We start from the raw sequence: 57671 nt of genomic DNA on the forward strand, positions 1-57671 counted from the left end.
CAGGGTGACAAAACCAAATTCTTCAGACGCCCAAAGAATGATTTCTTCTGAAAGTCGGCTCAAATGAACCATAATTAAGCTGACAGCACACAAAAATTCGATCACAAAATCGCGATCGCTCACCCCATCCAGACTGTTAGCATAAACACTATCAAAATGCAATAGTTGGGCTGTGTAATGGCGGTCAATTGGGAAAGTTGTTCCAGCCAAAGCACCACAGCCCAAAGGTGAAATATTCACTCGCTTCCAAACATCTCCCAAGCGTTCCCAGTCTCGTTGTGCCATTTGAAAGTATGCCAACAAGTGGTGAGCTAAACTCAAGGGTTGGGCGCGTTGCAAGTGGGTGTAACCAGGTATTAAAGTTTCAACGTGATTATCAGCAATATCTAACAGGACACTTTGGAATTCTCGCAGTTGCTGACGAATTTGTTGGATCTGATCACGTAGATACAATCTCGTATCTGTTCCTACTTGGTCGTTGCGGGAACGCCCTGTGTGTAATTTTTTACCCACATTCCCAATAATTTCCACAAGGCGATGCTCAACAGCAAAGTGTACGTCTTCTGCTTCTATACCGGGGTTAAACTTGCCTTGGCGATATTCTTGCCGGATTTGTTCTAAACCAGCAACTAATTGTTCTCCTTCTTCAGGAGAAATGATCCCACATTTAGTTAGCATCTGAGCATGAGCAACAGAGCCAGTCAAATCATATTCTATTAACTCAATGTCAAAACTAATACTTGCATTAAAACGAGCGATCGCAGGATGCAAGGCTGATTCAAATCGCTGGCTCCAAGTTTGCTGTTGAGTCATGTTCAGAGGCTGGGGATCGGGGACTGGGGATTGGAAGGGGGACAAGGGAGGTGGGGAGTGTGGGGAGTGTGGGGAGTGTGAGGAGTAGAGGAATAACAAATAACCACTAACCACTATCCACTAACCACTAACAACCAACAACCAACAAACAACAAACAACCACTAACCAAAACTTGTCAGATTCCGAATCATATAACCAATTGCCAATCCAATCAAGAGCGCCCAGGCTTGGCCTGATTGAACAAAATGCGTAAAGGCTTTTTGCATCTGACCAATAAGATTTGGATCAGTGATGTTTTGAGCTAGGATATTCAAACTTTCCGGTAAATGCCAAATTAACTGAGACATCGAATTACTAAGTAATTGAATTTGTTCAAATTTATTCTTGAATAAGGGTTAAAGGGGGACAAGGAAGAACTTTTCACCAATCCCTGATCACCGTTTCTCCTAATCCTTTTTAGGGATCCGAGTTCTCCACTTTCCAATCCAAAATCAAAAATGGTATTACATCTTTGCCCTTTCCCTCTAATTACATCGAGATACTGATCATTAGCCAAAAGCTTAAAGCAAAGGCAGCCAACGCAATCCAAAGTTTCATTTCTGAGTGATGTTTTTCACTAATGTAAAAGTAACATCACCGTAATAACTCAAGAATCAGATGATGCCATCCGCAATTTCTCGGCTGTTCGCAAAATTTTTCCTGCTAACACTGCTGCGCCAAAGCCATTATCAATATTGACTACACCAACTCCAGATGCACAAGAGTTGAGCATTGTCAATAGAGGTGCTAAACCTCCGAAACTTGCACCGTAACCAATGCTAGTAGGAACAGCAATCACCGGACAGTCTGCTAAACCTGCTACTACACTGGGTAAAGCACCCTCCATACCTGCAACGACAATCAACACAGAGGCATTTGCAATCACGTGGCGGTTACTCAGCAAGCGGTGAATGCCGGCGACTCCCACATCCCAGAGGCGCTGGATACGAAAGCCAGAAAGTTCTGCGGTGACAGCGGCTTCTTCAGCTACAGGTAAATCGGCTGTACCAGCAGAAATAATGCCAATTGTACCAGGATAACGTGGTTGAAGATTGGGAGGAGCGATCGCACAAATTCTTGCTGATTCGTAGTATCGTAAATCCCTCACCTTGGGTTGCAGTGCTGCATAAATCTCCGGTACAATGCGAGTTGCCATAACTACAGGATTACGTAGACGCATTGTCTCCATAATTTGAGCAATTTGACAGGGGGTTTTACCAGGGCCCCAAATCACCTCCGGAAAACCAGTTCTGATGGTGCGATGATTGTCAATTTTGGCAAATTCACCCACAGGTTCATAAGCTAAATATTTGAGTTCATCCAGGGCGACATCCAGGGAAACATTACCATTGGCAACAGCTTCAAGGAGCGATCGCAAATTTTCCTCATTTGTCATTGGTTGTTGGTTAGTGGTTAGTGGTTAGTAGTTAGTGGTTAGTGGTTAGTGGTTAGTAGTTATTTTCCACTCCCCACACTCCACCCTACGGGAAGCCGCGCAAAGCGCACGGCAGGTGCTTTATGCCGGGAAACCCGTCCACCGCACTGCCTCGTCTACACACTCCCCCCATCACCCCACCTCCCCACCTTAATTCTAATTATCTTCAGCAATTTTTAACTCATAAAGATTCCAGAACGGGCCACCAAGAGCAGTATACTTGATACCTTGGAAGCGATCGCGTACGGCCTGCAAATCTAATCTTTCTACCAAGTGAATAAATGGTAATTGTTCTGAGGCTATGCGCTGATACTCGTAATAAATTTCCTTGCGTTTGTTTTCATCTATTTCTTGAGCGCCCTTAATATAAAGACGGTCAATTTCCTTTTCCCAATCAGAAACTACCCAACCAGTCATAGGTGGATCCCCTGGCTGAGGACCAAGATTAAACGCATGGGACGCACCGTTAATTCTCCAGATATTACTAGCACTGTGAGGTTCAACACCACCACCAGCAAAACCACCAAGATAACAATCCCAATCTTGAGTGACTTTCAGTTTTTCCAGATAAGCGTTGAAACTGAGAATTTGCAAATCAACTTGAATGCCAATCTTCGCTAAATCCTGCCTAATTTGTGCAGCCATATCCCCCCTAACTTTCCTTTCAGCGTTCGTCAGTAGGGTGAATCTCACTCGATTGCCATCTTCATCTACTAGCTGATTTTGGCCATTGTATTTGAACCCTGCTTGCAAAAGTAATTTCTTGGCTTTTTCTGGATCATAATTGTAAACTTTTAAGCCTTTTTCTGGAGGGAGAAAGTAGGGACTTTTGACATAAACAAAGGAATTTTGCAACTCACCTAAGCCACGAAATGCATTTGTTTTCATTGTTTCGCGGTCAATGGCATAGGCTACTGCTTGTCTAAATTCCTTCTTATTAAACCAACGAGATTTAATTGGATCTACAAAAGGCTGACCCTTAGAATTTTTAGCTTGATTGAGATTAAAAGAAATAAATGTAGTGCCAGTATCTGGTCCACCATTATAAATTTTAAACTTTGCTCGTTTTTCTTCCCGCTTCAATAAACTAAAACCTTCTGGAGGAACTTCGAGATTATCCAACTGTCCGGAGCGGAAACTGATTAACTGGTTATCAGTCGATTCAATTATCTGGAAAATCAACCTTTCTATGTAAGGTTGAGGATTGCCTTGAGCATCTTTGCGCCAATAGTATGGATTGCGTCGGAATATGACTCGCTGACTGGGGATATAAGTTTCCATAACATAAGGCCCATTACCAATAATTTCTTTGGGATCAGTGCCTGTTGTCCACATTGTTAGAAATTTGGGATTACCACTAGAATCAGTTGTATTAACAGATTCCTTGAGAGCATGAGCAGGCAAAATTGTAATACCACCTACCCATCTCAAAAAAGGAGCAAAAGGTTCCGGTACAGTGAATTCTACTTTCAGCTCATCTATTTTGCGTACCTTAGGAGTATCACCACGTTCATTAATTCTTAAAGAATCTTTCGTCGGCGTGGGTATTTTGGGGTTTAGGTAAATGTCATTGTAGCTAAATACAATATCATCAGCAGTCATTGGTTTACCATCTGACCACTTGAGTCCTTTTTTGAGAGTGATGACTACTCGCTGTCCATTGTCAAGAACTTGCCAAGACTCAGCCAAACCAGGTTCTAACTCATTAGTAAGAGGGTTTTCGTTAATTAATGAGTCATAAAGGGGTCCAAAGACACTGTATGCTGACTCATTTAGGGCTGGGTTAAAAGTGGAAGGCTCACCCAAAACAGCCACAATCATTTGCGGCACTTGAGCAGCTTTTGTTTGATAATTAGACGGGTTGCAAGCAACAGTTACCAGTGCGGTGATTAAAGCCAGAATTATTAATAAGCGAAAACGCTTAATAGAGGGAAAGATACTAGCAAAACTCATCATTTATTAATATCAAAATATTTTTATTTGCTCTCAACTAAAGTTGACGCTAATAGCTCAAGTCAGCTAAAAGCTGACTATAATTATGAACTATTTCACCTGGTTGAGTGGGTTTAACTGAATAAATTACCCTTGTAAAAGTAAAACCACTGCATAAGCGCAAATACCTTGTTCTTCACCAACAGGACCTAGTTTTTCATTGGTAGTAGCTTTAATTCCGACTTGATTTGGTTGTAATTGTAAAACTCCTGCAATTTTTTCCTTCATCTTTTGAATATGAGGTTTTAATTTTGGGTGTTCTGCTACTACCACCGAGTCTATATTGCCTATTTGCCAGCCTTGAGAGCGAATAAGTTGGTGAACTTTACTCAATAACACCAAACTATCAGCACCTGCCCATTGCGGATCGCTAGGGGGAAAATAATGTCCGATATCGCCTAGCGATAAAGCTCCTAGCATAGCATCCATAATCGCGTGAGTAAGGACATCAGCATCACTATGGCCTAGCAAACCCAGAGAGTGAGGAATATTTATACCGCCAAGAATCAGAGGGCGATCGCTCACTAGTCGATGAATATCATAACCGTTGCCAATCCGAATGTTCATTTTTAGTCCAGTGTCAAATGTCAATTCTTAGTCGTTAGTAGTTAGTGGTTAGTAGTTATTCCTCCACTCCCCACACTCCCCACACTCCCCACACCCCTCACACTCCCCACACCCCTCACACTCCCCACACCCCTCACACTCCCCACCTCCCCATCTCCCCTAATCCCCTCCAGAGGTACCGAGTTTCCCATCTTTCCCTTCCTTCTCCTTTAGCCAAGCCTTGAGCAAATCAGGACGGCGATCGCCTGTTCTTTTGATTTGTTGTTCTAATCGCCACTTAGCAATTTCAGTATGATTGCCAGACAGTAGTACATCTGGTACTTTCCAGCCACGGAAATTTGCTGGACGGGTGTATTGGGGATAATCTAATAATCCTTCTTCAAAACTTTCTGATTTGAGGGACTCGACCTTACCAACAGTTCCTGGTAATAGGCGCATTACACCATTAATCAAAGCCATTGCTGGAATTTCTCCACCGGTCAGAATAAAATCACCCAAAGATATTTCACGGGTAACTAAATGCAGTACTCGCTCATCTACACCTTCATAGTGACCACAAATGACCACCAATTGGTCATAATTGGTTGCTAATTCTCGTAACAGAGGTTGATTTATTGTTTGTCCTTGGGGACTCATCAGAATCACCTCTCTTCTGGATAAAACAGGTAGGGATTCAACGGCGGCAAAAATTGGTTCTGGTTTCATGAGCATTCCGACACCGCCGCCGTAGGGTTCATCATCGACTTTACGATGCTTATCGGTAGTAAAGTCGCGGGGATTTATTAAATTGACCTGAGCAATCTGTTTGGCCAAGGCTTTACCAATCAGCCCGGAACTCAAAATAGAGGTAAAACTATCAGGAAATAGCGTAACTATATCAAAGCGCACAGTATTTCGTATTGGAGAACACTAATCTTAAATTTGGAATGTCCAGCACAGTACGGCAGAAATCATTAGAAAGTTAATAAACAAGTCACAAAATGGGTAGATGTTATGGTGATTAATTCTTTCTGCCAGGATTACCAAAAATTGTTGCCAAAGGCAAAAACTTTTGGTGTTTCCTTTTTGCCTACCCACCAGATACATAGTCTGAACGAGCGTCTACAGCATAGCAGCATAGCTGCTTTTTGGCGTTGGCTTCAAACTAGCCGATGTTGTATGTAACACATATGAACTTGGTTGGTCGTATCTATAAGTGCTAGAAATAGTGGCATTCTATGAGTCAATAAAAGTTTTTCTAATTACTTAATTTATGTTTAAATATTGTCACATCTAAATTTAACTAATTCGGCTTAAGTCCTGGGCTATACCCAAAGTTAGCAGTGGGATATCAGCCGGAAGATGAAAAATTAACTTAATAACTGCCTTGGGAAGCAGGGTGGCTGCGCGGGTTCTCCTTTGAGGAGATAAAGGCACAAAAGCCAGAGATGCTGAGGAAGGCTCTGATTGTCTTCACAGACAAACATCTTTAAAATCATGTCCCCAACAGAGCATCAGCAAATGAGACGCGAAACCTCCCCTATAACGCGAAGCGTTTAGTGGTAGGTACTTCACTATTATGACTAGGTTAACAACTTCCAGGATGCATCGAACCAGCCTCAAAAAGAAAGTGCGTCAATATCTGTTTGTGTTTCCCAAAATTCGAGGAGACACTCAAATGGACAACCACCCGAGGGACACGCGACAAAGCGTCTACAAGCTCATGGTATTGCGATCGCAGTCACTACAACAAGATGCTATTAACTATAACTGCAAATCTGTTGCCACCGTGACGGCAAGGAATATGGGGGATTGGGGAACTTGGGGCTCCTGGATGGGATTAGGGGCAACAGGAATTGGGGATCGGGGATCGGGTATAGAAAAACATCAATATTCCAATTACCAATTACCCATTACCAATTACCAATTTAGGCGCAAAAATAATTGGGCTGCTGACCTTGTAATTTTCACCTGAAGTTGTTGACAGGAGAAACACAATGCCGGAATTACAAGCTAAATTGCTGGAAATGAGGACACCCCAAGCAACAAAAACTGCCGTTCTGGTGATCGGAGGCGCAGAAGACAAAGTCCATGGCCGCGAGATTTTGCGGACTTTTTTTGCTCGTGCTGGTGCTAATGACGCCCACATAGCAATTATTCCCTCTGCTTCTCGTGAACCCTCTATCATCGGTGGTCGCTATATCCGTATTTTTGAGGATATGGGTGCTAAAAAGGTTGAGCTTCTGGACATACGGGAAAGAGAGCAGTGTGAATACCGTGATTACCAACAGTCCCTGGAAGCTTGTACCGGGGTTTTTTTAACAGGAGGTGATCAATTGCGATTGTGTGGCGTCTTATCAGACACACCAGCAATGGATATTATCCGGCAGCGAGTTAGATCTGGAGAACTAACTCTCGCAGGTACTAGCGCCGGCGCGGCTGTCATGGGACATCACATGATAGCAGGCGGTGGTAGTGGTGAGTCACCCAATCGTTCCCTGGTGGATATGGCTACTGGTTTGGGATTTATCCCTGAGGTGATTGTAGACCAACATTTTAACAATCGTAATCGTATGGGACGTTTGATGAGTGCGATCGCTTCTCACCCAGATCGTCTGGGGATTGGCATTGATGAAGATACTTGTGCGCTGTTTGAACGTGATGGTTGGTTACAAGTTTTGGGCAAGGGTTCGGTTACAATAATAGATCCGACCGAAGTGACTCACACAAACGAACCCCATGTGGGAGCAACTGAACCTTTGAATCTTCACAATTTGCGCCTGCACATTCTCAGTCATGGCGATCGCTTCCACCTTTACCAACGCACTGTTTTACCTGCTGTCTACCGCATCTCCAGCTGACGGACTTCAGTATCTGGAGTTACACTGAGTTGATCGCGCAATTCTACGTTGCAGCAGAAAAATGAGAGTAATACGATGTAAGAATAAAAAACTGTTTACCATGAACAGTTTGGCGGTCGATTTCAGTAAGAAACTAGAATTTTGGTTCCGAATCTCCATCTACCTATTCCCATGAGAATCCTCAAAATCCAGACCTTACGCGGCCCCAACTACTGGAGCATTCGACGCCACAAGCTGATCGTCATGCGCCTGGATCTAGAAAATCTTGCCGAGACGCCCTCGAATGAAATCCCTGGCTTTTATGAAGGACTAGTTGAGGCTCTGCCTAGTCTGGAAGGTCACTACTGCTCGCCTGGCTGTCGTGGTGGTTTTTTGATGCGAGTACGCGAAGGCACCATGATGGGTCACATTGTGGAACATGTAGCCTTAGAACTGCAAGAATTAGCCGGTATGCACGTCGGTTTCGGTCGTACTCGGGAAACGTCTACATCGGGTGTTTACCAAGTCGTCTTTGAGTATCTAAATGAGGAAGCCGGACGCTATGCAGGTAGAGCCGCAGTCCGGCTGTGCCAAAGTATTGTTGACCGAGGTCGTTATCCAAAGGCGGAGCTAGAACAAGATTTACAAGATCTGAAAGACTTATGGCGTGATGTAGCCTTGGGGCCTTCCACAGAGTCAATCGTCAAAGAAGCTGAAAAAAGAGGTATTCCCTGGATGCAACTAGGGGCACGCTTCTTAATTCAACTGGGTTATGGTGTCAACCAAAAGCGGATGCAAGCAACCATGACCGATAACACCGGTATCTTGGGAGTAGAACTAGCTTGCGACAAAGAAGCCACCAAACGCATACTCGCAAATGCAGGAGTACCAGTTCCCAAAGGTACGGTAATTAACTTTTTGGACGATTTGCCAGAAGCAATTGAATATGTTGGTGGCTATCCCATTGTTATTAAACCCTTAGACGGAAATCACGGACGTGGCATCACCATCGACATCCAAAATTGGGAAGAAGCAGAGGTAGCCTACGACGCCGCCAGACAAATTTCTCGCTCAATTATTGTAGAGCGGTATTACAAGGGACGTGACCATCGAGTCTTGGTTGTAGACGGCAAAGTAGTGGCAGTTGCGGAACGTGTACCTGCTCATGTGGTTGGTGATGGCAGATCTACCATTGCGGAATTGATAGAGGAAACCAATAAAGACCCAAATCGTGGTGAGGGACATGATAAAGTTCTCACCAAAATTGAACTAGATCGTACCAGTTATCAGTTACTGGAAAGGCAAGGTTACACCCTCGACAGTGTATTAGCGAAAGACGAAATTTGCTATTTACGGGCAACGGCAAACTTAAGTACGGGTGGTATTGCTGTAGATAGAACAGATGAAATTCACCCAGAAAATGTTTGGTTAGCCCAGCGTATCGTCAAGATTATCGGTTTAGATATCGCCGGCATTGATATCGTCACATCGGATATTAGCCGCCCCTTACGAGAGGTTGATGGTGTAATTGTGGAAGTCAATGCTGCTCCCGGCTTCCGGATGCATGTTGCCCCTAGTCAAGGCACCCCCCGTAACGTTGCAGGGGCAGTGATTGATATGCTGTTCCCCAACGAACAAGCTAGTCGGATTCCGATTTTGAGTGTCACAGGTACAAACGGCAAGACGACCACTACCCGCCTCCTGGCTCACATCTACAAACAGACCGGTAAGGTAGTAGGTTATACGACCACAGATGGAACTTATATCGGAGATTATTTAGTAGAAGTCGGGGACAACACAGGCCCACAAAGCGCTCAGTTAATTTTGCAAGACCCGACAGTTGAAGTAGCAGTTTTGGAAACCGCTAGGGGCGGGATTCTCCGCTCTGGCTTGGCCTTTGAAGCCGCCAATGTCGGTGTAGTGTTAAATGTTGCTGCTGATCACTTGGGTATTGGTGACATTGACACAATCGACCAGTTGGCACATCTCAAGAGTGTGGTTGCCGAAGCCGTTTATCCTGATGGCTACGCTGTTCTTAACGCCGATGATCCCCGCGTGGCTGCGATCGCAGAACGAACAAAAGCCAATATTGCCTACTTCACTATGAACCCAGAATCGGAATTGGTGCGAAACCACATCCAAAAGGGTGGAGTTGCAGCAGTGTACGAAAATGGCTTTTTGTCAATATTAAAAGGTGATTGGACACACAGGATCGAACGGGCAGAAAATATTCCCTTGACAATGGGTGGACGGGCCCCATTTATGATTGCCAACGCTTTGGCAGCTTCCTTAGCGGCGTTTGTGCAAAATGTGTCAATTGAGCAAATTCGGGCTGGCTTAAATACATTCCGGGCTTCGGTAAGTCAAACACCAGGACGGATGAACTTGTTTAACTTGGGTAACTTCCACGCTTTGGTAGATTATGCCCACAACCCCCATAGTTACGAAGCTTTAGGTTCCTTTGTCCGCAACTGGACAAATGGCGATCGCATTGGCGTTATCGGTGGACCTGGCGATCGACGTGATCAAGACTTTGTAGCTTTGGGTAAGTTGTCAGCCGAAATTTTTGACTACGTAATTGTCAAAGAAGATGATGACACCAGAGGTAGGGCGCGGGGTTCGGCTGCGGAATTAATTATTCAAGGTATTAAGCAAGTCAACCCCAATTACGAATATGAAGCGATTCTGGATGAAACCCAAGCCATTAACAAAGCCTTGGATATTGCCCCTGAGAACAGTTTGGTGGTGATTTTACCAGAAAGCGTCAATCGTGCCATTAAGTTGATTAAGGGTCGTGGTGTTGTGAAAGAAGAAGTTCCGCAACAAAATACCACCCCCGCAGCTGTAGATTCTCAAATGGGTGTGACTTCATCTGTTGTCAATTCGATTATTTAGTCAATGGTCATTTGTCATATATTATTTGATACCCAGATACGTACTTGGTTAATTGTCAATTCGATTATTTAGTCAATGGTCATTTGTCATTGGTCATTTGTAAACACAAAGGACTAATGACCAAGAACAAATGACTATTTTTATTTTTCTTCTTCTTCGGGGTTGCTATCCTCATCAGTTGTGGTTTTATTCATTTCTTCTTTAAAACCCCGCAAGGTTTTGCCTAGTGCGCTTCCGAGTTCGGGGATTTTTTTCGGTCCAAAAATTAACAAGGCGACGATCGTGATTACCCCTACTTCTGTCCATCCCAGTCCAAACATAAGTGTCTCCTGTGAAAAACTCTACTTAAAATATAGTAGGGTGGGATGTATAGATGATGTTGTGATTTTATTTGGGGTGTGTGGTTGAGCAATTTTTTTGAACCACAAAGCCACAAAGGATCGAACTACGTCATAAGTCTTACGCACACAATTGATTGAGCATCTTTTTTGAACCACAAAGCCACAAAGACACAAAGAAAAATCGATTTTGAAGTCCTAGTGTTATGGCGATCGTAGTACTTTGACTTTTTTACCTGATTTTAAATGTTGCAACTTAAATAAATCCCTATTAGGGATTGAAACTTAATTGCAATAATGTTTGAGATATAGGATTCCCAAATCATCCGTAAGAGACAAGCTCACCGACTTTTCCAAAAATTCGGGGAGATGAGCTTTGCGATTCTCACAAATGATATAGAAGTGCCATAGATAAACCAGAAGCGATCGCTCTAGAAAAGTAAGATATACAAAATCTGATGCTTGGCAAGCGATGGTTAGTATTTTAAGTTGTGGGCGACTGTTAAGTAAGATTTGTACAGGCACACTAAACTTTTCGGAGAAGGCGTCAATGAGCTTGTAGTTTTAACGTAGTTGTTTGGTTCTAAAATTTTGAGATTAAATCACGCACCTCTTCTAGAAATACAAAATGACAAATCGAGTAATTTTCATTGGATTATCACTGTTTTTATACGGAATAGCGCTTAGCTTACCAGCTCTTGCCTTCAAAATAGTTGAAATTACCTTTGGGCGGCAAAACAATAAAGTTGAAATCGCTACACTGACAGATAAAATTACTACAATGACAGGAGCTGAGTTAACTTTAGTAGGATTTTTTGGATTATTACTGCTTGTGATTCCACCTAGTATTGGGTGGTTGGCTAATCCAGCTTACTGGACATCGTGTGTTTTCTTTTTTCGACAACAATATAATTGGTCAATTTTAACTGCATTAATATCAATTATCGTAGGTTTTTTGGGAACAATATCAGCTTTTTGGTTCAGATTACCTGCTGGTAGTACTCCATTTCAAAAATTAGCATTACATGAATTGCTGCTTGGATTTTGGTTATGGCTTGCGGCTCCGGGATTTATTATGTTGGTCAGTATTTTTAAGCTAAAAAAATGAGATTGAGAAGATTATACCGATTCAATAAATGTTTGCAATAGACCCTGATGTAGAGACGCTTCAAACAGCGCGTCTCTACAATATCTATTTGTCGCATTCTTTTTTCAAATCGGTATTACAGCAGATTTGATTTGAGTGAGGTACAAAAGAACCCCATCCTTGCTACGCGCACCCTCCCCACAAACAGGGAGGGTTAGGGAGGGGTATACTCTATCTAGATGCAAAAGGCTGTTAATTGCAGGAGAAAAATATATAGTATTCCTAATATAATTTGTAAGAATAGCAAAGTGCAAATCCCCAACTTATCAGAGAAGTCGGGGATTTTGCCTCTAATCAATTCAATGACTTAGGAATGTGATATTGAAAATTCCTAACTCAATTGTGCTACAAGTTGATTTTCCAATAGAGTTTCATTTGTGAGTAAATCCTCAACGGTGATTCGCAAAAAGCGCTGTTCATCAACTAAAAACAGGATTTTAATACGATCGCTTCCGGGAAAACCTGGTGGTGTAAGGTTAGCAATTGTCCTCGCCCCATCTCTATCATTAAGGGGTTTGACAGTTGTGACACCGTTATCAAGACGACGGGTAATCATGCGATCGCCATCAAAATAAACTTCTGTACCACCTGTATCTGACCCCAATTCACCCATAATTAACTCAATACTGGGCTGATTCTCTACAGAAGCACCCAAAACTAACTGTACAGGCTGAGTCATGGGATAAGGTTGTCCCTCTCTAATAATTGGATGCCAATTGTGCCGATTATTACGTCTATCCCAGTAGCGGATACCGTAGCTATGGTAGAGAAAATCCTTGATTTCTATGCCTTGAGTTACTTGCAAAGCACCTTGGGCAATAGCTTCAAACGGGTGATCGCAACGAATTTTTTCTGATGTAAAATATTGCTTTACCCAGGTTTGCACTGCTGGTATTTGTACTGTGCCACCAACTAACAGCACAGCATTAATATCCCCGACTTCTACACCTTGACGTCGGGCTTGTTGTAATAGTTGAGTCATCGACTCATCCAGCCGTTCAAAAAATGAGTGTTCTGTGAGAATACCTTCCAATGTCTCTCGATCTAATTCCAATTCATAACTTTCAAAAGTTTCATCATTGAAATAAACTTCACTCGCTTGGGTTTGAGTTGATAGCTGAATTTTTACTTTTTCCGCCAGTCGCGTTGTCAAAGGACTGACTGTTAAACCTTGAGTTTTGGCAAAATAATCAACTATCCAATTGTCTAAATCAGAACCACCTAAATTTTGTCCTGCTTTCGCCAAAACACGGGCAGTTTTCACCTTTTGTTTGGAAGTTTCAGCTAAAGATTTATTACCAAACTTCAGTAAAAATCCTACGGGTTTACTAGCTGTTTTGACGCTTTTATCCAACTGTACCAAAGATAAATCTAGCGTCCCACCACCAAAATCAATCACCAAGATTACTTCTTGGTCTGCCATACCATAACCTAAAGCAGCGGCTGTCGGTTCATCGAGTATCCGCACCTGTTCGACTGGTAGTGCTTGACAAACCTTACCCAACCAGTAACGATAAACTTCAAAACTATCTACAGGTACAGTTAATACCAGTGATTCCAACCCCCCCTGCATCGGTGCTAGTTGTGTAATCACTTGGTTGAGGAACCATTGTCCAACTTGTTCAAAAGTAACTATTTGCCCATCTAATTCCGGTAGAAAACCTTGGATATCCGTACCGATACCGCGTTTGAAAGTACGGAAAAAGCGGGGATCATTTTTCAAGTCTAAACCGCGATCGCGCACTTGTTGCCCCACCAAAACTTGTGCTTTTGTAGCATCTTCTACATAAAGCAAACTGGGAATAAGTGGCGGATTCAGACTTTGTTGAACTGATAAACCAGGTAAATTCAGAGTTTCTGACTCTTGGGTGACAGGATTCCAACGAGCAATAACTGTGTTACTTGTACCAAAATCGATTGCGATCGCCATATCTACTAATTTTGCGTTTTTGTTGCCAAGACGCAAACAGCTACTTCAACTTTTACTAAAAATTATTCTCTAACAGCCACCAAGAACGCAAATCAGCTATCGCTTCTTCTTTGTGTTTCGCTTCTACTTCAATCCAAGGTGCTTGGTGGTAAACACTCGGCATAGCAGTAATTAAATCACTATGCTTTCTATCGTGAAAAGCTTCTTCCCCATTAGATCTTCGATTTAACTAATTTTTGCCCCTGAAAGATGAGTATCTCAAGACAGAAATAAACCTACTATACCCTGCGCTTAGACAAGGGCGATCGCTGATCATTAAAACTATTTTGCAACTTCAAATACATCAGATGCGATCGCACCTGAATCAAAATTGGATTTTTGCCACCAATTACAGCGTATTGCAGAGTGAATTACATTAGTTAGAAGACTCTCTCAAACCTCAGCTTTATGACTGCTGTCACTCCCGTTGTCAAACCTGTCAGCCAAATGCAACTTGCTCCCGGTAGCGCCATCACCATTCCAAATGTGAGTTGGCAAGAATTTGAATCGATTTTGCAGGAATTAGGAGAAAAACGAAGTGCGAGAATAGCCTATAGCAAAAATACTTTAGAAATGATGGTTCCTTTACCCGAACATGAAATCCCCAGAGACCTTCTTTCTGATATTGTTAAAACATTACTGAAAGCTAAGGGCATTAAATTTCAACCTTTTGGTTCTACCACTTTTAAAAAAGAAGGAACCGCAGGAGTAGAACCTGATGCTTGCTTTTACATTAAAAATTATCAACGTATGATAGGTCGTCGCCGCCTCCAACCAGACGATCCACCACCAGATTTAGCAATAGAAACAGATGTAACTTCTAAAACTACTCTTGAAGCTTATCAAGCAATTGGTGTCCCAGAAGTCTGGGTTTATGATAGCGGTAAATTTACTATCTATTTGCTGAGTCAAGGAATTTATCTCAAATCTGAGACTAGTCCTCTTTTTGAAAATATTCAATTAACGCAAATTATTCCTGCTTTAGTAGAACGAGCCTGGCGAGTAGGAAATCTTCAAGCCTTGGAAGAATTTGAAACACAAATGACCAATAACAAATGATCATATACTTATGCTACACTCTTTCATTCCTCCAGCAAGATTTTTTCCCTATCTTACTTGGCAAGATATTGCAAAAATGCCAAACAAACAAAACGTCGTCATCATTCAACCCATTGGTGCAATTGAACAACACGGTTTACATTTACCAATCATTGTCGATTCTGCAATTAGTGTAGCTGTTTTAGGCAAAGCTTTATCTAAATTAGATGTGGATATTCCAGCTTATGCCTTACCTAATATTTATTACGGTAAATCTAACGAACATTGGCATTTTCCCGGTACTATTACCCTCACTTCCCAAACATTAATTTCTTTATTAATGGAAGTTGCAGAAAGCATTTATCGTGCAGGTTTTCGCAAATTAGTATTTATGAATTCTCATGGTGGACAACCGCAAATTCTCGAACTAGTCGCCAGAGATTTGCATATTAAATATAATGACTTTTGTATCTTTCCTTTATTTACTTGGCGAGTATCAAACATAGCCAAAGAATTGCTCACACCCCAAGAACTAGAATTAGGTATTCACGCCGGAGATGCAGAAACTTCTTTGATGCTGGCAATTTTGCCTGAACAAGTCAAAATGACGGACGCAGTTACCGAATATCCGCAAAATCTACCTAAAGATAGCGTTCTGAGTATGGAAGGTAAGCTACCCTTTGCTTGGGCAACTAAAGACCTATCCCAAAGTGGTGTCATCGGAGATCCAACAACAGCCACAAAAGAAAAAGGCGATCGCATCTGGGAATCATTAGCCGATGGTTGGGTACAAACCATCAAAGACATCTACAAATTTCAACAACCAAAAACAACAAATTAACTCACTCTGCGTCCCTCTGCGCCTCCTCCGTGTGCCTTTGCGTTTAAAAAACAATTATTTCCGGCAAACTGTGTACCAAAACACAAAAATTAAAGACTATAATTGCTTCACATTTCCAACTAGACACAAAGCAATAGCTGAGATTAATTTTTGTTTACAAAATAAATGTTGGAAAATAGCACTTTTCAGCTTACTTAAGTTCCAAAATCAATAAAGTTAGTTAATTTTTTTGCATTAAAACTAGGTTAAGACTAGAATAAAGATTACAATTAGAAATTCTAAGTGAAGTAGTTTTTCTCACAACCGAATGAAAAAATGAACAATCACTGCAACGTCTCCCGTCGCAGTCGGGATGCTCTTGTTCGTGCATTGCATACTGCTGTTGAAGGGAGGGCTAGGTATAAAATCAATGGGTTGCAAGGCTCAGAAGCTCTCAAGAAATACCTAGAGTTGAAGTTGTCAGAGGCGCAAGGCATTACACAAGTGAGTGCCAATACCTCCACGGGTAATGTTTTGGTATTCTACCGACCAGGACATAGTGTTTTAGCGCTGGCTGCACAGATTGAACGTCTGGTTATAGAGTATGTCAAACAAAGTCATAGCTCAATAGCCGAGGCAGCAAAAAAAATCAATCGATTTCAGAAAAAGCCGAAAAATTTACCCGCAAGCAACAAAAAATCTCATCAGCTGACAGCCAGTACTCAGGAACAAGAAATTGCTACTTGGCATTTAAAAGAAACTGATGCAGTTATTACCGAGTTAAAAACTTCTCAAGTATCAGGATTAACCACCAAAAAAGCACAAGAAAAGCTAAAAAAATACGGGCCTAATGCTTTACCAGAAGCAGACCCCCGCTCCGGGTTAAGTATGTTCGTTGACCAGTTTAAATCTTTACCCGTAGGACTTTTAGCGGTTGCAGCTGGTGTTTCCGTTGCTACCGGTGGCTTAGTAGATGCTTTAGTGATCATAGGGGTTGTGGTTATTAATGCTGCGATCGGTTACGCCACAGAAAGCAACTCCGAAAAGGTGATTCGCTCCCTGAAGAATCTAGTTAATCCCACAGCGTTTGTACTTCGTGATGGCAAAATTGTAGAAATCAGTGCTCAGGAAATCGTCATCGGGGATATCCTGATTCTCAAACCCGGTAGTTACGTGCCAGCAGATGCCAGACTCTTAGAAGCCCGTCGCCTCAGCATAGATGAGTCGGCACTAACTGGCGAGAGTATGCCCGTGAGCAAATCTGCTCAGACTCTAGTTGGTGACAATATTCCCTTAGGCGATCGCACCAACATGGTTTACATGGGGACACTAGTTACTGGAGGGCAAGGAACGGCGGTAGTAGTTGCCACTGGTAAATACACGGAAATGGGCAAGATTCAGATGATGGTCACTGAAGCCACCTTGCCTGAAACCCCGATGGAGAAACAGCTAGACCAAGCCGGTAGCCAGCTAGTCATGGTATCAGGCGCAGTTTGTGTTTTGTTCTTTGGTATCGGATTGTGGCGTGGTAACACCCTGCTACAAATGCTCAAGTCATCCATCTCCTTGGCAGTAGCAGCAGTTCCCGAAGGTCTACCCACAGTAGCGACTACAACTCTGGCCCTGGGGATCGCTAACATGAGAAAGCACAACGTCCTGATTCGACGTTTGGATGCAGTCGAAACCCTGGGTTCCGTGCAGACAATCTGCATGGATAAAACCGGAACGATCACCGCCAACCGGATGACAGTCGTAGAACTGTGTACGGATAACAAATGTATCCAAGCATCTGCTGACCAATTACTCTTGGGTAACGAAACGGTTAATCCCTATGAAAACGAACAGCTGTTAAAGCTGATTCACGTCTTAACGCTATGTAACGAAAGCGAAGTTGAAAAAGAAGGTGATGAGTACACCATCAGAGGTTCCGCCACTGAAAATGCCCTGATTGATGTTGCGATCAAAGCAGGAGTAAATGTCGCCAGTCTGCGAGCAAATTATCCGCGACTGAAGATCAATCACCGTTCCCAAGAACGCAATTACATGGTGACACTGCACGCCACCCCAGACGAACAGCAAAAGCTGATCGCAGTTAAAGGTAGTCCGTCAGAAGTTCTCAGTCTATGTAGTTGGCAAATTCAGAACGGCGAAAAAGTTCCCCTTACTGAAGCAGACAGACAAGCCATTGAAAACGACAACGATGATATGGCTGGTAAAGCGCTGCGCGTATTAGGGGCTGCTTACCAACTTGATGACTCCGAAACTATCCATACTCGCGACTTGATCTGGCTGGGATTAGTCGGCATGATCGATCCCATTAGAAATGGTGTGCAAGGATTGATGGAAGATTTCCATCAAGCGGGAATCGATACAGTCATGATTACAGGCGACCAAAGCCCAACCGCCTACGCGATTGGTAAAGAACTGAATCTCAGCAAAGGCGAACAGCTGCAAATTCTCGACTCTACCCACCTGAATAACCTCGAACCAGAGGTAATGAAAGGATTATGCGATCGCGTTCACGTTTTTGCCAGAATCAGTCCTGCGAACAAATTGCAAGTTGTGCAAGCATTGCAGAGTAGCGGCAAAGTCGTGGCGATGACAGGCGATGGCATCAATGACGCCCCAGCGTTGAAAGCTGCAGACGTCGGGATCGCAATGGGACACACAGGTACAGATGTCGCCCGGGAAGTTGCAGACGTCATCCTAGAAGACGACAATTTGGAAACCATGATTATTGCCGTCAGCCACGGACGGACAATCTATAACAACATCCGCAAATCCGTCCACTACCTGCTATCTACCAACGCCAGCGAAATCATGGTGATGTTAGCGGCTACAACAGCTGGTATCGGTCATCCCCTGACAGCCATACAACTATTGTGGGTGAACTTAGTCTCAGACATCTTCCCAGCTTTAGCCTTGGCGATGGAAGCACCAGAACCGGATGTGTTGCTCACACCACCCCGTGATCCCAAAGAACCAATCATTAGAAATGCAGACTTTGGTAGAATCCTGGTGGAATCAGCAGCATTGTCTGCCAGTGCATTAGCAGCCTACTGGTATGGCATCAGCCGTTATGGTTTTGGCCCGCAAGCCAGCACCATCGGGTTCATGAGTTTGACAATGGCCCAGCTGTTGCATACCTTCACCTGTCGTTCCCAGACTCACACAATCTTCAGCAAGCAAAAACTGCCGCCGAATAAATACTTAAATATGGCTATAGGTGGCTCTTTTGTTCTCCAGATTCTAGCTGCGATCGTACCTGGACTCAAAGGTCTGTTGCAAATCTCGCCGATCAATTTTGTTGATACTGCGGTGATTGGTAGTAGTGCGGTATTACCATTCCTGTTCAACGAGGGTAGAAAGGAAATAGCAACTAGATATTTGCGAGGAAATCACAACTTCCCACGTCTGCTTGCTGGTAGTCAAGATGACTCTGCCACTAGCCCTGTATTGGAAGCAGCCCAACAACAGGAGGTAGAATTAGAAACTACTGCTGTTGTTGTCTCTTCGTGAATAATCGACAAATAATTTAGTAGAGGTACGGTAATGCCGTACCTTTACGTTTTAAGATTCATTCCTAACCCTTTCAAGGTGGATCAAAAAGCTCTTATCTCTATGTTCTCTGTGCCTCTGTGGTTAAATAATTTTTGAAACGCAAAGGATCGCAAAGGGAAGCGCAAAGGAACGCAAAGTTTTGGTTATGAATTGAGAAAAAATTAAAGATATGAAAAAAGATTTTATGTTTAGTTCTGAATCTGTCACGGAGGGACACCCGGATAAACTTTGTGATCAAATTAGTGATGCAATTGTTGATAAGTTCCTGCAAAAAGATCCTTATTCTCATGTAATTGCAGAATGTGCTGTAGCAACGGCGCTGGTATTCATTGCTGCGAGATTTGAATCGGATGCAGTTGTAGATTTTACGAAAATAGCTAGAAAGGTAATTGAGCAGGTTGGCTATGATGAACCTGACTTTAATGCTAAAACTTGCAGTATTATCACTAGTGTTCAGGAGTTACAGTCCAGTAGCTATCGTTATTGGGATGCAAGGAAATTAGCGGATGATGAAATAGAGTTAATTCCAGCTACGGATCAGGTAACAGTATTTGGTTTTGCCTGCAATCAAACTCCTGCTTTAATGCCACTTCCGATCTGGTTGGCGCACCAATTAGCTAGGCGACTAACTACTGTACGACACGAGAAAATACTGCCTTACATTGCACCGGATGGTAAAACTCAAGTCGGGATTGAATATCGCGATCGCAAACCCCATAGAATCCATAGTATCTCGATTTTGGCAAGTAAAAAGTCTAATTTTACATCAGACAAGAATGATGATAAGACACTCCAGCAAGAAGTTAAAGAGATGATTATTGATCATGTCTTTGCAGAAGAAAAAATTCAGCCTGATGCAAAGACGAGAATCTTTATTGACTTTAACCAACATTTTGCTATTGGTGGCCCATCTGTACATTCGGGGTTAACTGGGAGAAAGAATGCGATCGATACTTACGGAGAATATTCTCGCCACAGTGGTGCTGCTTTAAGTGGTAAAGATCCCACCCGGATTGATAGAGTTGGTGCTTATGCTGCGCGTTATGCGGCGAAAAATGTTGTTGCAGCAGGTTTGGCAGAAGAATGTGAAGTGCAACTGACTTACTCAATGGGACTGGCTAGACCTGTCAGCATCCAGGTAGAGACCTTTGGTACAGGCAAAATTTCTGATGAAGAAATTACGATGCTTTTGGAAAAGAATGTTGATTTTCGGCTAGCGGGAATTATTAAGAAATTTAACTTGCGGTTATTGCCTGCAATCTCCAAAGGAGGATATTACCGCAAACTAGCCGTCTACGGTCATGTGGGTAGGACAGATCTCGGAACCGTGCCGTGGGAAGAAACAGATATAGTTACGGCTTTACTAGGATGAAATCCTTGATGTATTAGGATCTTGGTGGTTAAGCAAGCTGATTTTTAAACCACCAAGTCCACCCTTAGTGGAGAAATCCTTGACCGCAGAAAACTTCAATTAAAATGGCAGTTAAAAAGCTGATCATGGCGCTTGCGATCGCTCCAAATTTCGGACTTCAGATTAAAGTCCCAGCGCCAAGCATTAGGTTCATTTGCAATCGACTGCCTAGTTTGTATTTCACTTAAATTTCTTTAGTTAAGCAAATTGCCAGCCTAAAATTTTCCCCATTAGATACGGCAGAAAGGCACTTGCTTAAAGTTTGACTTCCGCAGCCACCTTTCATGCACTAAAACCAACAGAACTATGAATCTACTAATAATGACATATGATGAGGATCAATTAAACTATTTTGATTGCAGTTATCAAATATTTACTATGTAGCGATCGCATTCGATGAATCAAGCTATTATCAAGCAAAACATTACCTCTCGGATGGAGGCGGTGCAGTCGCCGATTATACCTGTAGTCGGCGAATTGATTAAAAACAATCCCGGAACAATTTCTTTAGGGCAAGGTGTTGTTGCTTACGCGCCACCACCAGAAGCCATTGAATATTTACCAAAATTTTTAGCTGAACCAACAAATCATCTCTACAAAGCTGTAGAAGGAATACCACCATTACTAACAGCAATTACAGAAAAATTACAAACTTTTAACAATATTGAAATCAATACAAACAATAGTATTGTTGTGACTGCTGGTAGCAACATGGGCTTTCTCAATGCCATTCTTGCTATTACTAATATCGGGGATGAAATTATTCTGAATACACCCTACTATTTCAACCATGAAATGGCAATTACTATGGTGGGGTGTCATCCAGTCTTAGTAGAAACCGATGAAAATTATCAACTACGTCCCGATGCGATCGCCCAGGCTATCACTCCAAAAACAAAAGCTATAGTGACAATTTCTCCTAACAATCCCACTGGGGTTGTATATAGCCAAGCAGCCTTACAAGCAGTCAATCAAATTTGTCGCGATCGCGGTATCTACCACATTAGCGATGAAGCCTATGAATACTTCACCTATAACGGAGTCAAACACACTTCCCCTGGTGCATTTCCTAATAGTAGTGAGTACACTATTTCTCTGTATAGCCTTTCCAAAGCCTACGGTTTTGCTAGCTGGCGCATCGGTTATATGGTGATCCCCAAACACCTGCTTGTCGCCGTTAAAAAAGTCCAGGATACAAATCTAATTTGTCCGCCTGTAGTTTCCCAGTATGCAGCCTTGGGTGCCTTGCAGGCAAAACCAGAATATTTGCGAAATAATATTGCAGCGATCGCTCAAGTGCGAGAATTGGTAATAGATTCTCTCCAGTCTTTAGAAGGATTGTGTAAAATTGCTGCTGCTGATGGTGCCTTCTATTTCTTTCTCAAAGTTAACACCGAAATAGAAGCCTTTGAATTAGTCAAAAGATTAATTCAACAACATCAAGTTGCAGTTATTCCCGGAACTACCTTTGGTATGCATCAGGGATGTTATCTGCGTGTTGCCTATGGTGCATTGCAAAAACAGACAGCAAAAGAGGGGATAGAAAGACTAGTTAGAGGTTTGAAAAAGATTGTTAATAGTTAAAATTTGAGTGCTTAAACACAAAAACACTAATAAACAAAGAATTAATTAATTTCTTGGAGCCTTAGAGCCTTAGTGGTTAGTTATTCTAATGTTATTATGAATCTTGGTAATATTTTGAAATTTAAAATTTACAAAAATGCCCATTATCAACAAATTCATTGAATTAGAAACTAATCAAGGAATTAATATTCATAATATCACTCCTCAAATTGATGCGATGATTTCTTCAACACCAATTCAAAATGGTCAAGTCTTAGTTTTTTCTAGACATACAACAACTGCCTTGGCTATTAATGAATATGAAGAAAGATTATTAACAGATATCAAAGTTTTTTTAGAAAAAATAGCACCAGAATCAGACCACTACTTACATAACGACTTGCATCTAAGAAAAAATATTCCACTAGATGAACCAATGAATGCCCATTCTCATCTCACGGCAATGATACTGAATAACAGTGAAATAATTCCTATTGTTAATGGCAAATTAGCTTTGGGAACTTATCAATCTGTCTTATTTTTTGAATTGGATGGGCCACGCAAAAGAACTGTATTTTGTCAAATCTCCGGAGAATAAATCTCATCAGTGTGTATCTGTGTGCATCTGTGTTCGCCTTCCCAAAAATCATCGGACTATCGAAACAACTTGCAACCACAACCAAAAATCAAGAAATGACGAACACCGATAAAACATCAGTGTGTATCTGTGTGCATCTGTGTTCGCCTTCCCAAAAATCATCGGACTATCGAAACAACTTGCAACCACAACCAAAAATCAAGAAATGACGAACACCGATTAACACCGATTAACACAGATAAACATTGATATTGGATTTAATTACTTACTTTGCCATGATTGAATCAAAGTATTGGAATTATTCAATAATCGATTCAATTCATTAAATGCTTTCGCTTGATGGCAAACATGGGCATCAATAAATAAACCAATTATATCTGCTATTAATAACTGTAATGCTTCTGGACTTTGGGTAGTTGGAAAATCTAGAAATGCTCTACCTGTGGTAAAATCGAAAGGATTAGCAATTGTAAAATGATTTGCTCCCTCTAGAAACACCAAATAGCTATCATTTCTTCCACCAGCAATTGCTTCTTGGAATGTACGCATCACAGCAGTAGTTGGATCGCCTGAAGTGATCCCATAGCGATCGCTACTGTTAGTAATCACTCCATCACAAGTTCCCCCGATCAATAACATCGGTAGAGAATCCGGTAAAGGCAAAATCGTACCAGGTTCGTATCCCATTATTGTTCCTCCCATAGAATGCGCAGCATAAGCAAAAGATGCTGCTACCTGTGGGAAAAAACTGGGGTTGGCGTTTTCTATGGCTACTCTCCCGCCTGCGGAGTGTCCACCTAAAATAACCCTTTCTAAGTCCAGCATTCCAGTTAAGATACCCTCTCCTTGCAACTGTTCTATTTTTGCAAGCAATGTAGGTAAAGCAGAAGCAGTGGGAACAGTACCATAAATTTCAGGCTTCCATGTGGTGATATCCACTCCTGGAGTCAGGCTTACTACTCCGGGAAGATTTTCGGCAACCCAGTTAAATGTAACCACCACCAGTCCACGTTCAACCAGTTTAACAGCTAGCCATTGGTAGACATGGGCTTCACAGTTAAACCCGTTAAAAAAAATCACTACTGGAAAGGGGGCTTTTTGGCGATCGGCAGGCACAATTCCCATATTCTTTTCTGTATGGCTGCCTGACATTTGTGCTGGATACAAGATTTTGAGATAAATCGTATCGTAAGGAGACTCAGCACTCTCGACTTTTGCTGCTTGAAAAAAAGCACGAACAGTCATGTCAAAGGGTATCTTACGTTACTCATATCAAATCTTAACTGCCAAGCAAAATTTTCTCAAATCAATCCACGTTAAATTTTTCAAACTGTGGTTGTCCAAACAGCATGTTTGCATCTATTGCTGACAAAACTTTATTATTGGCAGCATCAGAATTTAAACAACGGCAAACTAACTGTGCCACATCGGCGCGATTAATCATACCAGCAATACGTGGATCTTCGGTTAAAACTCCATTCCCAGTTGCCGATTCAGACTGTAATCCACCAGGGCGAATAATAGTATAATTCAGTCCACTGGCAATTAAATGTTGTTCGGCTTTTTCCTTATCAATTAAAACCGGCTGTAATGCTTCTAATATTTGCGGAGATAAAGCGACAACACTATTGCCACTACCAATAGAAGTTACCAAAATAAACTTTTTGACTCTTGCTTTCACCGCCACATCAATGAGATTTTTATTACCTATATAATCTGCTCTGCTGCTATCTTTAGCTAAACCACCAATTGTTGTGATCACAGCATCAATAGGTTCATCTCCCAACATTGCACGTTCGACATCCTCAACATTCATCGCATCTCCCAGAACCACTGCAATTCCCATTGTTTCTAATTCATGGCGAGTTGCATCAGTTCTCAAAAGTGCTTTTATCTTAAATTGTTGCGAGGTCAAGCATTGGGCTATTTCTCGTCCTACGCCTCGACTGGCTCCAGCTAGAAAAATGTAGGATGGTGTTGTCATAGGTGTTGTTACAGAATTTAGAACTATTCAACAAATATTAACTATACCTGTTTTTAGTGAGGAAAGTACTCAAAATAGTAGACTTAGACCAGATATAGCAATGGTTGTTGGAGCAGAAGATGTTCTATTTGATTGGTGAAAATGAATTGTCAGTAAAAACGGCAAAAACACAGAGAACACAGAGAAAGGGAAGCAGATAATTTCACAAATTATTTAGGATTACTATATGAATTTCACACAAGTTGAAAGCAACCTCATTGATACTTTACACATAGTTTTTGGTCTGAGCAAAGATACATATCCAAAGAGTGATTTAGTTTGAGAATTACTCTATCTGAAGACAGTATCAATTGTTAAGTCATATTACAATTGTTTCAAAAATATTTAGAAATTGTCGAAAATTCAAACCTGGTTCTAACGTAGAACCTAAGGAGATACTAGAGGCAAATAAAATGATAAATAACATTCAAAAGTATAGATTTGTCTGCACTCTTACCTTTGGTGATATTTACGGTCAAATTATTGTTTGGTTGATTACGATTACCGTTAGTTTGGCATCAGCCCTAGCCCTAATGGGTGCAAGACGTCCAGTTTATGCCTTAGCTGCGGTTGGACTGGTTGTTTTGTTATCTCTACCTTTCTTACTTTTTGCTTTTGTAACCACTTTGTTAAATCATATAGAATTGGCTCCTATGGAACCAGGAACAAAAATGGAACCAATACCTGGTAATGCTTCTCAGCAAAAACCTGTAGAAGCAACCAGCTAATAAATTTTAGATTTTAGATTTAGATTGAAGACTGGATATTACACACAAATTCCCTGTCTGTTGGCAGGGAATTTTTTGCACATGGCAATTAATCGCGTTCTTACAATGGAACAGCAGCTTTTTTTACAGTTGGGGGCTGATTATGCTGGAACATGATGTGATTATTATTGGCGGTGGCTTAGCAGGATGTCGCGCCGCAGTGGAAATAACTAGGAAAAATCCCAGTTTAAATATAGCTGTGGTTGCGAAAACTCACCCCATACGTTCTCACTCTGTTGCTGCTCAAGGTGGAATTGCAGCGACGCTCAAAAATGTTGACTCAGCTGATACTTGGGAAGCACACGCCTTTGATACAGTCAAGGGTTCTGACTACCTAGCAGATCAAGATGCAGTCGAAATTCTGACTCGGGAAGCGCCGGATGTGGTGATTGATTTAGAACACATGGGTGTGTTGTTTTCGCGGTTGAGTGATGGACGAATTGCCCAACGCGCTTTTGGTGGACATTCCCACAATCGTACTTGTTACGCTGCTGATAAAACTGGTCATGCTATTTTGCACGAATTGGTAAATAATTTGCGGCGCTACGGTGTGCAAGTTTATCAAGAATGGTATGTGATGCGCTTGATTTTGGAAGAAAATCAGGCAAAGGGTGTGGTGATGTATCACATCTTAGATGGGCATGTGGAGGTAATCCGGGCTAAGGCTGTCATGTTTGCTACTGGTGGTTATGGACGAGTATATAACACTACTTCTAACGATTATGCTTCTACGGGTGATGGTTTAGCTATGACAGCACTGGCTGGTTTGCCTTTAGAAGATATGGAATTTGTGCAGTTTCATCCTACGGGGTTGTATCCAGTCGGGGTGTTAATTTCGGAGGCGGTGCGTGGTGAGGGGGCGTATTTGATCAACAGCGAGGGAGAACGGTTTATGGCTAGATATGCTCCCAGTCGCATGGAACTTGCTCCCCGTGATATTACCTCACGGGCGATCGCTTACGAAATTCGTGCTGGTCGTGGTATTCATCCTGATGGGAGTGCTGGTGGTCCGTTTGTTTATCTTGACTTGCGCCATATGGGTAGGGAAAAAATTATGAGCCGCATTCCCTTCTGTTGGGAAGAAGCCCATCGCCTAGTGGGTGTGGATGCGGTAACTCAACCGATGCCCGTCCGTCCTACTATTCACTATTGTATGGGTGGTATCCCTGTTAACACTGATGGTCGAGTCCGTAGTAGCGGGGATCATCTTGTCGAAGGTTTCTTTGCTGCTGGTGAGACTGCTTGTGTTTCTGTGCATGGTGCTAACCGCCTTGGTAGCAATTCTTTACTAGAATGCGTAGTCTATGGACGCAGAACTGGGGCGGCGATCGCAGAATACGTACAAAATCGTAAGTTACCAGAGATCAACGAGCAACGCTACCTCAGCGAAGCTAAACAACAAATTCAGGCTTTGTTAGATCAGCCAGGACAGTATCGGATTAACCAAATCCGTCAAGCATTTCAGGACACTATGACTGAGTTTTGCGGTGTTTTCCGCACCGCAGATTTAATGAGTGAAGGACTGCAAAAATTACAACATCTGCAACAACAATATTCGCAGATATACTTAGATGATAAAGGAAAATGTTGGAATACAGAAATTGTTGAAGCTTTAGAACTACGAAGCTTGATGGTTGTCGGACAAATGATTCTGGCTTCTGCCTTAAATCGCCGAGAAAGCCGTGGCGCTCATTTTCGTGAGGATTATACTCAGCGAGATGACGAGAAATTCCTCAAACATACAATGGCTTATTACTCAGCAGCAGGAATTGATATTCAGTACCGTCCAGTGACAATAACAATGTTTCAACCACAGGAAAGGAAGTACTAGAGGGGAAGGATGAAGGGTGAAGGATGAAGGATGAAGGTTAAAGAAGAATATTATTCCCAATTCCCGCTCCCCGATCCCAATCCTAGAAAAGTATTATTTATCACATTTTAATAATGGTTTAATCTTAAATACTGCCGAAATGGCAACATCACCTGATAACCTTTAGTTATTGTCAGGAAGTAAGTCGAACGAATTGAGTTTTATTTGGGATTGTGGATAAGTAAAGTAATAGTACAAGTAATATTCAGTAAAAAATATTACTGGTATATCACAAATCTCAAATCACCAAGGTCATCTACTAAATTCTATGTATACAGGAGAAAGTAATAAATAAATCAATAGTTGGATGATACCAACTGACGCTGTTGGATAGCACACAAGCTCATTGCATACACAAATCGACAAAAATCAAAGCTAAATGGCGTCACTGCCATTGATCAATTGAATATTTAACAACAAATCGCAAATTTAGGAGAGATTTGTTGTTTTTCTGTGGTTGACTTGTGCTAAATATGGGTTAATCTTATAGCGGATCGTTTTAACCGGCCATCTACCCTGACAGAAATGTATAAAGATAATATTTAATTTGACAGTTCTGTCCGATATTCGATGTTTGCAAATTGAATATTTTGATACGGCAGTACCAGCCGCAATGAACTACCTTAAGCTAGGTAGGTATGTAACGACTTAAAAGTTCTTTGTCTGGGAATTGTAATGAATAGTTTACAATACCAGTGGATGGGAAAATCTAAAGAAAATATAAAAGGGATCACATAACTGTGGTGTTAGGAGGAAATTAGTGTTTCTAAGACTAGCGCAACAACATCGGCAATTTGTTCAAGACCTAGTAATGAATCTACAAGCTTTGGCGATTGTTCTAGAGCGACGTGGATACCCGGCGTCTTGTTACACATGCGGCGACCAGATGAATAGTGCTTCATTTATGGTTAGCTTAGGAGAAAATCACCTCATTCGGTTCTTGGTATCTGATTACGGAATTACTTGGACAGAAATGCGAGATGATCGCGAATTGATGAAGTTAGAAGGTGCTGAAGCAGTCAACCAGCTACAGGAACTTGCCAACATCATCAAACTTCCTATCCAACCTTCTGTAACAACTAAAACCCTGGCTAAACGTTACTAATTTCAGACTGTAACTGCTCAGGTAGTACGGACAAAGGTGCGACCAACAAAGATGACACATGGGGAAGTGGGAGTTAGTTTAAAGTCTATAGCCCAAGTCAACAGTCTACAAACTATTGACGATTGGCTATCGACCTAATCCCAACTATTACAATCCGTTCCCAATTAAAATGAAAGGCGCCCAATAGTAGGGATGGCTAAGACTGACCACAGTTGATTTTGGTATACTGTCAATCCGGCCTTGCTGCTGATCCAACTGAGGCGAACTCCCAGTAATTAAAGCTATTTGTGCTTGTCGTAAGACTTCAGCTTTTGTTAATTTTCTTGAAGGCAGTAGGGCATAAAAAGCACTCATCAACGCCTGCGTACCGCCATCATCCACAGCCCACAGCGAAGCAATGGCTGATCTCGCACCAGTTTTTTGCATCTGATAGCCAAAACCTAAAATTTCTTCACCGTTACCTAGTTTGCCTCCTAATCCTGTCTCGCAAGCACTCAGCACTACTAAATCTACTCGAGGCAGTGACCAAGTGGCAATATCTTTGAGGGTAACTCGCTCACCGTTGCCAAATAAAATAAAAGAATCTTCTGGTTTGCCGACAACAAATGCTGCATGGGTTGCCATATGGACAATTGTAAAATCATCCATTTGTGGCACAGTCATTTCTGGGTTAAAGGCATTATCTAAGATTTTCTTTGTGCCTGGAACGATGGTGGCTAAATCTTCCACTTCTTTGGCTGCAAAAGGTAATCCAGAAAAAATTTCTTTCCGATTAGCCACTTCTACTGTATAACTGCCTTTAGTAAAGGCTGCTGCCAAAATGCGTAAGTCTGATGAAGGTGGAGTGTTAAAGTTTGTCAAACTTGCTGCGGTGATATGGTTGATACTGTAGCGCTGCACTAACCATTGTTTGCCATCAAATAAAGCGGCTAAAGGAATGTAACGTAATTGCCCATCTGGTGCATAAACTATAGTTTGGGTAGCTGCTTGGGTAAGGTCTTTTTCTATTGGTTTGATCAGCCAGTCATACAACTGGCGTGCAGGTTTTTTTACATCTAAACTAGGGTTTTCTAAGGCTTTACGAAAATTCAGAATTGTTTGGTGGAGGTTTTCTTTTTTAACGGCGACTGTATGATGAATTGGTGGAGAATCAGGAGTTACTAATACCAATTCCAAACTATTTTCTAAAACCAAAGGATATAAAATTACAGATTTTTCAGGTAGTCGGGCTAAGTTATCACGAATTGCATTAAGACTTTCCAAATCTAAATTTTGCCGCCTAGCTGTGCGGCTAATTTGTTCTAATTGTGCTTTGACATCTGGACGATTGATAAAATTATTGAATTCATCCAGAATTTTCTGCTGATTTTCTGCGATTTGTTGGATGCGTTGTTTTTGCTGTAGCGATCGCTTTTCCGGAGGAATCTGTCGTAATTTCGTCAGTTCTTTGCCCAGTACAACTGCACTATCTAAGCTTTGGTCTAATTTTTGTTTAATTGGTTTTTCTGGGGGTGTGATCTCAATACCCTTGGCGGTGAGTTGATTACCTTGGACGTTTTGGAGATATTCTTCTAGTTCTTCGACTTTGATTAAATCCAGAATCCGCTGTCCTTCTGTGGTGCGATCGCTTTTTAGTAACTCTTCACCCAAAGCGTAGTATGTTTGAGTCACAGTGAGATTATAAGCGTCTAGTTGTTCACCAGTAAAACCTGCTGGATTAAGACGGACTTTTTCGCGATTATTGACACAATGCTTATAAAAGAAAATAGCCAGTTCTGGTTGATTCTGAAGCTTTGATAAGTATCCTAAATTACTATAAGTTTTTCCTAAGGCAATGTGAGCCTCCCCAGGCGTCTTTTCATTGATACTAAGCTCTTTATTGATGGCTAAAGCTTGTAGATAAGAATTAAATGCTTGGCGAAATTTACCTTGTTGTTGGTAAACTCTGCCAATATTATTAAAAGTTGCTGCTTCTAGTGGACGTTCTTGAATATCTCTGCTGATAGCTAAAGCTGTTTCTAATTTTTGCGATGCATCTTGAAAACGATTTTGTCTCGATAGTCGCATTGCCTCTTGATTAAGTTGCTTAATCTGCTCAGAACGACTAGTGTTTTTGATAAGATTTTGGGTTATTTCAGTATATCTATTTTGTATAATTGTATTTGCTGTTACCAGAGTAGTTTGAGAAAAGACCATCCCTGATCCCAGAGTAAATACCACTGTGGCAGTAACAATTTTTGAATATAGTTGCGGAGGGTGCATACAAAAACCCTACCTATTTTGTTTTGCTGTTTACTCAAGGAAAATAGTTGTATGAAACAACTATTGTTTATGCTATTTCAAAATTTGGAAAATCTCTGAGAATTCCTAAGAAAATTTAAGATGTCTGAAGAAAAAACAAACTTATCCGAACTACCTACAACTGCTATAGACAGTCCCACGAGTCAGACACTGGAGTATTGGTTTGAGTACCCAGTCAGAGTACAACCTCATCACACCGATTATTTAGGCGTGGTTTGGCATGGAACTTATGTTGCGTGGATGGAAGAAGCGCGGGTAGAATGCCTGCGTTCCATAGGAGTAGAATATGCGGATTTAGTTGCTTTAGGTTGCGACTTACCGGTAGTAGAACTTTCGCTACGTTACCACCGTTCGATTCAATTGGGTATGGTAGCAGTGGTAAAAACACGCATGACTGAGGTCACAAGCGTCCGCATAAATTGGGATTATGTAATTGAATCGCCAGATAGGCAAGAATTGTACGTTACAGGCAAAGTTACATTAGTAGCTGTTGACCGAGAAAGAGGTAAGGTCATGCGTCAACTACCTGAAAATGTTCAAGATATGTTGGCGAAAATCTCAGCTTCACTAAATAAATAGTGGTTGGTTGTTGATTGTTGATTGTTGGTTGTTGTACCAGACCTGCCATGGCACGTCTCTACATTGGTTAGTGGTTTACTTCTCACACTCCCTACTGCCCCTAATCCCCACTCCCTTGGGGGAGTGGGGGCCGGTGAGTTCCCTATCTCCCCCTAACCCCACAAAGTGGGGACCCCTAGCCTGCCACCTCCCCACTACCTACCCAACTGTGGTAACTTCTGGGGTAGTTGCACTATATAATTCCACATTTGTTGAGGTCCAATACCATAACCAACCTGTAGTAAAACAATGATTGCAGCAATTAAGAAAGCTGTTTTCACGGTTGTTTTGACTACTTTAACTAGGATTGTAAATATTAACCAAGCGACAATTACAGCTATAAGCATAATCAGAAATCCTAAAATGTCGCCTTTACTATTAATGAGATGATGTTAGAAAAGGCGATTTTATTTTAAAAATTGGTTGATTCTCACTGATGACCTCGAAGCCTCTCAAGCCTCGCCACTGTGGTAAAGTACCTACACCTGTTAGACTCCCCACCTCCCCATCTTCTTCAGCGTGGTTGCAAGAAAATTCCTATGCCATTATGAACACGAGCTGCGGTATTGGGGAAACGATCTAGAAGTTGCCCTCCTAAGTAAAGACTGGTAGAACTACCACCGTCGAGATTCAACGCATCTACGCATCCCATTTGCTGCATTAGTTGCGCGTGTTCTGCTAAGGTAGGACCAGCACCACCAACACGACTGTGAACAGCAGCGAACATGAGGTTGCCTGTTGTAGTTTTACAAATAGCACTACGGACTGCTTTTTGGACAATAAAGGCATTACTGAATTGTTCGCCTTTGGCATCAAGGACAATTTGACGATTTTGTACTAGCAGGGGGCCTGCTCCTAAAATATGGGGGTAATTGCTAAATTGAGCAGGATTGGTGGAACTTTCGATGCGAACTGAAGAACCAACAGGTAACATTGAAGCAATATTTGTACCACTGCCGCGTAAGGTGAGCAAATATCCATCCCCAGGAATTGGAAAGGTACTTTGACCAACCTTACCTGCTGGTAACTGATTGATTATCTGATTTTTCTGCACGGTTAGGATAATTTCGTTGTCAGTCAAGGGAGAATAGTTCGCTCCCCATGCAGGAGTATAACGAGCTATGCCACTTTGAACATAACCACTATTGAGGGTTAAGATCGGCAATTTTTGGTTGTTAGGAGTGATTAAATTTTCTAACAGAGCCAGACGATCCATGTAAAATTGTCCAGAATCATTCCAAGCGATCGCACCTCGGTTCAAAATTGGACTTGACAACCATTGACCATCCCGACGAATTGCCCCCAAAGGTAAGCGATTATTGCGGTTAAAATAACCACCGTTAATGGCTGCGACTGCCAATTGTTGTTGTGCTGTCTGCAAGAGGGGAGCAGTTCCCTCCAGAGTATTGGAGTTGGTTAAAATTGGTTTGATTTTTAAGCCGACGGTACGCGGATTGATTTCTAACCACACGACTGGAAAGCGTTCTTGACCTAGATTGATATACTGCTGACGCCAGTTTAATCCCGGAGCCCAAGTAATTGCTCGTGGTAGTAATGGATCAGGGCGAATATCGATGAGCAGGCGGTTAGGATTGGGTACAGTGCTAACTAAGGGAGCTAACCCAATGGGAACTTCTAGACGAATAATTGTTTGGTTATTAACTACCTGTACTTGCTTGATTAATGGCGGGGGAGGTAGAGGAGTGTTTTGTTGATTCTCATTTGGTGGCAATAATTGTTTTAGTAGATTTTCTGGAAATGGCGCAGGAGTGGGAATTTTTTCTACCGGAGGGGGTGGTGGAGGGGTGTAACGTTGGATTAAAACTGGATCGGCAATGCCATTTAAGGTTATTGTCCAATCTCTTGTGGTGGGAGCAGCTGGTTTGGGAACTGGGTTATTTGGATCGTCGCTTAAAGGTTGATTTTGTTTGACTGGTGGTTCTTGGTTAACTTGCCAAGGAGTAGGACGATCTAAATTGACGGTAATGCGTTCTATTGAAGATTCTTTGCTTTGAGTAATATCCGTGATTTTGGTGTTGGGTGTGGATATGACTAAGGTGTTACCCTGCACTTGCATTTGCCATCCAGATGTTTTGGCAAAATTGGTCATATCCAAGTAGCGATATCCTCCTGCCAATGTGCTAACTAAAATCGGTGGTTTAGTCGCAGATGAATACCACTGGATTGGTTGTTTAGTAGCAATGTTACTGTTTAATAAATCTACGCCGATAAATTGCCTAATTGCTGCATCGCTGATGTGAGTTGTCAATTGACCAGCTTTCAGACGTCTTTGTAACCACGCCCCTGTCAAGATTCGACCATTGAGAGAAATTTGATTACCATAGTATATTACCCCTCGCAAAGGAGGTACAGGTGGTTTTGGGGTAAATGTCGGTTTGGGTTGAGTTACATTTGGCGATTGGGTAATTTTTGTCTTGGTTTGTTTTTCGGAAGTGATTAACTTCTGAGGAACACTACTATAGGCGATCGCACTATCGCCAAGTGCTGTTAAGTACAGTACAGATAAAACCATTGGTGATGCTAAAAACTTGACAAGCTGGCTGATGTTACCAATTACAACATAACTGCGGTCGCGTTGCCTAAAATTCGATGTTTTTACCATATATGATTAGGTATTTTTGAAAACAATCAACTCACACACAAACTAAACAAACTTTTGCAATTATCAAAAAATCATGACGTGAGTTTGGAACACGAACGTGATAATGTATATATGGGCTTTTTGTCTCTTGTTAAAGCAACAAGCAACTCTGCCACTATGAAGACTGCGATTCTAAGTGCGCTAAATCACAACTAGCGCTAAATAAGTATATGACAGCAGTCAAAAGCTTTTGAGCTCGCTCTAAGTGGACCATCCTCACTAAATTACTTGCTACTTAAGTGAGGTTTAGCTAGCAGCAATACAGGTGACAAAGGGTGGTCAGTAAAAATCTAGAGAGTTACTCCAGAAATATTTAGGAATTGCCAAATGGGTATATAGTGTAATACGCTGATTTTGTTGCTGAATCAGGATCATTTGTGTCTCAAAATATAGACAACTCAAGAATTTGATTTTTTCAGTTAAGCCGAAAAAGGCTACACAAAAGTAGTGAATTTTATTGGAAAATAAAGGGCATTGAGGAGTGCGTAGCTTCACGAAATAAATATAATACTGGGTAAGCAAACTTCCTTTGCTTGACTCAGCAAAAACCCATAAGAAACGACGCATAGATTTTAACACGGGTCTAGCAAATATCAGCCCGAAGTTAAAATTTTTTTTCCTTAAATTTCGGTTTTTGTGAATTTCTTCATCTGTCCATTTAGATAATTTTTCTCACTAGCAAAGACCCAATTGTTAATTCATATCGGCATGAGGATGACAGGGATAATCTATGAATAAAAAATCGGTGAATCAAGACCAGGACATGAGATTTGTGGACAACTCACAGCAGTATACCTACCAAGGACAAAGGTGGCTAGTTGAAGAAAGAGATGCTTGTGGTGTGGGTTTTATTGCCCATCGTTTAAATCATGCTAGTCACGAAATTGTCTCAAAAGCTTTAGCAGCTTTGACTTGTCTGGAACACCGAGGTGGTTGCAGTGCTGATCAAGACTCTGGTGACGGTGCAGGAATTTTGACCGCTATTCCCTGGGAGTTGTTCCAACAAGATTTTGCCACACGGGGAATAGAATTTCCTAGTAATAATAATGTTGCTGTGGGGATGATATTTTTACCACAAAATCCCCAAGCCGCACAAAAGGCTAAAGCGGTAGTTGAGCAAGTAGCAGCAGAAGAAAAATTGACTGTACTGGGTTGGAGAGTAGTACCAGTACAACCAGAGTTATTGGGTATACAAGCAAAAGAAAATCAACCCCAAATCGAACAAGTTTTTTTAGTCTCTGCTGAGAAAAGTGGCGACGAACTCGAACGGCAATTGTATATTACCCGTCGCCTGATCGCTAAAGCTATCCGCAATCACAATCACAACTGGTCAGAAGAATTTTATATTTGCTCCCTGTCTACTCGCACAATCGTCTACAAAGGTATGGTGCGTTCAGCTGTTTTGGGAGATTTTTATCTCGATTTAAAAAACTCAGCTTATCAAAGTGCTTTTGCTGTATATCACCGTCGCTTTAGCACCAACACCATGCCTAAGTGGCCATTGGCACAACCGATGCGGCTTTTGGGTCATAACGGCGAAATCAACACCTTATTGGGTAATATCAACTGGATGACAGCTAGACAAGCAAGTTTAGAGCATCCAGTGTGGGGCGATCGCATTGAGGAACTCAAGCCCTTTGTCAATATCAACAACAGTGACTCGGCTACCTTAGATAATGTGTTTGAGTTACTGGTTCGTTCCGGTCGTAGTCCCCTGGAAGCTCTAATGATCATGGTTCCAGAAGCCTATCAAAATCAACCATCTCTGCGTGATTACCCGGAGATTGTCGATTTCTATGAATACTATAGTGGTCTACAGGAAGCATGGGACGGGCCAGCACTTTTAGTATTTAGCGATGGTCGCAAAGTAGGCGCAACCCTGGATCGGAATGGTTTAAGACCTGCGCGTTATTGCATCACCAAGGATGACTACATCATCGTTGCTTCTGAAGCTGGAGTTGTGTCATTAGATGAAGCCAACATCATCGAAAAAGGCAGACTCGGACCAGGACAAATGATTGCTGTAGATTTAGAAAGCAATGAAGTCCTGAAAAACTGGGACATCAAGCAGCGCATCGCGAAAAAACAACCCTATGGAGAATGGTTGCGGCAACATCGGCAAGAACTTAAAACTTTGGTCAATGGTCATTGGTCATCAGTTAATGGTAACGGAATCCACGCCAACGGACATCGAACAACTACCAATCAACAACCAACACCCAATGTAGACAGACAAACCCTGCTGCGGCATCAAATTGCCTTTGGCTACACCACAGAGGATGTGGAAATGGTAATTCAGCCAATGGCAATAGATGGCAAAGAACCAACTTTCTGCATGGGCGATGATATTCCTTTAGCAGTCCTCTCAGAAAAACCCCACCTGCTGTACGACTACTTCAAGCAACGTTTTGCCCAGGTGACAAATCCCGCCATTGACCCATTGCGGGAAAAATTGGTGATGTCGTTAAAAGTGGAACTGGGGGAACGGGGTAATTTGTTAGACCCTAAACCCGAATATGCCCGACGGTTGAAACTAGAGTCACCAGTATTGACAGAAGCGGAATTGGCAGCTATTAAAAATTCTGAGTTTAGGACAGCTGAGTTATCCACACTATTTATGATCGCCAAAGGACCAGAAGAGTTAAAAGCCGCAGTCAAGTCTTTGCAAATCAAAGCAACAGAGGCGGTGCGTGCTGGTGCCAAGATTTTAGTCCTCAGCGATCGCGCTGGCAAAGGCATCAGTTCAGAATACTCTTATATTCCTCCCTTGTTGGCAGTAGGTGCAGTACACCATCACCTGATAGAAGAGGGGCTGCGGATGAAAGCATCCCTGGTGGTTGATACAGCGCAATGCTGGAGTACTCATCATTTCGCTTGTTTAATTGGCTACGGTGCTGGTGCGGTTTGCCCGTACATGGCCTTAGAAACAGTGCGTGATTGGTGGGCAGATCCCAAAACACAGCAATTTATGGAGCGGGGTAAAATTGCTACCCTCACCCTAGACCAAGCGATCGGTAACTATCGCCAAGCTGTAGAAGGTGGTTTGCTGAAAATTCTCTCGAAGATGGGAATTTCCTTACTCTCCAGCTACCAAGCAGCCCAAATCTTTGAAGCGATTGGTATTGGTGGCGACCTACTGCAACTGGGTTTCAAGGGTACAACTTCCCGCATCGGTGGTTTGAGTATCAGCGACCTAGCCCAAGAGGTGTTGTCTTTCCACAGCAAAGCTTTCCCGGAACTGACGACCAAGAAGCTAGAAAACCTTGGTTTTGTTAATTATCGTCCTGGTGGCGAATACCACATGAACAGCCCAGAACTAGCGAAAGCACTGCACAAAGCTGTTGATGGCAAAAACTACGACCACTACGAAGTTTATAAGAAGTATCTGCAACAAAGACCGTTAACTGCACTACGAGACTTGCTAGATTTCCAAAGCGATCGCCCTCCCATTCCCATAGAAGAAGTAGAGCCAGTCAGCGAAATTGTCAAGCGCTTTTGTACTGGTGGTATGTCCTTAGGAGCATTATCACGGGAAGCCCACGAAACTTTAGCGATCGCCATGAATCGGATCGGTGGTAAATCTAATTCTGGAGAAGGCGGTGAAGATCCAGTCCGGTTCACAGTCTTGGATGATGTAGACGCTTCTGGTCATTCGCCCACCCTCGCTCACCTCAAAGGATTACGCAACGGTGATACCGCCTCCAGCGCCATCAAGCAAGTAGCATCAGGACGCTTTGGTGTCACACCAGAGTACCTGATGAGCGCTAAACAAATTGAAATCAAAATCGCCCAAGGCGCAAAACCAGGGGAAGGCGGACAACTACCAGGGAAAAAAGTCAGCCCCTACATTGCTATGCTGCGGCGCTCGAAGCCTGGTGTCACCCTGATTTCACCACCACCACACCATGATATTTATTCGATTGAAGACCTAGCGCAGCTAATTTTTGATTTGCACCAAATCAACCCCAAAGCCCAAGTTTCAGTGAAACTAGTTGCAGAAATCGGTATCGGCACGATCGCAGCTGGTGTAGCGAAAGCCAACGCTGATATTATTCAGGTTTCCGGTCACGATGGTGGTACAGGGGCATCACCACTGAGTTCTATTAAACACGCGGGTTCTCCGTGGGAACTCGGTTTAACAGAAGTGCATCGTGTGCTGATGGAAAATAGCTTGCGCGATCGCGTGATTCTGCGTGTAGACGGTGGGATCAAGAGTGGCTGGGATATCATCATGGCTGCGTTGATGGGAGCAGAAGAATTTGGCTTCGGTTCCATCGCCATGATTGCCGAAGGCTGTATTATGGCTCGTATTTGTCATACCAATAATTGCCCTGTGGGTGTCGCCTCCCAGAGAGAAGAACTACGCAAGCGATTTACGGGTATGCCAGAACACGTAGTCAACTTCTTCTACTTTATTGCTGAAGAAGTACGGAGCTTGCTGGCAAGGCTTGGTTATCGTTCACTCTTAGATATAGTTGGACGTGCTGATCTATTGAAAGCACGGCGAGATGTGCATCTGACCAAAACCCAAGCATTGAACCTCGACTGCTTATTACAGCTACCAGATACTAAAACAGACCGTAGCTGGTTGGTGCATGAAGAAGTCCACAGCAATGGTGTGGTTTTAGATGATCAATTACTTGCCGATCCTGAGATCCAAGCAGCGATTAGTAATCATACTGTTGTCACAAAAACAGTACCTGTTGTAAACACTGATAGAACCGTCGGCGCCCGCCTAGCAGGAGCGATCGCTTCTCAATACGGCGACGATGGCTTTGGTGGACAGATTCACCTCAACTTCCAAGGTAGTGTGGGACAAAGCTTTGGTGCTTTTAACCTACCCGGAATGATTCTTACCTTGGAAGGCGAAGCCAACGACTACGTAGGCAAGGGGATGAATGGCGGTGAAATTATTATTAAACCACCTGCGATCGCCAACTACGACTCATCACAAAACGTAATTATTGGCAATACCTGTCTCTACGGTGCTACTGGTGGGATGTTATTTGCCAACGGTTTAGCTGGAGAACGCTTTGCTGTGCGCAACTCCAAAGGTACAGCCGTGATTGAGGGAGCAGGTGATCACTGCTGCGAGTATATGACTGGTGGGGTAATTGTTGTCCTTGGCAAAGTCGGACGTAACGTAGGCGCTGGTATGACTGGCGGTCTGGCTTACTTTTTGGATGAAGATGGTAACTTCCCAGAATTAGTCAACCGGGAAATTGTGACAATTCAGCGAGTCATGACAGCAGCTGGTGAAAAGCAACTCAAAGAATTGATTACAGCTCATCTGCATCGCACCGAATCACCAAAGGCTAAGATGATCCTAGAAAATTGGCAAGAATTCTTGCCTAAATTCTGGCAGTTAGTTCCACCTTCTGAAGCCGATGGACCAGAAGCTAATCCTCAACAAGAAAAGCAGTTGAGTCCAGTTTAATTCAAAAGGCAGAAGGCACTTATCGTTATCATTTTGCCTTGATTTTTTCAGATTGATAGAAAAAAGGCGCAGATTTTTGCGCCTTTTCTATTTTTAGTTAAGGAACTAACCACACCAGACGTAGAAGACGCAGAGAAAGAGATAGAAGAGAATTTGACAACTGATTTAGGACTGCTACAGCAATTATTGTTAATAAATAATAACCACTAACGCAAAATCTATCTTCATTTATCGGTGTTTATCTGTGTGCATCTGTGTTCGACTTAAAAAAGATAATTGCCCAAGCGTAAAACCAGACCAGCCTATCAATTAACAATAACTAACTACAAGATCAAGCAAACTATTTCTTCGTATTTGCAATCAACTTATAATTCTTATCTTGTAATTCTAATAATTCTGGGATCGTGACAAAACGATAGCCTTGTTGCCTTAATTTACTAATCATTTGCGGTAAAGCTGCTACAGTCTGAGAACGATTACCACCACCATCATGCATCAACACAATACCGCCTGGTTTTGATTGTTTTAAAACTCGACTGGTTAATATAGAGGCTGTCGGGCGATTATAATCTAAAGAATCAGCCGACCACATTACTACTGTATATTTCTTGCTTTTGGCATAGCTAGCTAAACCATTATGCAGTATCCCTCCAGGAGGGCGAAATAAAGTTGTTTTTGCACCTGTAATTTGAGATATTAATTCTGATGTATTGTCAATTTCAAAAGCTGCTGCTTGTGGATTAAAAAAGTGATACCAATGATGCCAAGTGTGGTTACCAATGACATGACCTTCCGTCACAATTTGTTTGCCCAAATTGGGATAATTCTTAAGATTTTGTCCCACAACAAAGAATGTAGCTTTAATATTATTTTCTCTTAATATATTTAGGACTTGTGCAGTGTAGCCAGGCCAAGGGCCATCATCAAAGGTAAGAGCTATGACTTTATCTTTAGGAGGAAGTTTTGCCTGATTAATTATTGCCCCTTGAAAACGCGGTGGTATGATATAAGAAATCCCCTTTAATTTTGCCTGTTGTTGCCAACTTGCTAGCATTGCAACTTTGAACTGTTTGAGGCGTTTTTGAGTCCCTGTTTTGACTTCTGTGTCATCTGTATTTTCTATATTATGTTTAGTATTAACTTCAGAGGTACTCTGATTAATAGGCATAATCAAACCAATACTCAAGCTGCCGCACAGTGCAATCAGCGAAATTAGTATTCCTTGCGGCCAGACAACAGACTTATTGTTTTCCACTTCATAGCTCCTTCACAGAATTAACCATCAGTTACCTTTCTGACGGTAATTTATAACACAGTTTTTCAGATAATTTTTAAATAGCCTGCTGTTTTCTGGTAATCCTCAAAAATTCACACAGATTAGCAGAAAATTAGATGTCGGTCAGAGAAATTATAGAAATCTAACTGAATCCTATATGGTTTAGCTTTGGAAGGCCAATGCTTGTAATTTACTATGTTTATTAATATTTCGTTATTTTGAATATTTTAAAGTATAGATTTCATGCTCTATCAAAGTATATTCTACTGCTAGATTATATTTTAACCTTGAAAAAAAATGTTAAATTTCTGGTCTAGATTTGCAATTAAATTTACATAAAGCAGCTAGACGTGTACTAATTAAAATAGTTTCTTGTCTGTTTAAGATCTTTAAAATTTAATCTGTACCATCATAATATTGCACAGATTCTATAGATCCAACTAATTTCTTGACTAGTATTTTCACTGCGCTTTAATAGAGAGAACAGCTTTATTCATCTAGAGATGAATTTTCTATAACTCTATAATTTTAGTTATAGCCTTAAATATGTGTACAGCTAATTTTAAGTAAGTCAACAAGTGCTATTTTAGCTATACCTGAATTTGTGGACAGTTAATCCAAGTACTATTTCGATGCTAATACTTTAGTAATCTAGTCACTAAAATAATAATTTGTTGATCTCAAAAACTTGGTTACTTGGATTAGACTCAACAAAGTTAAGCTTTGTTAGATGTAGTACACAAACTCAGCTTTTTGCTCTCAGGTTAGGATACTAATTCCTGCTCTAGAGATGAGTAACAATTTAATTTTATATCTACTAATCTAAGGTAAACTATATTTTTTACATCATCAAGATTACAATTAAACACATACTTAACAGTATAAATACTAAAGACCTCTAATTACCGATGATTAATGCCCTTTCTGGGTATGTAAATACTTCATTAATAAATTTTAATAATAATTGATTTTGAAACTAGTCAGAGTAGGGTGTAAAGCATTATGCCTGATAACCGTCTCTGACCATGTATTTTCTTTAACCTACCCAACGGTTTTGAGCAAAGCCAATCGCAATCCTGGCCAGCAAAACAGAAAACCAGCCTATAATCAGGTATCCTTGACGAGGATAGCGCTCCAAAAAAACACCCAGAGCTATACTCAAGGGTACAATACCGTAGGCGAGACGGCTCAGGGATATCGTACCGCCAGATGCCAGTAACAAAGCAATACCGCAAAAACCGTAAAGAACAGTAACCGAGGTCAATTCTTTACGTAAGCGCCATAAAAGGTAAGCGCCTCCCAGAACCATGACTGCGTTGAGTAGGTTATTAATATATCGATCGCTAGCCAGTATGAGAGAAATTGTGACCACAGCATAAAAGCCGTAAATCTTGATGACAGAACTTAACTTTTGTTGTTCGCGCCACAGCAGATAAACACTGCTAACTATAGTGCTAAAAAATAGTGGATGTAATAGTCTTTGAATCCAGCTGTGCTGTCTGTCTGATTTACCTAGTGCGATCTCTAACAGCATATTCCACCAACCTTGCCCATCAAATCCCAAAGAAGGACGCCATCCTTTTTGGGCATTGATAAAAGCGATCGCATTACCAAAATCAATTGCACAATATAGACTGAACAGAAGCAGACCTGTAGCTGTAGCAGCAGCAGCTAGGTAGGCGACCCTTGGACGACGTTCTTTCCAAGCTGCAATTAAAAGGGCTGGAATTAATGCCATACCTGTAGGGCGTGTTGCTGTCGCCATTGCACCCCAAAAGGCTGTCCAGCGATATTGCTGACGATCAAAGGCACGCAAAGCAGCTGCGCTTAAAAACAGATATAAGCCTTCGGTATAAATTACTGTGCCAAATAACGAGAGAGGACACCAAGCTAATACAGTAGCTGTCCATCTAGCCCCTTTTGTTCCATGATGTTCTGCAACCCAAAAGTATACACAGTAAAGGGCTGCTAAAAAGGTAATGTTATTTACTAGTAACCCTGCCACTTCAAATGACAGCCCTAGATTCATGACACCACGAACCATGAGGGGAAACAATGGGAAAAAAGCAATGTTATGTTGACGCCCGTCATCAACAAATTCATATCCAGAAGTAGCAATGCTACGATAATGTACGCTATCCCAAGCATCAAATACTCCCAAATCAAAATTGGGTAATACTCCCTCCACAGGTTTGGGTAGATTTGGTGCAATGAGCAACATGGCAATCCAAATAAATAATCGGCTGACTAACCAAATTGCTCCTGGAAAAAGGAAATCACTTTCCCATATACTTTTTTTGATAAATATCTGAATTTGAGCCATAAGCATTTATTTTTAAACTCCTTGGAAAATGTTTTTGCTTATGGCTGTAAACGAAATGTCTCTTGGCAAGATTTTGTACATTTCACTCCTCCACCACATTCAATTATCTACTGAAAAACAATTAAATTAACTAATATTTTTGAAGGTTATATTCATTAGGTAATGCTGAAATAATATTGATAATATTCTAGTAATTTATGTCGAAATTCATGGTATTGATATTAAAAAAATTAAGAATATAAATTTCATAGTACTTTGCTATTATAATATTCAATATTGATATTAAACAGCTAAAAATAAATGTGTGATTCCTATTGCATTTATATCCAAATTGGTGAAAATGAAGTTTAAGGAAAAACCACGGAGGGGCAAATGATACAGAAGAGTAAGCAAATTATTTTAGATTATTATGTAGTATTGCTGTAATTTATTTAAAAACATAATGTTCTTCGGTTTTTGTTGCATTTGTGTAAGTCAGTGAGTAATTATTATTGATGTAATTTATCAGATTTTTATCACTTTTAATCTGAGTAGTCCATCTGGTAAATATAATTTGTTCTGGGTGATATTTGTTTAATATGGCAAGCATTTTTGTAAACGTAAAATCTCCAGAGTTGATTCTTTTATAAGACATCACAGCAATTTCAGGCGGCACAATTAAATCATTGTAAAAAGCGTACATAGGATTATCTGTAAATACCCAATTTGTCAAACTTTTGTATTTTAGAATCATTTGCATTAACTCTAAATTTTTGGGTACACTCCCACGAGGATTTGGGGGAGTAATAATTATTAAGCTAATGAGTATTACAACTAAAGACGCAGGTAAAATTAATTTCTTTATATTGATTATCTGAAAATTTTTCTGTATGTTTTGAGAAAATAAATTATACAATAAGCACGCTCCGTAAGCAGCAAGCCAACATATAGGAATAGCAAGTAAGGGATAATAGTGATACCAAAGCGGTTGATGTTTCAGTAAAATTAATGTGGCAGTAATTAGCCAAGTCAACGGTAATAATCCTTTCTTCTGTTTTTGAGAAATAATTGCCCAGATACCGATACCGGCGAGAAATATATAATCATAATCTTGATGGATCATGTAATTGAGATATTGCAGATTATTAAAATTTTCTACTCTGGAATCTGGGGGTTGTTTGAGATGGGTAAGAAGTAATTGTTCTTGATTCCAGAATTGCTGATATAAGATTCCAACCAGGCTATAAACAAACACTAAAGAAATTAACCATAAAGATATAGATTGTAATAGAAATAATCGATTGGTTTTAATTTCCTTGCTTTGGCTAAAAAAAGCTAATATCTGCAACAATATTAAAGGAATTAAAAATATAGTAAATAATTTTGTTTGTAAAGATAATGCCAAGCATCCACCAGATAAAATTAAATAAAATTTATTATATTTTTGTTGATATCTGTATAAAAAATAAATAGATAGCATTGCCAAAGCCAATGATGGAATGCCAATCATGACAGAAATACTTAGACGAATATATAACCAAGAGGTAAATAAAAAAAATGTTGCTACTATAGCTGCGAAATGTCCTAATTCAAAAAAGACTATTTGATAAAAACACCAAATTAATATTGCTGAAAATAAAAGCGTGAGTAAGCGGGTAGCAAAGATAGAATGACCAAATAAATTTAGCCATTTTGATAAAATCAATGTAAAGAGAGGTGGTTGATCATTCCAAATTTGGCTATACAGAGAAAAACCTTTTGAGTAAAGGACGGCTTTCATTAAATTAAAGCCTTCATCATAATCAAATTGAAAAGTTTGTGTCATAGGCTTAAATCTAATGGCAATAACCAAACTCATAAAAAGTAATATTAGAGATAGCTGCAATAAAATATTCTTTAATTTGGGCATACTCTTGCCAATTGTAGGTTTGAGATAGTTACTATGGTCGAGTTATTGATAAATATTTTAGTTATTAAAATCTGCCAATGCTTTTAATTATTGGCTTAGAGTTCAAGTCTTCTAAAGACGACTAAAAATTATTTTAATTCACAAATATTGGACTTTGGTTATTAGTCAAAAATGAAGTAGTTCTGCCTATATAAGTTTAGTCGTTACTATCAATTTATAACTAATTTTTATTGAGACCGTTTCACAAATAAATAAACGTCGTCGCGTTGGTAAACTAGTTGAAATAATTGATGATTTTTCAGTTGATTGACTAAGTTGGCAGCAAACTCTGGGTTACGAGTACCATCTGGGTGACGCACGTTTAGCAATATATAATCAAATGGAGTGAAGCTTACGGGCGGGCCACTAATATCATCCACAAATTGAATCATCGGACGGTGGCTTAGATGCGGGGCGATGCTGTGGGTAGTTAAAACAGCACCTTTTGTCTGCACTTGAGCGATCGCTTCGGTTGTTGCTTGCCAATTATCAACTGTTCTGAGATATCGTGACCAAAAATAGCCATATTTTCCTAACACCATAAAAGCCAATAATGCCCACAAAATTATTGCCCTTCTGGTACGTAGCCATCCTTTATCAGCAGCAAGACTGGCAATGACAGCTACTATTAAGAAAGGCAGTATAGGTAAAGAATATTGATGAATTAAGTCACGTTGGGCTGGCTTGTCGGAAAGAATATTCAAAACTAATGCTGGAATTGCACTTACCAAAGGAGTTAAATGTTGAGGTGTAAGTCCCCAAATTAAGGGTGCAACTAATAATGCTAAATATTCCAGCGTCTTGAATGAAAATACCCTCTCTAAAACAATATTTGGCTTCAGCAGAAGATTGCTAGCAATTGCGATCACAGAATCGCCTAAATAGCTGTAACGTGAAACTGCTGCTACCTCACTATTACTAAAAAAGGGAATGATCACTTGGCTAGCAATTAAAAACCAACTGATACCAGCAATCAGGGCGAATGTACCGTAAAAACGCCGTCGTTCAAATACCAGCAACCAAAAACCCATTGCTGTTACCGTCAGCGATAACACGGCTTTACAACCTAAAATAAAAATAGTGCCAAGGCAAAACCACCCTATCTTACCTAACCGTGCTGCCAAAACAACCCCTAGAAATACAGGAATTGCCATTACTTCTGGATGAAATTCAAAGAGATTGACATTAAAAATCAATGGATACAGCAGATAAACTGCTGCCATTGCCACTGCTTGGCTTTGCTTCAGTCCTGCTTGTAGGGCAAGATAATAAGTTGGTACAGCACCCAAAGCCAAAGAAACAGCTTGTACAGCTAATAACCAGTAGGCACTGGGATAAATTTTATACAATAAAGCCAATGGATAGACTGCCCAAGCTGCATGGTTCCCCATGTGATGAAAGCCCAAAAAAGACGAGATAGGCGGCTGTCCTTGGCTGATTAAGTAAACAACCTGATCGTAAATTCCCAGATCCAGAACTCCTGACTGATACAGTGTATGCCTGATACTGCTGCACGCAAATAACAATAGGGCACTGATGACAGTCATCCAACCTATGATGCCAAGCTGAAAAAGTTGTTTTTTCACTCCTTGTAAACAGTAAAAAAAGATTGTTAATATTTTCTTAACCTAATTATTTTACAATTTTCTGGAGAAAAGACAGAATTAAAGACATTTAAGTTTCAATTAACTCGTTTTATCTCTAACAGAAGAGTTTTTCACAAATAAATAAACTTCATCTTGCTGATAGCTGAGTTGAAACTGTTTAGTATTTTTGAGTTGATTGACCAAATTGATCGCAAAACCGCGATTACTCAGCCAACCAGGATGACGCGCATTTAAGAGTATATATTCAAATTTTGTCAGATCTGCTGGTGGCGAATTTGCATCTGTAAACTCGATCAGTGGGCGATGGGTTAAATGAGAGGCGATTTCGGCAGTAGTATAAACACCTGCTTGAGTTTGAACTTGGGCGATCGCTTGCCGTGTCGCTTGCCAAGTATCCAACGAATCCAGATAAATTGTCCAGAAATAACCGTATTTTCCTAAAGCAAAAAAAGCTACTAAAGACCAGAGGATAATTTTTCTTGGTTTTTGTATCCATCCTTGCCCAGCAGCTAGGGTTTGGATGACGACCACTAACAAAAAAGGTAAGATTGGAAGAGAATACTGATGCACCAAGTTTCTTTGTTGACTAGCATCAGCGAGAATATTCAACATTAGTGTGGGAATCGCACCAATCAAGGGTAGCAGATGTCGAGGTGCAATTCCCCAAATCACTGGTGCAAACAGTAAAGCTAAATATTCTAGAGTATCAAGGGAGAAAATTTTTCCCAGGGCTAAGCTTGGATTGAACAGCAGATTCTGGACTACTTCACCAAAGGAATTCCCCAGGTAGCTATAGCGTGAAATGTGGCGAGTGACTGAAGCTGCTTCCCCACCGAAAAAAGGAATGATTGCTTTGGTTGTGATCGCAAACCAAACGATACCACTGAGTAAGGCGATCGCACCACAAAACCGCCTTTTTTCAAATAGCAGTAGCCAGACTCCCATGGCTGCAACTGTGAGAGACAATACTGCTTTACATCCCAACACCAAGAAGATACTGAAACAAAACCAGCCAAATTTTCCCAAACGAGCAGCTAAAATTGCTCCTAAGAGTGCAGGTAAGGCTATGACTTCTGGGTGAAAGTCATACAGATTAACGTTAAATACCAATGGATATAACAGATAGACTACTGCGATCGCTGTTGCTTGGTCCGTTGTGAGTCCAGCTTGACGCGCGATCAAATTGGTAAACAGCGCACCTGATGCTAAGGCGATTGCCTGCACAAGCAACAACCAGTAAACAGTAGGATAGATTTTGTAAAGTAAAGCTAATGGATAGAAAATTATAGCGGCATGATCCCCAAGAATGTGAAACCCCAAAAACGAGGAAATAGGGGGCTTTCCTTGGCTAATCAAGTAGACGGCTTGATCAAAAATTCCCAAATCCCAGGCGGCTGAGTGAAACAGTATATGTCGTAAACTGCTACACCCAAATAACATTAAGGCACTCGCGAAAGTCATGCAACCAACAGTGCCAAGCCGAAAAGGTAATGTTTTCACTGGTTATTGGTTAGTTGTTGATGGTTGTTTGTTGATTGTTGGTTGTTAGTGGTTAGTGGGTAGAAACGAGATATTCCTCGCGTCTCTACATTAGTGGTTAGTGTTTAGTTATTTACTCCTCACACTCCTCATACTCCACCCTACGGGAAGCCGCGCAAAGCGCGTCTACATATTACTCATACTCCTCATACTCCTCACACTCCTCATACTCCTCTACTCCTCATACTCCTTATACCTCCCCATCACCCTACCCAAAGTTCCTGGGCAAACCGCACAGAGAAGCTGGCGAGTAAAATTGTGAAGAAGCATAAGGTTAAGTATCCGTAACGAGGATAGCGAGACAATAACACACCAAGGGCGATACTGAATGACACAATGCCGTAAGCAATGCGACTAAGTGACCAAGTACCACCAGAGGCAAAAATTAATCCCAAACCACAAAAACCGTAGATTACCGTGATTGGGGTCAATTTTGTGCGGAAATGCCATAACAAGTAAGCACTACCTAAAACCGAAATAGTGTTCAGCAGAGGGTCGCCTGCTAGTATCCATAAAAGTAAAAATAAAACTGCAAATCCGTAATCTGCATTCGCCGCACCCAAGCGTTGGCGATCGCGCCAAATCAAAAAACCAACAATAATGATCGCAGCAAATAATAGCGGATGCAGGGGATATTTAATCCAGCCATATTTCCAATTAGCTGTACCTACTGTAATTTGCATCAGCATTTTCCACCAACCTTGCCAATCAAATCCCACAGTTGAACGCCAGCCTTTTTGGGCATGAATAAATGCCAGAGGATCACCAAACTGGATGTGACAATACAGGCTGAATAGTAGTATGCCACCAGAAGTAGCTAAACCAGCAAGATAAGCAATAGGCAATCGCTTTTGTTGCCAAGCAGCAATTAAAAAAGCTGGGAGCAATGCTAATCCTGTGGGACGTGTCGCTGTTGCCATTGCCCCACAAATGGCAGTCCAAGTGTATTGCTGTTGATCAAAAGCCTGTAAAGCAGCCGTACTCAAAAATAAATACAGTCCTTCAGTATAAATTACTGCTGTAAACATTGATAGCGGACACCATGCCAGTACAGCTGTTGCCCATCTTGCTTCCTGGTGATTGTGAAATTTTTTGATCCAAAAGTACACACAGTAAAGTGTGGCTAAAAAAGCAGCATTGTTTACTATTACCCCTGCGATTTCAAATGGCAAGCCAAAATTCATCATTCCCCGCACAATTAGAGGAAATAAGGGGAAAAAGGCTACATTGTGTCCCTTACCATCATTGAGGTATTCATACCCTAAGATAGCGATGTTACGGTAATGAACACTATCCCAAGCATCAAAAACCCCCCAGCCAAAAATTGCGTCTTTTCCTCCCGGCGGTGCATCTAAAAGAGGAGCAAGCAATAACATGGCACTCCAAATCACCAGCCTGCTGGTTAGCCAGATTGTAATGGGAAATAGAAAATCATTTTTCAATAAATATTTACTGATAGCTAATTCCTTTTGAGCCATAAGTTTCATTTATGAGTTAAGTGAGATATGTAGTCTCAAAAATCAAGTAAATATTTCTTCATCCTTCATCCTTCACCCTTCATCCTTTATCTGAGAGTCCCAAGCAATTTAAGATTGAGTTGTCTGTCGATCCCTAAATAATTGTGAAAGCAATAACTCTTGTTGGTTCTACTGGCTCTATTGGTACTCAAACCTTAGATATTGTCGCTAATAACCCCGATAAGTTTCGGATTGTTGGCTTAGCGGCTGGGAATAATGTGGAATTGTTAGCTGCCCAAATTCGGCAGTTTCGACCGAGTATAGCAGCGATTTGTGCAGAGGAAAAATTACCAGCACTCAAGGAAGCAATCGCAGATCTTGATCCCCAACCAATTCTCATGGCTGGTGATGCGGGAATTGTGGAAGTTGCTCGTTACGGTGATGCCCAAACTGTTGTCACAGGTATTGTTGGCTGTGCAGGATTATTACCCACTATTGCCGCCATTGAAGCTGGTAAGGATATCGCCTTAGCTAACAAAGAAACTCTCATTGCTGGCGGTCCTGTTGTTCTGCCTCTGATTGAGAAACATGGTATAAAATTATTACCAGCAGATTCTGAACATTCGGCGATATTTCAGTGTTTACAAGGTGTACCACAAGGCGGCTTGCGAAAGATTATACTCACAGCTTCCGGTGGCGCTTTCCGCGATTGGCCTACAGAAAAATTAGCAGAAGTGACTGTTGCTGATGCCCTGAAACATCCCAATTGGTCAATGGGGCGGAAAATTACTGTAGACTCAGCCACTTTGATGAATAAGGGATTGGAAGTAATTGAAGCTCATTTTTTGTTTGGCTTGGATTATGAGGATATTGAGATTGTCATCCATCCCCAAAGTATTATTCACTCTTTAATAGAACTTCAAGATACTTCGGTGTTAGCTCAACTCGGCTGGCCTGATATGCGTTTACCTTTGCTCTATGCTTTATCTTGGCCGGAACGCATTTACACCGACTGGGAAAGATTAAATTTGGTCAAAGCTGGCAATTTGACCTTCCGGGAACCAGACCACCAGAAGTATCCTTGTATGCAGTTGGCTTATGCTGCTGGTAAAGCTGGTGGTTCTATGCCTGCTGTTTTGAATGCGGCAAATGAACAAGCCGTAGCATTATTTTTGTCAGAAAAAATTAGTTATTTAGATATTGCCCGGTGCATCGAATCGGTGTGCGATCGCTTCTCATCCAACAACCGTCCAAATCCCACTTTAGACGACATTTTGCTTGCCGATCAATGGGCTAGACAAGAAGTTTTGACTGCCACTAAAAATTTAGAATCTCGCTCACATATAATTTCCTTACGATAACCAATAACAAACTCTAATTAGTCAGCGTTCAGTCTCATACTGAACGCTGATACTAATCAGCATATTTTCATATATTTCATTTCCTTACATCAGAAGTATTCCCACCAGTTTTCTTTTGATACCAATCTTTTCATGCAAAAGCGATCGCAAATGGTCAGCAATCCCAAGACAAAACAAAAGATGAGACGGGGAAGATTCAAACAAACAGGGAGATAAATAAAAGTGTCTCCCTTGTCTGGTTTGTCTCCCTTGTTTGGTTCGTCCTCCAAGTCGTCCCCCTTGTCGTTGATCCTCTATCTCCGTTCCCTTAATTTAAAGCTAACCAAAAGTTGCCTCCTTATTTGATGAAGACTTGATATAGATACGTTAGTGATCGCAGTCATTGATTACACCCTAGACAGTGATTTTGCTATGTTTGGCAGGTGTGGGCTAGATTGCTGATTTATACGGTTGCAACATAGCGCCATATTTTTACATCAATGGTTAAGAGTAATAACGGTTTTGTTATGTCTCCAAACGAGGTAACTATGGCTCAATACCAAGAAACAACACAAACTAATGCGCTGCCTTTGCCTTCAGCTATTACTAGGGGTGTTGCAGCAACAGAACTGCGCCCTTGGGGTTCTTTTACAGTTTTGGAAGAAGGGCGTGGTTATAAAATTAAGCGTATCGAAGTCAAACCTGGACATCGGCTAAGTCTACAAATGCACCATCACCGCAGCGAACACTGGATAGTTGTTTCTGGTACAGCGAAGGTAGTTTGTGGTGATCAAGAAGTGTTGTTGGGCAATAATCAGTCTACGTATGTACCCCAATGTACAGCCCATCGTTTGGAGAATCCTGGTGTAATTCCTTTGGTTTTAATTGAAGTACAAAACGGAGAATACTTAGGCGAAGATGATATTATCCGTTTTCAAGACGATTATGCTCGTACTGGAGATTAAAGCCACAACATTCATGTACTAGATTCATTTACTCACAAATGAGGTGGGGCAGTGGGGAGGTGCAGAGAATATGACAAGTGTGAGGAGTAGTAAACAACCACCAACCACCAACCACCAACCATTCACTAAATACATGTAATATTTTTAAGATCAAGCTTTTAATTCCCAGACCAATACTATGATTTATCTGAGTCCAGCAGCCGCAAGTGAAATTAAAAGATTAAAATCTAAGCAGCAATCAAATTTATTGTTTCGGTTGGCAGTTAAACTCGGTGGTTGTTCTGGTCGGTATTATGAGATGTGTTTTGATGAAATTGCTTCATCAGGCGATCGCACCTTTGAATGTGAGGGCATTCCAGTAGTCATAGATGCTGAAAGCCTTAACTACGTTGATGGTTTAACCATCGATTATTCTGAAGATCTCATGGGTGGTGCTTTTCGCTTTTATAATCCTCAAGCAATTGCTAGTTGTGGCTGTGGTAATTCATTTGCTATTGGTTAATTGTTGGTAGTTGGTAGTTGATGGTTATTCCAAACAACAAACAACAATTAACAAATTTCTATTGACTCTTCATACCTAAAAAAGGTATAATCAGGGTTTGTTGTCAAAAGTTAAACTATAAGCAGCTTCACGCGCTGTAACTCATGCCCACAATACAGCAGCTAATACGTAACGAACGCGAAAAAGCGCGTCAGAAAACCAAGTCCCCAGCTCTGAAACAATGCCCACAACGTCGGGGCGTTTGTACCAGGGTATACACGACCACACCGAAAAAACCGAACTCGGCTCTGCGTAAAGTCGCAAGGGTAAGACTGACATCTGGATTTGAAGTCACAGCCTACATTCCAGGAATTGGTCATAACTTGCAAGAACACTCTGTTGTGATGATTCGTGGCGGTCGGGTTAAGGACTTACCAGGCGTGAGATACCACATTATTCGTGGCACTTTAGATACAGCCGGAGTCAAAGACCGCAAACAAGGTCGTTCCAAGTATGGAACCAAACGTCCAAAACAATAGAGAAGGCGCGATTAATCGCGTTTCTACTCGATTAATCGCGTTTGCTAGCTAATTGTTCCAAGTAAAGTCAGTGATAAAATTTAAATTGGTTCGGTGCAAATACACGAGAATCAATTTCATCGTAGCTAGTTGCAGTCCCAAAGTATCCTGAGGGATTAAGGCTATGTAAATCAGAACGTAAGACCTGAATGAAGGTAATAACTCACAGGCGGTTTAAATCAAGCAACTAGCATCTATGAATCAAATGTGAGAGTCAAAAAAATCAAGTTACATTTGTAATGCCTCCTACATCCTATTGGCTCTGAGTGTAGGAATTTTTTAGAATGCTATTAGCGACACAGCATTTTAAATAGGTTTTCATTAGCTATTAAATTAGCTATTAAGGTATATAATTGTTGTCGCCTTGTATGTCTAGTTGAGGGCAGCAAGTTATATAGGTTCAGGGTCATTGCTATTTTAGTAATGAAAAACTGCCTATAAATAAATCATCTAGTAGCTAAATCCAGAAATTTAAGGTTGAATTATGTCTCGTCGTGGTGTTACTCAAAAGCGCCCAGTTCCACCTGACTCTGTTTATAACAGTCGCTTAGTAAGCATGATGATCCGTCGTGTAATGCGTAGCGGCAAAAAATCACTGGCCGCGCGGATTGTTTATGATGCGATGAAAAATATCGAGGAAAGAACCGGAAGCGATCCGTTGGAAACATTTGAAAGAGCAGTGCGGAATGCAACGCCCTTGGTAGAAGTAAAAGCTCGACGAGTAGGCGGTGCGACCTATCAAGTTCCAATGGAAGTACGCGCAGAACGCGGCACAAGTTTGGCATTGCGTTGGCTAGTACAGTTTTCTAGATCTAGACCTGGTCGGACAATGGCTGGCAGACTCGCTCAAGAATTGATGGATGCTGCCAACGAAACTGGTAGTTCAATTCGTAAGCGTGAAGAAACTCATCGGATGGCAGAAGCAAATAAAGCCTTTGCACACTATCGCTACTAAATGTAGGAACGCGCCGCTTGCGCGTTTCTACAGAAACAAAAGTATATCGTGGTATTTACTAAAAGAAAAAGACGGTTTACCGAAAAGATAGAATCTTAACAAAGTGTAATATACAAGATATCATGAGGCGAAAAGTATAGGAGGCAGCTGTGGCACGTACGAACCCGCTAGAAAAAGTACGCAATATCGGTATTGCGGCGCATATAGATGCGGGCAAGACAACAACAACAGAGAGAATTTTATTTTACTCTGGCATAATTCATAAAATAGGTGAAGTCCATGAGGGAACCGCTGTCACTGACTGGATGGATCAGGAGCGAGAGCGGGGAATTACTATTACAGCTGCTGCCATTAGCACCAGTTGGAGAGATCATCAAATAAACATTATCGACACTCCAGGACACGTAGACTTCACAATTGAAGTAGAACGTTCCATGCGGGTTTTGGATGGTGTAATCACAGTTTTATGTTCTGTAGGTGGTGTGCAGCCGCAAACAGAAACAGTATGGCGGCAAGCGGATCGCTACAAGGTTCCGCGTATTGTCTTTGTTAACAAGATGGATCGCACGGGCGCGAACTTCTACAAAGTTTACGAACAAGTGCGCGATCGCTTGCGGGCTAATGCTATTCCTATTCAACTGCCTATTGGTAGCGAAAGTGATTTCCTGGGTCTGGTTGATCTAGTGAAGATGCGGGCGTATATCTACACCAACGACCAAGGAACAGACATCAAGGAAGAGGATGTTCCCGCAGACATGCAGGAACTGGTTGAAGAGTACCGTACCAAATTAATTGAAGCGGTAGCTGAAACCGATGACGACTTGATGACCAAGTACTTTGAAGGTGAGGAACTCACAGAGGAAGAAATCCGTACTGCTCTGCGTAAAGGCACCATTGCTGGTACGATTGTGCCCATGCTTTGTGGTTCTGCCTTCAAAAACAAAGGTGTACAGTTACTATTGGATGCAGTAGTAGATTACCTGCCTGCCCCCCCTGACGTACCTGCAATTCAAGGTACACTGCCCAATGGCGAAACAGTGGAACGTCATGCTGACGACAATGAACCCTTGGCAGCACTTGCCTTCAAGATTATGGCTGACCCTTACGGTCGTCTGACTTTCGTTCGAGTTTATTCTGGCGTTTTGAAAAAGGGTAGCTACGTCCTGAACGCCACCAAGAACAAGAAAGAAAGGATTTCTCGTTTGGTGGTCTTAAAGGCAGATGAGCGGATTGACGTAGATGAACTTAGAGCAGGTGATTTGGGAGCCGCACTAGGTTTGAAAGAGACTTTAACAGGTGACACCCTCACTGATGAGAATTCGCCAGTAATTTTGGAATCTCTGTTCATTCCAGAGCCTGTAATCTCGGTAGCGGTTGAACCCAAAACCAAAAACGACATGGACAAGTTGTCCAAAGCTCTACAATCTCTCTCCGAAGAAGATCCGACCTTCCGTGTGAACGTTGATCCGGAAACCAACCAAACCGTGATTGCTGGAATGGGAGAGTTGCACCTAGAAATTCTGGTAGACCGGATGTTGCGGGAATTCAAGGTAGAAGCGAATGTTGGTGCACCACAAGTAGCTTACCGCGAAACTATTCGCAAGCCAGTCAGCAGAGTAGAAGGTAAATTTATCCGCCAAAGCGGTGGTAAAGGTCAGTATGGTCATGTAGTAATTGACCTAGAGCCAGGAGAACCAGGAAGCGGCTTTGAATTCGTCTCCAAAATTGTTGGTGGTGCTGTACCAAAAGAGTACATCTCGCCAGTAGAAGCAGGTATGAAAGAAACCTGTGAATCGGGTATTCTAGCTGGATATCCGCTCATTGACGTCAAAGCAACCCTGGTTGATGGGTCTTACCATGAAGTGGACTCCTCGGAAATGGCCTTCAAAATCGCTGGCTCAATGGCAATGAGAGAAGCTGCAATGAAAGCTTCACCCGTCCTTTTAGAGCCTATGATGAAAGTTGAGGTTGAAGTTCCCGAAAACTTCCTTGGGGATGTGATGGGCGACCTCAATTCCCGTCGCGGGCAGATTGAGGGGATGGGTTCCGAGCAAGGTATTGCCAAAGTGACTGCTAAAGTCCCATTGGCAGAAATGTTTGGGTACGCCACTGACATCCGGTCGAAGACCCAAGGTCGAGGCATATTCTCGATGGAATTTAGCCACTACGATGAAGTGCCTCGCAACGTGGCTGAGGCAATCATAGCTAAAAGCAAAGGGAACGCTTAATTAAAAAAGGAAACGAGCATTCATGGCACGCGCAAAGTTTGAAAGGACTAAACCCCACGTTAATATCGGCACTATTGGCCACGTTGACCACGGTAAAACCACATTAACAGCAGCTATCACTATGACTTTGGCTGCGATCGGTAAGGCTACCGGTAAAGGTTACGACCAAATCGATAACGCACCCGAAGAAAAAGCGCGGGGTATTACTATTAATACCGCTCACGTTGAGTATGAAACCGACAATCGTCACTATGCTCACGTGGACTGTCCCGGACATGCTGACTATGTGAAGAATATGATCACTGGTGCGGCGCAGATGGATGGTGCAATCCTGGTGGTTTCCGCAGCAGATGGCCCAATGCCCCAAACCCGTGAACACATTCTACTAGCACGCCAGGTGGGTGTACCCAACCTAGTTGTCTTCTTAAACAAAGAAGACATGGTGGATGACGAAGAATTGTTGGAACTGGTAGAGTTGGAAGTTCGTGAACTACTTTCCAGCTACGATTTTCCTGGTGATGACATCCCTGTGATCAAAGGTTCTGGTCTACAAGCTCTGGAACAAATGACAGCTAACCCGAAAACACAACGGGGTGAAAACAAGTGGGTAGATAAAATCTACGAACTGATGGATGCTGTAGATTCTTACATCCCCACACCAGAGCGTGATGTTGATAAGCCCTTTTTGATGGCTGTAGAAGACGTATTCTCAATTACAGGTCGTGGTACAGTAGCCACCGGACGTATTGAACGGGGTAAAGTCAAAATCGGCGACAACGTGGAGTTGGTTGGTATTAAACCAACTCGTGCCACCACCGTTACTGGTATCGAGATGTTCAAGAAGAGTCTCGAAGAAGGTATAGCTGGAGATAACGCTGGTATACTGTTGCGCGGTATCCAAAAAACCGATATTGAACGGGGCATGGTAATCGCTAAGCCTGGTTCTATCACTCCTCATACTGAATTTGAAGGAGAAGTATACGTTCTGACTGAGAAAGAAGGTGGTCGTAAAACTCCTTTCTTTGCAGGTTATCGTCCCCAGTTCTATGTACGGACAACCGACGTAACTGGTACTATCAAGACCTTTACCTCTGATGATGGCAGTGCCGCAGAAATGGTGATGCCCGGAGACCGGATCAAGATGACAGTGGAACTGATCAGCCCGATCGCTATCGAACAAGGAATGCGCTTCGCTATCCGTGAAGG

The 57671-nt window shown here is 41.7% G+C and carries 42 protein-coding genes and 1 pseudogene (2 of these 43 running past the window's edge); 23 read left to right on the forward strand and 20 right to left on the reverse strand.

The window, feature by feature from the left end; translation table 11 throughout:
* The 6 genes from argH to trmD form a co-directional block, all read right to left on the reverse strand.
* A protein-coding gene (gene argH, locus NIES592_RS04680; RefSeq protein WP_073555070.1) for an argininosuccinate lyase crosses the window boundary here: on the reverse strand, nucleotides 1-813 show its 5' portion. It extends 588 nt beyond the left edge of the window; only the first 813 of its 1401 coding nucleotides appear in the window; it begins with the start codon at nucleotides 811-813; its stop codon lies off the left edge, out of view.
* 162 nt (nucleotides 814-975) lie between these two features.
* Entirely contained in the window at nucleotides 976-1161 is a 186-nt protein-coding gene (locus NIES592_RS04685) for a hypothetical protein (RefSeq protein ID WP_062242916.1), read from the reverse strand.
* Between the two features lie 299 nt (nucleotides 1162-1460).
* The gene (gene larB, locus NIES592_RS04690; RefSeq protein ID WP_062242919.1) at nucleotides 1461-2249 is read right to left on the reverse strand and encodes a nickel pincer cofactor biosynthesis protein LarB; all 789 of its coding nucleotides are present in this window, start codon (nucleotides 2247-2249) and stop codon (nucleotides 1461-1463) included.
* A gap of 195 nt (nucleotides 2250-2444) precedes the next feature.
* The gene (locus tag NIES592_RS04695; protein WP_062242922.1) at nucleotides 2445-4241 is read right to left on the reverse strand and encodes an ABC transporter substrate-binding protein; all 1797 of its coding nucleotides are present in this window, start codon (nucleotides 4239-4241) and stop codon (nucleotides 2445-2447) included.
* A gap of 126 nt (nucleotides 4242-4367) precedes the next feature.
* Nucleotides 4368-4847, reverse strand: a complete 480-nt coding sequence (gene ispF, locus NIES592_RS04700; protein ID WP_062242927.1) for a 2-C-methyl-D-erythritol 2,4-cyclodiphosphate synthase — start codon at nucleotides 4845-4847, stop codon at nucleotides 4368-4370.
* Between the two features lie 159 nt (nucleotides 4848-5006).
* Entirely contained in the window at nucleotides 5007-5735 is a 729-nt protein-coding gene (gene trmD / locus NIES592_RS04710; RefSeq protein ID WP_062242930.1) for a tRNA (guanosine(37)-N1)-methyltransferase TrmD, read from the reverse strand.
* A 670-nt stretch (nucleotides 5736-6405) separates the two neighbouring features.
* Here trmD and NIES592_RS24330 point away from each other — a divergent pair.
* The 3 genes from NIES592_RS24330 to cphA all read left to right on the forward strand — a co-directional run bounded on the left by NIES592_RS24330 (nucleotide 6406) and on the right by cphA (nucleotide 10561).
* Nucleotides 6406-6801: a hypothetical protein gene (locus NIES592_RS24330; protein ID WP_143168337.1), complete on the forward strand. Its 396-nt coding sequence runs from the start codon at nucleotides 6406-6408 to the stop codon at nucleotides 6799-6801.
* A gap of 22 nt (nucleotides 6802-6823) precedes the next feature.
* Complete coding sequence (locus NIES592_RS04715; RefSeq protein ID WP_016870214.1) at nucleotides 6824-7687, forward strand: cyanophycinase; 864 nt, start codon at nucleotides 6824-6826, stop codon at nucleotides 7685-7687.
* A gap of 171 nt (nucleotides 7688-7858) precedes the next feature.
* A complete protein-coding gene (cphA, locus tag NIES592_RS04720) occupies nucleotides 7859-10561 on the forward strand; it encodes a cyanophycin synthetase (protein WP_073555071.1) in 2703 nt (900 codons plus the stop codon).
* A gap of 140 nt (nucleotides 10562-10701) precedes the next feature.
* Here the strand turns inward: cphA and NIES592_RS04725 are convergent, their stop codons facing one another.
* On the reverse strand, nucleotides 10702-10881 hold the full coding sequence (locus NIES592_RS04725) for a Sec-independent protein translocase subunit TatA/TatB (protein ID WP_073555072.1): 180 nt from the start codon (nucleotides 10879-10881) through the stop codon (nucleotides 10702-10704).
* 646 nt (nucleotides 10882-11527) lie between these two features.
* On the opposite strand from NIES592_RS04725, the gene NIES592_RS04730 reads away from it, so the two are divergent.
* Complete coding sequence (locus NIES592_RS04730) at nucleotides 11528-12007, forward strand: hypothetical protein (RefSeq protein WP_073555073.1); 480 nt, start codon at nucleotides 11528-11530, stop codon at nucleotides 12005-12007.
* A 370-nt stretch (nucleotides 12008-12377) separates the two neighbouring features.
* Here the strand turns inward: NIES592_RS04730 and NIES592_RS04735 are convergent, their stop codons facing one another.
* Together NIES592_RS04735 and NIES592_RS24340 are read right to left on the reverse strand one after the other, a co-directional pair.
* Complete coding sequence (locus tag NIES592_RS04735; protein WP_073555074.1) at nucleotides 12378-13976, reverse strand: Hsp70 family protein; 1599 nt, start codon at nucleotides 13974-13976, stop codon at nucleotides 12378-12380.
* A gap of 55 nt (nucleotides 13977-14031) precedes the next feature.
* Nucleotides 14032-14193: pseudogene (locus NIES592_RS24340) on the reverse strand (UV damage endonuclease UvsE); the annotation flags it as partial.
* 19 nt (nucleotides 14194-14212) lie between these two features.
* On the opposite strand from NIES592_RS24340, the gene NIES592_RS24345 reads away from it, so the two are divergent.
* From NIES592_RS24345 to NIES592_RS04765, 7 genes are all read left to right on the forward strand, one after another.
* Nucleotides 14213-14395, forward strand: coding sequence for a hypothetical protein (locus tag NIES592_RS24345; protein WP_143168339.1), 183 nt, complete (start codon nucleotides 14213-14215; stop codon nucleotides 14393-14395).
* Between the two features lie 28 nt (nucleotides 14396-14423).
* Nucleotides 14424-15074, forward strand: coding sequence for a Uma2 family endonuclease (locus tag NIES592_RS04740; RefSeq protein WP_062242951.1), 651 nt, complete (start codon nucleotides 14424-14426; stop codon nucleotides 15072-15074).
* 10 nt (nucleotides 15075-15084) lie between these two features.
* Nucleotides 15085-15894 carry a creatininase family protein gene (locus NIES592_RS04745; RefSeq protein ID WP_062242953.1) on the forward strand — a complete coding sequence of 270 codons (810 nt, stop codon included), beginning with the start codon at nucleotides 15085-15087 and terminating at the stop codon, nucleotides 15892-15894.
* 315 nt (nucleotides 15895-16209) lie between these two features.
* Nucleotides 16210-19392: a cation-translocating P-type ATPase gene (locus NIES592_RS04750; RefSeq protein WP_073555075.1), complete on the forward strand. Its 3183-nt coding sequence runs from the start codon at nucleotides 16210-16212 to the stop codon at nucleotides 19390-19392.
* A gap of 211 nt (nucleotides 19393-19603) precedes the next feature.
* Nucleotides 19604-20806 (forward strand): methionine adenosyltransferase, encoded by a 1203-nt coding sequence (gene metK / locus NIES592_RS04755; RefSeq protein ID WP_073555076.1) that lies wholly within the window; start codon nucleotides 19604-19606, stop codon nucleotides 20804-20806.
* Nucleotides 20807-21241: 435 nt separating this feature from the next.
* Nucleotides 21242-22429 carry a pyridoxal phosphate-dependent aminotransferase gene (locus NIES592_RS04760; protein WP_062242964.1) on the forward strand — a complete coding sequence of 396 codons (1188 nt, stop codon included), beginning with the start codon at nucleotides 21242-21244 and terminating at the stop codon, nucleotides 22427-22429.
* A 136-nt stretch (nucleotides 22430-22565) separates the two neighbouring features.
* Nucleotides 22566-23006: a secondary thiamine-phosphate synthase enzyme YjbQ gene (locus tag NIES592_RS04765; protein WP_062242967.1), complete on the forward strand. Its 441-nt coding sequence runs from the start codon at nucleotides 22566-22568 to the stop codon at nucleotides 23004-23006.
* 261 nt (nucleotides 23007-23267) lie between these two features.
* Here the strand turns inward: NIES592_RS04765 and NIES592_RS04770 are convergent, their stop codons facing one another.
* The gene (locus NIES592_RS04770) at nucleotides 23268-24251 is read right to left on the reverse strand and encodes an alpha/beta hydrolase family protein (RefSeq protein ID WP_073555077.1); all 984 of its coding nucleotides are present in this window, start codon (nucleotides 24249-24251) and stop codon (nucleotides 23268-23270) included.
* Nucleotides 24252-24312: 61 nt separating this feature from the next.
* The gene (locus NIES592_RS04775; RefSeq protein ID WP_073555078.1) at nucleotides 24313-24990 is read right to left on the reverse strand and encodes an SDR family oxidoreductase; all 678 of its coding nucleotides are present in this window, start codon (nucleotides 24988-24990) and stop codon (nucleotides 24313-24315) included.
* Between the two features lie 452 nt (nucleotides 24991-25442).
* On the opposite strand from NIES592_RS04775, the gene NIES592_RS04780 reads away from it, so the two are divergent.
* From NIES592_RS04780 to NIES592_RS04790, 3 genes are all read left to right on the forward strand, one after another.
* Nucleotides 25443-25757 carry a hypothetical protein gene (locus NIES592_RS04780; RefSeq protein ID WP_062242976.1) on the forward strand — a complete coding sequence of 105 codons (315 nt, stop codon included), beginning with the start codon at nucleotides 25443-25445 and terminating at the stop codon, nucleotides 25755-25757.
* Nucleotides 25758-25899: 142 nt separating this feature from the next.
* On the forward strand, nucleotides 25900-27627 hold the full coding sequence (locus tag NIES592_RS04785) for a succinate dehydrogenase/fumarate reductase flavoprotein subunit (protein WP_073555079.1): 1728 nt from the start codon (nucleotides 25900-25902) through the stop codon (nucleotides 27625-27627).
* Nucleotides 27628-28426: 799 nt separating this feature from the next.
* Entirely contained in the window at nucleotides 28427-28771 is a 345-nt protein-coding gene (locus NIES592_RS04790) for a DUF1815 family protein (RefSeq protein WP_009456028.1), read from the forward strand.
* Nucleotides 28772-28918: 147 nt separating this feature from the next.
* On the opposite strand, the gene NIES592_RS04795 is transcribed toward NIES592_RS04790, so the two are convergent.
* Nucleotides 28919-31033 carry a CHAT domain-containing protein gene (locus NIES592_RS04795; protein ID WP_073555080.1) on the reverse strand — a complete coding sequence of 705 codons (2115 nt, stop codon included), beginning with the start codon at nucleotides 31031-31033 and terminating at the stop codon, nucleotides 28919-28921.
* Nucleotides 31034-31153: 120 nt separating this feature from the next.
* On the opposite strand from NIES592_RS04795, the gene NIES592_RS04800 reads away from it, so the two are divergent.
* On the forward strand, nucleotides 31154-31651 hold the full coding sequence (locus NIES592_RS04800; RefSeq protein ID WP_062242985.1) for an acyl-CoA thioesterase: 498 nt from the start codon (nucleotides 31154-31156) through the stop codon (nucleotides 31649-31651).
* 194 nt (nucleotides 31652-31845) lie between these two features.
* On the opposite strand, the gene NIES592_RS04805 is transcribed toward NIES592_RS04800, so the two are convergent.
* Together NIES592_RS04805 and NIES592_RS04810 are read right to left on the reverse strand one after the other, a co-directional pair.
* The gene (locus NIES592_RS04805; protein WP_062242988.1) at nucleotides 31846-32037 is read right to left on the reverse strand and encodes a hypothetical protein; all 192 of its coding nucleotides are present in this window, start codon (nucleotides 32035-32037) and stop codon (nucleotides 31846-31848) included.
* A 167-nt stretch (nucleotides 32038-32204) separates the two neighbouring features.
* Nucleotides 32205-34313, reverse strand: a complete 2109-nt coding sequence (locus NIES592_RS04810; RefSeq protein WP_073555081.1) for a phosphodiester glycosidase family protein — start codon at nucleotides 34311-34313, stop codon at nucleotides 32205-32207.
* A gap of 769 nt (nucleotides 34314-35082) precedes the next feature.
* Here NIES592_RS04810 and NIES592_RS04820 point away from each other — a divergent pair.
* The gene (locus NIES592_RS04820) at nucleotides 35083-39789 is read left to right on the forward strand and encodes a glutamate synthase-related protein (RefSeq protein WP_073555082.1); all 4707 of its coding nucleotides are present in this window, start codon (nucleotides 35083-35085) and stop codon (nucleotides 39787-39789) included.
* A gap of 340 nt (nucleotides 39790-40129) precedes the next feature.
* Here the strand turns inward: NIES592_RS04820 and NIES592_RS04825 are convergent, their stop codons facing one another.
* From NIES592_RS04825 to NIES592_RS04850, 6 genes are all read right to left on the reverse strand, one after another.
* A complete protein-coding gene (locus NIES592_RS04825) occupies nucleotides 40130-41044 on the reverse strand; it encodes a polysaccharide deacetylase family protein (protein ID WP_073555083.1) in 915 nt (304 codons plus the stop codon).
* Nucleotides 41045-42101: 1057 nt separating this feature from the next.
* On the reverse strand, nucleotides 42102-43388 hold the full coding sequence (locus NIES592_RS04830) for a mannosyltransferase family protein (protein ID WP_073555084.1): 1287 nt from the start codon (nucleotides 43386-43388) through the stop codon (nucleotides 42102-42104).
* A 427-nt stretch (nucleotides 43389-43815) separates the two neighbouring features.
* Nucleotides 43816-45276, reverse strand: a complete 1461-nt coding sequence (locus NIES592_RS04835) for a glycosyltransferase family 39 protein (RefSeq protein WP_073555085.1) — start codon at nucleotides 45274-45276, stop codon at nucleotides 43816-43818.
* A gap of 227 nt (nucleotides 45277-45503) precedes the next feature.
* Nucleotides 45504-46862: a DUF2079 domain-containing protein gene (locus NIES592_RS04840; RefSeq protein ID WP_256678063.1), complete on the reverse strand. Its 1359-nt coding sequence runs from the start codon at nucleotides 46860-46862 to the stop codon at nucleotides 45504-45506.
* A 138-nt stretch (nucleotides 46863-47000) separates the two neighbouring features.
* A complete protein-coding gene (locus NIES592_RS04845; RefSeq protein ID WP_073555087.1) occupies nucleotides 47001-48383 on the reverse strand; it encodes a DUF2079 domain-containing protein in 1383 nt (460 codons plus the stop codon).
* 281 nt (nucleotides 48384-48664) lie between these two features.
* Nucleotides 48665-49939: a mannosyltransferase family protein gene (locus NIES592_RS04850; RefSeq protein ID WP_073555088.1), complete on the reverse strand. Its 1275-nt coding sequence runs from the start codon at nucleotides 49937-49939 to the stop codon at nucleotides 48665-48667.
* A gap of 143 nt (nucleotides 49940-50082) precedes the next feature.
* Here NIES592_RS04850 and NIES592_RS04855 point away from each other — a divergent pair, with 143 nt between their 5' ends.
* The 7 genes from NIES592_RS04855 to tuf all read left to right on the forward strand — a co-directional run.
* Nucleotides 50083-51279, forward strand: a complete 1197-nt coding sequence (locus NIES592_RS04855) for a 1-deoxy-D-xylulose-5-phosphate reductoisomerase (RefSeq protein ID WP_009456040.1) — start codon at nucleotides 50083-50085, stop codon at nucleotides 51277-51279.
* Nucleotides 51280-51806: 527 nt separating this feature from the next.
* Nucleotides 51807-52223, forward strand: a complete 417-nt coding sequence (locus NIES592_RS04860; RefSeq protein ID WP_009456041.1) for a phosphomannose isomerase type II C-terminal cupin domain — start codon at nucleotides 51807-51809, stop codon at nucleotides 52221-52223.
* A 178-nt stretch (nucleotides 52224-52401) separates the two neighbouring features.
* A complete protein-coding gene (locus NIES592_RS04865) occupies nucleotides 52402-52725 on the forward strand; it encodes a HesB/IscA family protein (protein ID WP_062243018.1) in 324 nt (107 codons plus the stop codon).
* Nucleotides 52726-52868: 143 nt separating this feature from the next.
* Nucleotides 52869-53243 carry a 30S ribosomal protein S12 gene (gene rpsL, locus NIES592_RS04870; RefSeq protein WP_009456043.1) on the forward strand — a complete coding sequence of 125 codons (375 nt, stop codon included), beginning with the start codon at nucleotides 52869-52871 and terminating at the stop codon, nucleotides 53241-53243.
* A 523-nt stretch (nucleotides 53244-53766) separates the two neighbouring features.
* On the forward strand, nucleotides 53767-54237 hold the full coding sequence (gene rpsG / locus NIES592_RS04875) for a 30S ribosomal protein S7 (protein WP_009456044.1): 471 nt from the start codon (nucleotides 53767-53769) through the stop codon (nucleotides 54235-54237).
* 149 nt (nucleotides 54238-54386) lie between these two features.
* Complete coding sequence (gene fusA, locus NIES592_RS04880; protein WP_009456045.1) at nucleotides 54387-56465, forward strand: elongation factor G; 2079 nt, start codon at nucleotides 54387-54389, stop codon at nucleotides 56463-56465.
* 22 nt (nucleotides 56466-56487) lie between these two features.
* Nucleotides 56488-57671: the 5' portion of an elongation factor Tu gene (gene tuf / locus NIES592_RS04885; RefSeq protein ID WP_009456046.1), read on the forward strand. 46 nt of this gene lie beyond the right edge of the window; the window shows 1184 of its 1230 coding nt (coding positions 1-1184); its start codon is at nucleotides 56488-56490; its stop codon lies off the right edge, out of view.

It is taken from the genome of Fischerella major NIES-592 (genome assembly GCF_001904645.1).
GTDB classification, from domain to species: domain Bacteria; phylum Cyanobacteriota; class Cyanobacteriia; order Cyanobacteriales; family Nostocaceae; genus Fischerella; species Fischerella thermalis.

What these genes read in the sequence shown, in the direction of transcription:
- NIES592_RS04715 (WP_016870214.1), top strand. Translation starts at nt 6,824, where the DNA reads ATGCCGGAATTACAAGCTAAATTGCTGGAAATGAGGACACCCCAAGCA.
- NIES592_RS04835 (WP_073555085.1), bottom strand. Translation starts at nt 45,276, where the DNA reads ATGCCCAAATTAAAGAATATTTTATTGCAGCTATCTCTAATATTACTT.
- NIES592_RS04685 (WP_062242916.1), bottom strand. Translation starts at nt 1,161, where the DNA reads ATGTCTCAGTTAATTTGGCATTTACCGGAAAGTTTGAATATCCTAGCT.
- NIES592_RS04760 (WP_062242964.1), top strand. Translation starts at nt 21,242, where the DNA reads ATGAATCAAGCTATTATCAAGCAAAACATTACCTCTCGGATGGAGGCG.
- NIES592_RS04840 (WP_256678063.1), bottom strand. Translation starts at nt 46,862, where the DNA reads ATGACTGTCATCAGTGCCCTATTGTTATTTGCGTGCAGCAGTATCAGG.
- NIES592_RS04765 (WP_062242967.1), top strand. Translation starts at nt 22,566, where the DNA reads ATGCCCATTATCAACAAATTCATTGAATTAGAAACTAATCAAGGAATT.
- cphA (WP_073555071.1), top strand. Translation starts at nt 7,859, where the DNA reads ATGAGAATCCTCAAAATCCAGACCTTACGCGGCCCCAACTACTGGAGC.
- NIES592_RS04820 (WP_073555082.1), top strand. Translation starts at nt 35,083, where the DNA reads ATGAATAAAAAATCGGTGAATCAAGACCAGGACATGAGATTTGTGGAC.
- NIES592_RS04830 (WP_073555084.1), bottom strand. Translation starts at nt 43,388, where the DNA reads ATGGCTCAAATTCAGATATTTATCAAAAAAAGTATATGGGAAAGTGAT.
- NIES592_RS04775 (WP_073555078.1), bottom strand. Translation starts at nt 24,990, where the DNA reads ATGACAACACCATCCTACATTTTTCTAGCTGGAGCCAGTCGAGGCGTA.
- NIES592_RS04845 (WP_073555087.1), bottom strand. Translation starts at nt 48,383, where the DNA reads ATGACTTTCGCGAGTGCCTTAATGTTATTTGGGTGTAGCAGTTTACGA.
- NIES592_RS04780 (WP_062242976.1), top strand. Translation starts at nt 25,443, where the DNA reads ATGATAAATAACATTCAAAAGTATAGATTTGTCTGCACTCTTACCTTT.
- NIES592_RS04730 (WP_073555073.1), top strand. Translation starts at nt 11,528, where the DNA reads ATGACAAATCGAGTAATTTTCATTGGATTATCACTGTTTTTATACGGA.
- rpsL (WP_009456043.1), top strand. Translation starts at nt 52,869, where the DNA reads ATGCCCACAATACAGCAGCTAATACGTAACGAACGCGAAAAAGCGCGT.
- ispF (WP_062242927.1), bottom strand. Translation starts at nt 4,847, where the DNA reads ATGAACATTCGGATTGGCAACGGTTATGATATTCATCGACTAGTGAGC.
- metK (WP_073555076.1), top strand. Translation starts at nt 19,604, where the DNA reads ATGAAAAAAGATTTTATGTTTAGTTCTGAATCTGTCACGGAGGGACAC.
- NIES592_RS04865 (WP_062243018.1), top strand. Translation starts at nt 52,402, where the DNA reads ATGATTTATCTGAGTCCAGCAGCCGCAAGTGAAATTAAAAGATTAAAA.
- NIES592_RS04770 (WP_073555077.1), bottom strand. Translation starts at nt 24,251, where the DNA reads ATGACTGTTCGTGCTTTTTTTCAAGCAGCAAAAGTCGAGAGTGCTGAG.
- NIES592_RS04785 (WP_073555079.1), top strand. Translation starts at nt 25,900, where the DNA reads ATGCTGGAACATGATGTGATTATTATTGGCGGTGGCTTAGCAGGATGT.
- NIES592_RS04805 (WP_062242988.1), bottom strand. Translation starts at nt 32,037, where the DNA reads ATGCTTATAGCTGTAATTGTCGCTTGGTTAATATTTACAATCCTAGTT.
- NIES592_RS04740 (WP_062242951.1), top strand. Translation starts at nt 14,424, where the DNA reads ATGACTGCTGTCACTCCCGTTGTCAAACCTGTCAGCCAAATGCAACTT.
- NIES592_RS04860 (WP_009456041.1), top strand. Translation starts at nt 51,807, where the DNA reads ATGGCTCAATACCAAGAAACAACACAAACTAATGCGCTGCCTTTGCCT.
- NIES592_RS04725 (WP_073555072.1), bottom strand. Translation starts at nt 10,881, where the DNA reads ATGTTTGGACTGGGATGGACAGAAGTAGGGGTAATCACGATCGTCGCC.
- NIES592_RS04735 (WP_073555074.1), bottom strand. Translation starts at nt 13,976, where the DNA reads ATGGCGATCGCAATCGATTTTGGTACAAGTAACACAGTTATTGCTCGT.
- rpsG (WP_009456044.1), top strand. Translation starts at nt 53,767, where the DNA reads ATGTCTCGTCGTGGTGTTACTCAAAAGCGCCCAGTTCCACCTGACTCT.
- NIES592_RS04810 (WP_073555081.1), bottom strand. Translation starts at nt 34,313, where the DNA reads ATGGTAAAAACATCGAATTTTAGGCAACGCGACCGCAGTTATGTTGTA.
- NIES592_RS04800 (WP_062242985.1), top strand. Translation starts at nt 31,154, where the DNA reads ATGTCTGAAGAAAAAACAAACTTATCCGAACTACCTACAACTGCTATA.
- larB (WP_062242919.1), bottom strand. Translation starts at nt 2,249, where the DNA reads ATGACAAATGAGGAAAATTTGCGATCGCTCCTTGAAGCTGTTGCCAAT.
- NIES592_RS24330 (WP_143168337.1), top strand. Translation starts at nt 6,406, where the DNA reads ATGACTAGGTTAACAACTTCCAGGATGCATCGAACCAGCCTCAAAAAG.
- NIES592_RS04850 (WP_073555088.1), bottom strand. Translation starts at nt 49,939, where the DNA reads ATGGCTCAAAAGGAATTAGCTATCAGTAAATATTTATTGAAAAATGAT.
- NIES592_RS04745 (WP_062242953.1), top strand. Translation starts at nt 15,085, where the DNA reads ATGCTACACTCTTTCATTCCTCCAGCAAGATTTTTTCCCTATCTTACT.
- NIES592_RS04795 (WP_073555080.1), bottom strand. Translation starts at nt 31,033, where the DNA reads ATGCACCCTCCGCAACTATATTCAAAAATTGTTACTGCCACAGTGGTA.
- NIES592_RS04750 (WP_073555075.1), top strand. Translation starts at nt 16,210, where the DNA reads ATGAACAATCACTGCAACGTCTCCCGTCGCAGTCGGGATGCTCTTGTT.
- NIES592_RS04695 (WP_062242922.1), bottom strand. Translation starts at nt 4,241, where the DNA reads ATGAGTTTTGCTAGTATCTTTCCCTCTATTAAGCGTTTTCGCTTATTA.